We start from the raw sequence: 57,671 nt of genomic DNA on the forward strand, positions 1-57,671 counted from the left end.
CCACAGCGTATCCTTTACCCATCCCGTAACCGGCGAGCACATCTACATCGAAGCCCCCTGCCCCTGGGAGCCCTAAAACCTGCCAAAAAGGGACAGGTTTATTTTGGCAGGTTTTATCTGGGCAAACGTCAAGCCGCCACGATGGCTCAGCCGCGGCGCCAAAACGTCTCGATCTGTAACAGTTAGAACCCATTTTCCGGTCTATCTGTTACAGATCGAGACATTCAAATCCCCCTCAAGGGAAAATCTCGATCTGTAACAATAACTCGGCAAAATCGGTCCCAGATGTTACAGATTGAGACAAAGGGATGGCGCGGTTCGGAAGTATCTCAATCTGTAACATCTAGCCCACTTTTAACGGTCCAGTTGTTACAGACTTAGACAAACCGGCGGACAACGAAAGCGGCAACGCCTGTGATGGACGTTGCCGCTTTTCTATTGAGAAAACTACTCGGTTTTCGTTACTAACCACCACAATGGGGACAGGCGCCTTTGTGATGGTTTTGGCCTTGTCCCGTCGCTAGACCGTGATGACGTTGTCCATTGCCCGATACTTGGCGGGCACCTCGCCCGCGGTAATAATCGTTGCGTCGCGAAAATCCGCGAACTTGACGGGCGCCACCATGCCAAATTTACTGGCGTCCGAGATTACAAAGCGCTTGGCCGTATGGCGCATCGAGATGCGCTTTACTTGTGCCTCCTCGATATCGGGCGCCGTGAAGCCCTGCTCGGCGGCAATGCCGTTAGAACCCCAAAAGCCGCAGTTAAAGTTGTAGCGGTCTAGGGTTGCCAGAGCATCGGGACCGACGAGCGCTTCGGTCTCGGGCTTGAGCTCGCCGCCCAGCACCACGGTGCGCATGCCGCGCAAAGCGAGGTGCTGAGCATGGAGCACGGAATCGGTCACATAGGTGACATCTTCAAGGTGTGGAAGATGCTCGATGAGCTTGAGCGTCGTCGAGCCCGAGTCGATGTATACAAAGCTCTCGGGCTCCACCAGCGCCGCGGCGCGGGCGCAGATACGCTCCTTATCGTCGTTATGGAGGTCGCTGCGCTCATTGAGCGTTAGGTCGCGCGTCACGTGCGCGCGCTCAAGACTTGTCGCTCCGCCGTGGACCTTGGCGATACGGTGTGCTCGATCGAGCGTCTGCAGGTCGCGCCGAATGGTAGACGCCGTTACGCCCAGGGTATCGGCAAGCTCTTGCACAGTAACCGAGCCAGCCTGCTGGACCATCGACACGATCGCGTTGAGCCTATCCTCCGCAAGCATCGCTTACTCCTCCTCGGGGTACACGACTCCCCAGTCGGCGCGGAGCTTGGTCATAAGCTCCATGACATCAGAAGCGTAATCCAGAAGCTCGCGCTTCGAATCATCGCCGGCAACGGCCTTCTCCAGGTCGGCCATCTCGTAGCACAGAGCGTATGCCTCGGTGCCGGTGTGGACCTCCTCACGGTGCCCGTCCGCAGTCCACACGATGGTCGCGTGATCGGCACGCGGATACTCGTTGACCTCGATATAGCACTTGTCAAAGCTGATGACCGAGCGCTTGGGCTGCTTGGAGTGAAGTGTAAGGCTCACCACGCCCAGCTGCTGCTCGGCATTACGGCAGACGATGCCGCCCGCAACGTCAACGCCGGTCTCACAGGTGTTGCCGAGCGAAACGACCTCAACAGGCTGGCTTGCCATAAAGAGGCGCATGACGGACAGGGCATACACGCCAATATCGAGCATGGCACCGCCGGCGAGACTACGGTTGTAGAACCGGTTGGTCAGGTCGCCGTAGTCCTTGTAGCTGCCAAAGTTGAGCTGAGCGAGGTTCATGCGGCCAAACTCGCCGGCATCCATGCGGCGACGCAGCTCCCGATACAAGGGCATGTGGAGCACCGTGGTGGCGTCCATAAGGACCACGTTATGCTCGTCGGCAATGGCACGCGCTTCGTCGAGCTCGGCGGAGTTGAGGGTGATGGCCTTTTCGCAAAGCACGTGCTTGCCTGCTGCCAGAGCGGCGCGCAGGTAGGTGATATGCGTGTTATGCGGCGTGGTGATATAAACGGCGTCGATGTCGGGATCGGCGTAGAGGTCCTCAACCGTCTCGTACACCTTCTCGACGCCATACTGCTCGGCAAAAGCCTGAGCCTTGGAGAGCGTACGGTTGGCGACGCCCGCAAGCTTGCGGCCGGCAAGGGCGAGAGACTGGGCCATCTGGTTGGCGATAACGCCGCAGCCGATCACAGCCCAGCGAAGCTCGGGAGCCGTAAAGATGTCGTTAGGGAACGGCTGATCCTGGACCGAGGCAAACGCCGCCTTAGCGGCTGCTTCGGCGTCGAGCGGAGCCTGTTTGGAATCTGTCATCATGTGCCTCCTGAGTCACCGGAAGTTCTTCATTTCCAACAGCCTTATATTCGCACAAACTTGCGCGTATTTGCTTGTATTTGCGTGTTTATTTGTTTATCGGTTATTATTAAACCATAATTAGCAGATATTTGCGCGGCTATGCGCATTATCGCGCAAGACTCTGTGCGTAAATACGCATGCATCGATCGTTATGATGCATAAAAAGTTGGAACACCAAAACCCCTAAAGGCAAAGCAGGCTGTCTTACTCTGCCCCCTAGGGGCATCAGACATCAAAAGACCATCCCTAACTGCCGGCACATAGGGACTGTCCCAGGCTGCCGAAACCTGGGGGCGTTTCCCGTACGACGCTTTCGTGGCAAGACTGTCCCCATCAACTAGCCGTTTAAGAACGTCCCCAACGACTAGTCATTTATGTCTGTCCCCAATGAGTAGCCACTCATTTATGTCTGTCCCCAATGAGTAGGGATAGAAAAAGGCCCGGGTGCCGTGGCATCCGGGCCTTTGCTAGCAACTTAGATGTTGCGGGCAGCTTAGAACTTGTGGCCGCACTTCTTGCAGACACGCAGCTTGTTCTTGCCGTCCTTCTCGTGACCGACGCGGGTAACCTTACCGCACTCGGGGCAAACGAGATTGACGTTGGAGGCATCGATGGGAGCCTCCTGCGAAACGATGCCGCCCTGCTGGTTGGCAGCGTTGGGCTTGACGGCCTTCTTGACGACCGAAACGCCCTCGACAACGACCTTGTTCTCGGCGGGGAGAGCACGCAGGACAACGCCCTGCTTGCCGCGATCCTTACCAGAGAGAACCTGGACCTTATCGCCCTTCTTGATATACATATATCTCCCCTAACTACAGGGTCTCGGGAGCGAGCGAGACGATCTTCATGTACTTCTTGTCACGAAGCTCGCGAGCGACGGGCCCGAAGATACGGGTGCCGACGGGCGAACCATCGTTGTTGATGACAACGCAGGCGTTATCATCAAAGCGAATGTAGGAGCCATCCTTGCGGCGGATCTCCTTAACGGTGCGAACGACGACGCAACGGACAACGTCCTTCTTCTTGACGTTGGCGCCAGGGGTAGCCTCCTGGACAGCACCGATGAACACATCGCCGATGCCTGCATAACGACGCTTGGAACCGCCAAGCACCTTGATGCAGCGAATCTTGCGAGCGCCGGAGTTGTCGGCGACGTTCAGCATGGTTTGCATCTGAATCATGGTAGATGTTCCTCCGAACTAAGAACCGAAGAGAGGTGCGCAGCCTTTATGCGGCCCGTGGTATGCAAGCCAGGCATACGCACATCTTCGGAAACGTACAAGTCGTAAGAGCGACTGCTTATTTAGCGCGCTCGACGACCTCGATGAGGCGCCAACGCTTCATCTTGGACATAGGACGGGTCTCCATAACGCGGACGGTGTCGCCCACGCCAGCCGTGCACTCCTCGTCGTGAGCGTGCAGCTTCTTGGAGCTGGTCATCATCTTGCCGTACTTGGGGTGACGCTTGCGCTCGGTGATGGTGACAACGATGGTCTTGGCACCGGAGACGGAGGTAACGACACCCGTACGGACCTTACGCGAGTTACGCGAATCAGTCATATTCTCTCCTTAGGTCCTACTCGGCGACAGCGGACTTCTCCGCTGCGATCTCGCGGGCGCGCTGCTCCGTGAGGACGCGAGCGATGTCCTTCTTCACGGTGTTGACGCGAGCGGTGTTGTCCAGCTGGCTGGTGGCCATCTGGAAACGAAGGTTAAAGAGCTCGGCGCGCATTTCCTTCAGCTTCTCAACGAGCTGAGCGTCCGAGAGCTCACGAATCTCTGCGGGCTTCATTAGTTCTCCTCCTCGGCCGTCTCTGTAGCGGCAGGCTTAGCGACGATCTTGGTCTTGATGGGGAGCTTGTGCTGCGCCAGACGCAGAGCCTCGCGAGCGACCTCCTCGGGCACGCCCTTGACCTCGAACATGATGCGGCCGGGCTTGACGACGGCCACCCACTCCTCGGGGTTACCCTTACCAGAACCCATGCGAGTCTCGGCAGGCTTCTTAGTGATGGGCTTATCGGGGAAGATCGTGATGTAGACACGACCGCCACGCTTCATGTAGCGGGTCATGGCAATACGAGCGGCCTCGATCTGACGGTTGGTGATCCAATGGGCCTCGAGAGCCTGGATACCAAACTCGCCGAAATGCAGCTCGGTATTACCCTTGGCCTGGCCCTTCATGGAGCCACGCTGCACCTTGCGGTGAAGAATACGCTTAGGGGCAAGCACTACTGACCCCTCCTCTCGGAGTTACGACGACGAGGACGGGAAGAGCCCTCGAGTGCAGGGTTGGGAACAGGCTGGCCCGGGAGCTTCTCGCCCAGGTAGATCCAGACCTTCACGCCGCAGGCACCCATGGTGGTGCTGGCGACAGCCGTGCCGTAGTCGATCTTGGCACGGAGGGTGTGCAGAGGCACGCGACCCTCACGGTACCACTCACGACGGCCCATCTCGGCACCGCCGAGACGACCGGAGCACTGGATACGGATGCCCTTGGCGCCGGCCTTGCGGGCGGACTGGACAGCCTTGCGCATGGCGCGACGGAAGGCAACGCGGCCCTCGAGCTGCTCAGCGATAGACTGAGCAACGAGGTTGGCGTCGAGCTCGGGGCGCTTGATCTCGACAACGTCGACGGAGAGCTGGCCCTTGGAGACGCCAGCGACCTTCTCGAGCTCGGTGCGGAGGGTATCGATCTCGGCACCCTTCTTACCGATGACAACGCCGGGGCGAGCGGTGAAGATGATGACCTTCACCTTGTCGCCAGCGCGCTCGATCTCGACGCGGGAGACAGCTGCGCGGGAGAGACGCTTCTCGAGGTACTTGCGGATCTCGAGATCGTTACCGAGGGTCTTAGCGTAATCCTTCTCTGCGAACCAGCGGGAGCGCCAGTTCTCGGTGATGCCAAGACGGAAGCCGGTGGGGTAGACTTTCTGACCCATACAGCTTTACGCCTCCTTTCGAGGAGCAACGACGACGGTGATGTGGGAAGTACGCTTCAGAATGCGAGAAGCGGAACCCTTGGCGCGGGGACGGATGCGCTTAAGCGTCGGACCCTCGTCAACATAGGCAGCAGCGACAACCAGGTTGTCGGCACGCAGACCGTTGTTGTTCTCGGCGTTCGCAACGGCGGAACGGAGAACCTTCTCGACATCCACGGCGACGGCGCGGTCGCAGAAGTGGAGGATGTCGAAGGCCTGAGCGACAGGCTTGCGGCGGATCAGATCGACCACCAGGCGGGCCTTGCTGGGGGAAACACGCACGTACTTAGCGACGGCGCGAACCTCGGTGGCCTCAGTTTCAATAGACTTAGTTGCCATTTACGGTTAACCCCCTATTTGGCCTTGTGGCCACGGAACGTACGAGTCGGCGCGAACTCGCCGAGCTTGTGACCAACCATGGACTCGGTAACATACACGGGCACATGCTTGCGGCCGTCGTGGACGGCGATGGTGTGACCAACCATCTCGGGGAAGATGGTGGACGCGCGGGACCAAGTCTTCACGACGTCCTTCTTGCCAGCCTCGTTCATCGCGGTGATACGCGAGAGAAGGCGAGTCTCCACGAACGGGCCCTTTTTGAGACTTCTGCTCATAAGTGCTTTCTCCTAAAACTCGGTATCCGAAATTACTTCTTACGGCGACGAATGATGTGCTGGTTCGAGACCTTCTTCTTCTTGCGCGTACGAAGGCCCTTCGTCGGCTTACCCCAGGGGGTAACAGAGGGACGACCAGAGGTGTGGTTCTTGCCCTCGCCACCGCCGTGCGGGTGGTCGACAGGGTTCATAACGGTACCGCGGACGGTCGGGCGCACGTTCATGTGACGCTTACGGCCGGCCTTGCCGATGACGATGTTGGCGTGATCAGCGTTGCCGACCTCACCGACGGTGGCGCGGCAGGTAACGAGGATGCGGCGCATCTCGGAGGAAGGCATACGGACGATGGCGTACTTGCCCTCCTTACCCATCAGCTGGCAGGAGTTACCGGCGGAACGGGCGATAGCGGCGCCCTTGCCCGGCTGGAACTCGACGGCGTGGATGAGCGTACCGACGGGGATGTCGGCGAGGGGCAGAGCGTTGCCCGGCTTGATGTCGGCGTCAGAACCGGACATGACGGTCTGACCGACCTCGAGGCCCTTGGGGGCCAGGATGTAGCGCTTCTCACCGTCAGCATAGTGCAGCAGAGCGATGCGAGCGGAACGGTTCGGATCGTACTCGATCGTGGCAACCTTGGCGGGCACGCCGTCCTTGTTGCGCTTGAAGTCGATCACGCGGTAACGACGCTTCACGCCGCCGCCCTGGTGGCGGGTGGTGATGCGGCCGTTGTTGTTACGACCGGCCTTCTTGGGCAGGGGCTCGAGAAGAGACTTCTCGGGCTTGGTGCAGGTGATCTCGGAGAAGTCGGAGATCGTCTGCCAACGCCTACCAGCGGAGGTCGGCTTAAGGTGCTTTACAGCCATTACAATCCCTTTCAATAGGTATCCGTTAGCCATCGCAGACAGGGATTCGAGGTTCTGCCTCGGGTGCGATGACACCGGACGTATACACGGTTCCGGGCGTGTCCATTTTATACGCCCAAAACCTTGAGCTCTCGCCTCCCCTATTTGGGAGGCATGAGCTCACTCAACAGCAGCGAGTCTTAGGCCTGGTTGCCAAAGACCTCGATGGTGTCGCCCTCGGCCAGCGTAACGATGGCCTTCTTCCAAGAACGGGTCTTGCCGGCGACATAGCGCACGCGCTTGGTCTTGGGCTTGACCGTCAGGGTGTTCACGCGAACGACCTTGACGCCGAAGATCTCCTCGACAGCGTCCTTGATCTGATACTTGTTAGCATCCTTGGCGACCTCGAACGTGTACTTGTTCTGCTCCATGCCGGAGAAGGAACGCTCGGACACGATCGGACGGATGATGATCTCGTGGGCGGTCATTTATGCAAGCACCTCCCCGAAGTGAGCGGCGATGTCGGCGGGCATCAGCACAGCGTTGTTGTTGACGAGATCATAGGTGTTGGCCTCGTCGGCAGTGATGATGAACGTCTTGGGAATGTTGCGGAACGACAGGTAGGCGTTGACGTCCTCATCGCGAACGATGATGGTCAGACGCTTGCCCTCAAGGCCAAGAGCCTTGAGCATGGCAACGGCAGCCTTGGTGGAAGGCTTCTCGAAGCCGTAGTCGTCGACGAGCACGAGCTCGCCATCGGCCAGCTTGGCGGACAGCGCAGAGCGCATAGCCAGCTTGACCTCCTTGTTGTTCATACGCTTAGCGTAGGAACGGGGCTTGGGGGCGAAGACAACGCCACCGTGACGCCACTGGGCAGCACGGATGGAACCCTGGCGGGCACGACCGGTGCCCTTCTGACGCCAAGGCTTCTTGCCGCCACCGGAAACCTCAGAGCGGCCCTTAGCGGACTGGGTGCCCTGACGCCAAGAGGCCATCTGGCACTTGACGATGTGGTGCATAACGTGGATGTTCGGCTCGATGCCGTACACCTCAGCGGCGAGCTCGGCCTCGGCGACCTTCTTGCCCTCGCTGTTCTTTACTTCAAACTTTGCCATTTAAGTGTTCTCCTTGGTATGACGCTGGGCTAAATGGGCTGGGCCCTTAGGCCATACGGATGGCGACGAGACCATTCTTGGCACCCGGGACAGCGCCCTTGACCAAGATGAGGTTCTGCTCGGCATCGATGCGGACAACGGAAAGGTTCTTGACGGTAACGCGCTCGTTACCCATGTGGCCGGCCATCTTGACGCCCTTGAGGACGCGCGCAGGATAGGCGCACTGACCGATAGAACCGGGGTGACGCTGGAAGTGAGAACCATGCGTCATAGGACCGCGGCGCTGACCCCAGCGCTTGATGCGACCCTGGAAGCCCTTACCCTTGGAGGTACCGATGACGTCGACCTTCTCGACATCAGCGAAATCAGCGACGGTGACGACCTCGCCGACCTTGTGCTCCTCGCCGTTCTCGACGCGGACCTCACGAAGGAAGCGGACAGGCTCGACGCCGGCCTTGGCGAAGTGACCAGCCATGGGCTTGTTCACGTTCTTGGCCTTGATGTCGCCGAAACCGATCTGGACGGCGTCATAGCCGTCGGTTGCCTGAGTTTTAACCTGCGAGACAGCGCAGGGGCCAGCCTGGATGACCGTGACGGGAACGACGTTGTCGTTCTCGTCCCAAACCTGGGTCATGCCAATCTTGCGGCCGAGAATCATGCTGATCAAGATATGATCCCAACTCTCGCGTGGTCTTGGGACAATGCGTACACCACCGAGCGTACGCCCCTAGAGGACCACTACTTACACGACGTGCTCCCCAGCCTTGTATTGCGTCCGAACTACCTGACAACCCTATTAAGCAGGCATTTTGTCCAGCCAGAATACTCCCCTGGTTTCACACAGCTGTTTAGTATACACGGCTGCGGGCGTATCCATCGAGATTCATATTTCACTCACATTGTTTACGCAGGTAAAGTGCGTGGCATGTTCCCAGTGTGCGGCGGAGGGGGCGTGCCTGAGACATATTAAGGTTGAGTCCTGCTCACGACGGAGAGCACATTAAGTGCTCTCCTGTTCGTGCGGAACTCGCGACAACCTTAATATGTCTCAGGCCCGCCCCCTCCGCCGCACACTGGGAACGACACGTTGATGTCTGCTTAACTCTGCTCGCTCAGCTAATGACTTTGTTGGGGATCCACAATTTGCTGCAAGGTGAACTTGCATTGGGGCGTATCGTCCTCTTCTCGCGCATCGTCGAAATCGAAGATCATGATGGCGCAGTTGGGGAGTTTTGTTGGGAGCTCGAAACCCTCTGGGGCTGCAGCCTTGATGAATTGGCGGCTGGCGCTGCCGTGGCTTACTGCTAGGAGGGTTTCGATGCCCTCGGCGCCCATGAGATTGGTGAGGGTGTCTACCATGCGTTCTTGCAGCGCGCGGCTTCCTTCTCCTCCGAAGGGGACCAAATCCTCGCCCGGATCCCAAACGTCGGTAGGCAATGCGTCGTGCGGGCCTTCCTCGAAGGTCCCATAGCCGCGCTCGATGATGCCTTCGCAGGGCTCGACAGTAGCATCCGGACCGAGGATCTCGCATGCGACGATACTTGCCGTGTCCATGGCTCGGCCTAAAGGCGATGAGACAACTTTGTCGGGGACGACGCCGTGGGCTTTGAGCCATTCGGCTGCCGCTTGGGCCTGTTGACGGCCCAAATCGGTAAGCGGTGAATCACAGCGACCCTGGACGAGCTTTTTTACGTTGAATTCCGTCTGGCCGTGGCGGAGCAGATACAGCCTCTTCATATTCTCCCCTTCTGCATAACGTGCTTTGCCGGCGCAGACCTACTCGTGGGTATGCCCTACGTAGTCATCGTCGATCGTAATCTTGGCAATCGACTTGGGAAATTCCGATTCGACCCTCTGGACCAACGCGTGCTTGAGCTCATCGGCCCCCATGCCCAAATCCGAGGGACGCACGCAGTCAAAGATCACGTTGGTGTGCGTAGGACCCGGCACACAGCGCAGGTCATGAATCGAAAGGCGGCTATCGATCTGTTGGGCCATGGCGTGAATGCGCAAGCGCATGCTCGCCACCTTGGGGTCATCGGTCACGATGGGATCGTAGTGAAGCGTGACAATCATGTCGTCTTCGTCCCTAAATGCCTGTTCAATGTTATCGAGCGTGTCATGACTTTCCAGCGGGCTGGCCTCGGCCGCCATCTCGGCGTGAGCGCTTGCGAACTTCCTGCCCGGACCGTAGTCGTGAACCATTAGGTCATGAACGCCCAAAACGCCAGGGTAGCTCAAGATCTTGCCGCGAATATGTTCGACCAGCTTGGGATCGGGCGCCTGACCCAAAAGCGGGCTCACCGTATCCTGGATGAGCTCAAAACCGCTCCAGCCAATATAGGCGCCAACGGCAAGGCCGACCCAAGCATCAAGATTGATATGCGTCACCTGCGAAACAATTGCGCACGCTAACACGGCGCCTGTGGCAAGGACATCGTTCTTGGAATCCTGCGCGGTCGCATGCAGCGTCTCAGACTCAATACGGTCACCGAGCTTTTGGTTGAGGGCCGCCATCCACAGTTTAACAACCATCGAAAGCGCCAAGACTGCCACCAGGGCAAGCGAGAACTCGACGGGTTCGGGGTGGACGATACGCTCAAACGAGGACTTCACCAGTTCGAGGCCGATAAGCAGCACGAGCGCCGCCACGACCAGACCCGAGAGATACTCGTAGCGGCCATGGCCGTAAGGGTGCTCGGGGTCTGCCGGCTTGCCCGCCAGCTTAAAGCCAAGCACGCTCACGATGTTTGAGCTGGCGTCAGACAGGTTGTTCATGGCGTCCGCCACAATCGAAACCGATCCCGACAGCACGCCAATTGCACCCTTCGCAGCGCATAGCGCCACATTGGCGAGAATACACACCACGCCCGCCAACGTGCCCACGCGCGCACGGTCGCCCTGCGCACGACGAACGATCCACTCGACCATCTATATCTGCCCCCAACAGTTTTACTCATACACTCGTTTGTCGAATAGCTCAGTAGTGTAGACCCTTTACCCCATCGATACAAAAAAGGCCGCAACCCTTAGGGCTGCGGCCTTACAAATCGCACTATCGAGCAAAAAGCTTAGAGCTTGATGTCGATGTCGACGCCAGCGGGGAGGTCGAGACGCATGAGCGAATCAACGGTGCCCGAGGTGGGGTCGAGGATGTCGATGAGGCGCTTGTGGGTGCGCATCTCGAACTGCTCACGGGAGTCCTTGTCCTTGTGCGGCGAGCGGAGAACCGTGTACAGGTTGCGCTCGGTGGGCAGGGGGACAGGACCGGAAACGCGAGCGCCGGTCTTCTGAGCGGTCTCGACGATGAGCTTCGCGGACTGATCGACGACCTCGTGATCATAGCCCTTGAGGCGAATGCGGATCTTCTGGGTAGCCAACTTAAACCTCCAAAGAGTGCGAGAGATGTTCTCGCGGATTACGTAACAGGGAGCTCGAACTTAGGCGTTCTTGCTCATGACCTCGTCCACGATGGACTTGGGCGCAGGCTCATAAGAGTCGAACTGCATCGTGTAGGATGCACGGCCCTGGGTCTGGGAGCGAAGGTCGGTAGCGTAACCGAACATCTCGCCCAGCGGCACCTTGGCACGGATGAGCTTGGTGTTCTTGCGATCCTCCATGCCCTCGATCTTGCCGCGGCGACCGGAGAGGTTGCCCATAACGTCGCCCATGTACTGCTCGGGGGTCTCGACCTCGACAGCCATGATCGGCTCGAGCAGCTGCGGATCGGACTTCTTGAGGGCGTCCTTGATAGCCATGGAACCGGCGATCTTGAAGGCGGCCTCGGAGGAGTCGACCTCGTGGTAAGAACCGTCGAACAGGGTGACCTTAACGTCGAGGACCGGGAAGCCGGCGATAACACCGGTGTTCAGGGCCTCCTGGATGCCCTTGTCGATGGACGGGATGTACTCCTTGGGCACGACGCCGCCGACGATAGCGTTGACGAACTCGTAGCCGAAGCCCTCCTCCATCTTCTCGAGCTTGATGACGGCGTGGCCGTACTGACCGCGACCGCCGGACTGACGGACGAACTTGCCCTCAGCCCTCTCGACATCGTGACCAGCGGTCTCGCGGTAGGCAACCTGGGGCTTACCGACGTTAGCGTCAACCTTGAACTCACGGAGCAGACGGTCAACGATGATCTCGAGGTGCAGCTCGCCCATGCCGGCGATGATGGTCTGGCCGGTCTCGTGGTTGGTGGACACCGTGAAGGTCGGGTCCTCCTCGGCGAGCTTGGTCAGAGCCAGGGACATCTTGTCCTGCTCGGCCTTGGTCTTGGGCTCGATGGCAACGTCGATAACGGGCTTAGCGAACTCGATCTTCTCGAGGACGATCTCCTTGCCCTCGGCGCACAGGGTGTCACCGGTGGTGGAGTTCTTGAAGCCAACGCAGGCGACGATGTCACCGGCGCAAGCGTCGTCACGGTCGATACGCTCGGCGGCGTTCATCTCGAGGATGCGGCCGAGGCGCTCGCGCTGACCGTTGGAGGCGTTGACCACGTAGGAGCCGGACTCGGCGCGACCGGAATAAACGCGGACGTAGGTGAGCTTACCGACGAACGGGTCGGTCATGATCTTGAAGACCAGGCCGGAGAAGGGCTCGTCGAAGGAGGGATGACGCACGATCTCCTCGCCGGTTTCCGGATCGGTACCGGTGACGGCCTCAACGTCGAGGGGGCTGGGCAGGTAGTCGACGACAGCGTCGAGCAGCTCCTGAACGCCCTTGTTCTTGTAGGCGGAGCCCACAAAGACGAGGTTGAGCTCGTTGGCCAGAACGCCCTTGCGCAGAGCAGCCTTGAGCTCCTCGACGGTGAAGTCCTCCTCCATGAGGATCTTCTCCATAAGCTCGTCGTCAAAGCTGGCAGCGGCGTCGAGGAGCTCCTCGCGCTTGGTGGCAGCGATGTCGGCGAACTCAGCCGGGATCTCGTCCATCGGCTCGGGGTAGGTCATGCCCTTCTCGTCGGCCTTGAAGTCCCATGCAGTCATGGTGACCAGGTCGATGACGCCCCAGAAGTTGTCCTCGGCGCCCATCGGGACCTGAGCGGCCACGGCGTTGGCGTCGAGACGATCCTTCATGGTCTCGATAGCGTTGAAGAAGTCAGCGCCCACGCGGTCATACTTGTTGATGAAGGCGATGCGGGGAACGTTGAAGGTAGAAGCCTGACGCCAAACGGTCTCAGACTGGGGCTGGACGCCGGCAACGGCGTCGAAGACGGCGACAGCGCCATCGAGGACGCGCAGGCAGCGCTCGACCTCGGCGGTGAAGTCAACGTGGCCCGGGGTGTCGATGATCTGGATGCGGTAGTCCTTACCGTCCTTGTTCCAGAAGCACGTGGTAGCAGCGGAGGTAATGGTTACGCCGCGCTCCTGCTCCTGAACCATCCAGTCCATGGTGGCAGCGCCCTCATGGACCTCACCGATCTTGTGGGTCTTACCGGTGTAGTAAAGAATACGCTCGGTCGTGGTGGTCTTACCGGCATCGATGTGGGCCATGATGCCGATGTTACGGGTATCGGAAAGCTTGTGCTTAGCCTTAGCCATGTTAGTTCCTTACCTTAACTTACCAACGATAGTGAGAGAACGCGCGGTTGGCCTCGGCCATCTTGAAGACGTCCTCACGCTTCTTGACGGAAGCGCCCAGGCCGTTGGAAGCGTCCAGAATCTCGTTTGCGAGACGCTCAGCCATGGTCTTCTCCTTGCGAGCGCGGGAGAAGTTGACGATCCAGCGGATGCCCAGAGCGGTGGAACGACGGGAGTTGACCTCCATCGGGACCTGATAGGTAGCGCCACCGACACGCTTGGGCTTAACCTCGAGCGTGGGCTTGACGTTGTCCATAGCCTTCTTGAAGGTAGCGAGAGCGTCGCCACCCTCGGACTTCTCGGCAACGATCTCGAAAGCGGTGTAAACGATGCGCTCAGCGGTGGCCTTCTTGCCGTCAAGAAGGACCTTGTTGATGAGCTGAGTCACCAGGCGGTTGTTGTAAACGGCGTCAGGCTGAACCTCACGACGATTAGCTGCTGCACGACGCGGCATGTGAAATCTCCTTAAGTGTCTACCGTGCGGCGCTTAGGCGGCACACGGCGAAAGTATCAAAACGTTATCTGGCTTATTTGGCCTTGGGGCGCTTAGCACCGTACTTGGAACGGGCCTGCATACGGTTCTGGACCGGAGCAGCATCGTAGGCGCCACGGATGACGTGATAACGGACACCAGGGAGGTCACGAACACGACCGCCGCGGACGAGCACGATGGAGTGCTCCTGCAGGTTGTGGCCCTCACCCGGAATGTAAGCAGTAACTTCGATGCCGTTGACGAGGCGAACACGGGCAACCTTACGAAGAGCCGAGTTCGGCTTCTTGGGGCTCGTGGTGAAGACGCGGGTGCACACGCCGCGCTTCTGGGAGTTGTGCTGCAGAGCAGCGTTCTTGGACTTCTTGGGCGCGGAACGACGGCCCTGGCGAACCAGCTGGTTAATAGTAGGCAAAGCGTACTCCTTCTCGAATGATTCCAGCTTTCTGTAAAGTGCAACGGCTTGAATCGAGGGGTCAGCATCCCCCTACGAAACACGCAGTTCGATAGGATACGTGCCGTTAGCTGTGTCGTCAACAGACCACGCCGCCGGGCGTATCCTAAAATAGCCACATTTCCGCAAAGCCTACACAAAAGGAATCCCCTCCTGTGCGCGAGGGCGGATTTCCGGTCCGGGCGGCCCTGGGGTTAAGTTTGCTGCTCTACAGTCCTGGCTCGCACGGAGGCCACATTAAGTAGCCTCCGGCTCGTGCGGAACTCGCGACAAACTTAACCCCGGGGGCCGCCCGGACCGGAAATCCTACGTGCTCGTCAGGGCAACGTTCCTCAACAAAAAAGACCCGCTTCCCTGTTGGGGAGCGGGTCTTTGGAAGGGCGGTTAACGTACTGGGAAATTACTCCCCGTCGTTGTCCTTGGCCTCTTCGGCGTCGTCGGTGTCCACGAGCTGGTTGAGCAGCTCGTCGAGGGAAGCCATGTCCTCGTTGATGGCACCGTTGGCGGAAGCCTTCTTGTCGTCGATCGGGGCGCCCAGGAGCTCCTCGTCGGCATCGGCGTGATGCGTCGGAGCGGAGGTGCCCAGCAGGATGTCGTCCGGACCGTCGGGGCTAAAGACCATCTGCAGCAGCTGCGAGAGGTCTTCCTCGTCGGCAACGTCGTCGTTGTTCTCGAGGATGTAGAGCAGGTCGTGGGCCTCGAGGCCGTCGCGGAGCTCCTCGATCGCCTTGGCACCGATGCCATCGATGCGCAGCAGATCCTCCTCGGACTTGCCAACCAGGTCGCCGACCGTCTCGATGCCGACCTCGCTGAACTTGTTGGTCCAGCGCTGCGACACGCCCAGGTCGTCGAACAGGTACAGGCGAGCCTTCTCGGCGGAGATGGTGTGGCCGTTGCGGGTGAACGAACCGTCGGCACCGCCAAACTCGTCGTAGCCGGCCCAGTCGAGCTGCTGTGGGAGCCGCTCGTCCAGGTCCTTGAGCTCCACGGGAGCCCACTCGGGCAGTGACTTGGCGTTGGGCGAAGCCGGACCATCGATGTCCACGTAGCCGTCGGCCGTGCGATACGTCAGCTTGGCGTTAGCGTACGGCTTGAGGCCGGTACCAGCCGGGATCTTCTTACCGACGATGACGTTGGACTTAAGGTCGAGCAGGTGGTCGACCTTGCCCTCAATAGCAGCCTCGGTAAGGACGCCGGCGGTACGGATGAACGAAGCGCTCGACAGCCAGGAGTCGATGTTGGACGCAACCTTGAGCGTACCCAAGATGACGGGCTCAGCCACGGGAGCCTGACCGCCCAGACGGGCAACGCGCTCGACCTCGTCGGCGAACTCGTAGCGGTCGACGTACTGACCAAGCAGGTACTTGGAGTCGCCGGGGTTGGTGATCTGAACGCGACGCAGCATCTGACGTGCGAGCACCTCGATGTGCTTGTCGTTCAGGTCGACGCCCTGGCTGGTGTAGACGTCCTTGACGCTCTCGACGAAGGTGTGCATCGTCGACTCGATGTCGGTCAGCTTGCGCAGGTTGCGGAAGTTGACGAAGCCCTTGGTGATCTGGTCGCCGGCGCGAACCTCGCAGCCGTCCTCGATCTCGGGCATAAAGCGCACCGAAGCGGGGACGCGACGCTCGTCGAGGACACGGGTGTGATCCTCGGAGTCGGTGAGCGTCAGCACGTACTCGGACTTCTCGGGCTTAATCGAGAGGTGGCCGGAGTACGGAGCCAGCTCGGCCTCGCGACCCAGGATCTTCTCGTTGACGTTGCCGACGATATCGAACATACGGCTGACCGTAGGCAGACCCTGCGTAATATCGTCGACGCCAGCGACGCCGCCGGAGTGAATGGTACGCATCGTAAGCTGCGTACCGGGCTCGCCGATGGACTGGGCGGCAATAATGCCGACTGCGGTACCGATGGCGACCGGACGACGGGTGGAAAGATCCCAGCCGTAGCACTTCTGGCACACGCCGTACTTGGAGCGGCAGGTGAGCAGCGCGCGAAGCTTGACCTTCTTAAGGCCCGCATCGACCATCTTCTGGATGTCGGCGACCTTCTCGATATAGCCGTCCTGCTCAAAGAGCACGGTGCCATCGGGAGCCACGACGTCCTCAATGAAGCAACGGCCGACAAGATCGGTGTTGAGGTCGGTGGTGCCGGGGATGATGAGGTTGTAGGTGACGCCCTCGTGCGTACCGCAGTCCTCCTCGCGGACGATGACGTCCTGGGCCACGTCGACCAGACGACGGGTCAGGTAGCCAGAGTCCGAGGTGTGGGATGCGGTATCGACCAGGCCCTTACGGGCGCCGTAGGTCGAAATGAAGTACTCGAGCGGCAGCAGGCCTTCGCGGAAGTTCGCCTTAATGGGAAGGTCGATCGTCTCGCCGGACATATCTGCCATCAGGCCACGCATGCCGCCGAGCTGACGCAGCTGGGTCTTAGAACCACGGGCGCCGGAGTCGGCCATCATGTACAGCGGGTTCTCCTCGTCGAACATGTCGAGCATGAGCGCTGCGACCTTGTCGGTACAAGCGGTCCACTCGTTAACGACTTCGATGTGGCGCTCCGTCTCGTTGATGAAGCCCTCCTCGAAGTACTCGTTGATCTGGTCGACGTTGGCCTGGGCGCGGTCGAGCAGCTCCTGCTTCTCGGCAGGGATGAGAGCGTCCCACACCGAGATGGTGAGGCCGGCGCGGGTAGCGTAGTGGAAGCCGGAGTACTTGATAGAGTCGAGGATCGGGCCGACCTTGGCCTCGGGGTAACGATCGCAGCAGTCGGCAACCAGCTTGGCCACATCGCCCTTGACCATCTTGTAGTTCATGAACTCGTAGTCTTCGGGCAGGCACTGGCGGTTGAAGATGATGCGGCCGATAGAAGTCTCGAAGCGTGCGGTCTTGTTACCGGTGACATCGTAGTCGACGAACTCGTTCTTGCCGTTCTTGACGCGGAAGATACGGGTGCCGTCCTCGTTGATGACGTTGGCGTTCTCGGCGGACACGCGGACCTGAATCTTGGCCTGCATGTCGACCTCGGAGCGGCAGTCATAGGCGTGCAGCGCGTCGTCGAAGCTCGAGAACACGTGGTTCTCGCCCGGCAGACCGTCGCGGACCTGGGTCAGGTAGTACACACCAATGATCATGTCCTGCGAGGGGATGTTGACCGGCTTGCCAGACGCCGGCGAGCGCAGGTTGTTCGCAGAGAGCATGAGCACGCGGGCCTCGGCCTGAGCCTGGCTGGACAGCGGCACGTGGACAGACATCTGGTCGCCGTCGAAGTCGGCGTTGAAGGGCGCGCAGACCAGCGGGTGCAGGTGGATAGCCTTGCCCTCGACCAGCACCGGCTCAAAGGCCTGGATGGACAGACGGTGCAGGGTCGGTGCACGGTTGAGCAGCACGACACGGCCGTCGATGACCTCTTCGAGGATGTCCCACACAAAGGTGGCACCGCGGTCGATAGCGCGCTTGGCGCCCTTGATGTTCTCGACCTTGCCAAGCTCGACCAGGCGCTTCATGACGAAGGGCTTGAAGAGCTCCAGCGCCATGGTCTTGGGCAGACCGCACTGGTGCAGCAGCAGCTTGGGGTCGGTAACGATAACCGAACGGCCAGAGTAGTCGACACGCTTGCCCAGCAGGTTCTGGCGGAAACGACCCTGCTTGCCCTTGAGGGCCTCGGCGAGCGACTTGAGCGGGCGACCACCACGGCCAGAGACCGGGCGCCCACGGCGGCCGTTGTCGAACAGGGCGTCCACGGACTCCTGGAGCATGCGCTTCTCGTTGTTCACGATGATCGCAGGGGCGTCCAGGTCGAGCAGGCGCTTGAGTCGGTTGTTACGGTTGATCACGCGACGATACAGGTCGTTGAGGTCGGACGCGGCAAAGCGGCCGCCGTCGAGCTGGACCATCGGGCGCAGATCGGGCGGAATGACCGGGATGACATCCAGAATCATGTTCGCGGGGCTGTTGCCGCCCTTCAGGAAGGCGTCAACGACCTCGAGGCGCTTAACGGCCTTCTCGCGCTTCTGCTTCTGAGAGTCCTCGTCGGCGATGATGGCCTTGAGCTTCTCGGCCTCGGAGGGGAGGTCGATGGCAGCGAGCAGGTCGCGGACGGCCTCGGCACCCATGCCACCCTTGAAGTACATGGAGTAGTAACGGGTCATCTCGCGGAACAGCGGCTCATCGGAGATGAGGTCGCGCTCGGTGAGCTTCATGAAGGCGTTGAAGGCGTCCGTGCGGAGCTGCTTCTCGTCCTTGCACTCTTCCTCGATGTCGACGATGCCGGAGGCGATCTCCTCGGGGGTCAGCGGCTCCTCGTCGGAGAACTCGTCAAAGTTCTCGGGGTTGCCCTGCTCCTTGAGGGACTCGATCTGGCGGGCGCACTCGGCATCGATCTCTTCCAGATCGGCGGCGAGCTCCTCGCTCAGGTCGTCAGCGTCGGCCTCGCGAGCCTCGTAGTCGACCTCGGTGATGATGTAGCTGGCAAAGTACAGAACCTTCTCGAGGTCCTTGGACTTGATGTCGAGCATACGGCTCATCGGGAAGCTCGTGGGGCTCTTGAAGTACCAGATGTGGGACACGGGAGCGGCGAGCTCGATATGGCCCATGCGGTCGCGACGCACCTTGGCCGAGGTGACCTCGACGCCGCAGCGCTCGCAGACGATGCCCTTAAAGCGGATGCCCTTGTACTTGCCGCAGGAGCACTCCCAGTCCTTGGCGGGACCGAAGATCTTCTCGCAGAACAGGCCGTCCTTCTCGGGCTTGAGGGTACGGTAATTGATGGTCTCCGGCTTCTTGACCTCACCGTGCGACCAGGAACGGATCTGGTCGGCGGAGGCAAGGGAGATCTTTACCGAGTCAAATTCAGTAGCTTCGAAATCTGCCACAGTCAACTACTCCTTATCAGTGGTCGTGGCGGCGACAGCCTCGGGTGCCTCGGCGGTCTCGGCATCCTGGGCCTCGACGTCGGGGTCAACGCCGGCGAGCGCAGCCAGGTCATCGAGGGCAGAGGTCTCCTCGGCGGTCACGGGGGCGGAGGCGTCCTCGTCGGCATCGTGCATGGGCTCGATATCCAGTGCGAGGGAACGGATCTCCTTGACGAGAACCTTGAAGGACTCGGGGATACCCGGAACCGGGACGTTCTCGCCCTTGACGATGGACTCGTAGGTCTTGACGCGGCCCACGGTATCGTCGGACTTGACGGTCAGGATCTCCTGCAGGACGTTGGAAGCACCGTATGCGTACAGTGCCCAAACTTCCATCTCGCCGAAGCGCTGGCCGCCGAACTGGGCCTTGCCACCCAGCGGCTGCTGAGTAACCAGGCTGTAAGGGCCAGTCGAACGGGCGTGGATCTTGTCGTCGACCATGTGACCAAGCTTGAGGATGTAGGACGTGCCCACGGTAATGGGCTCGCGGAACTCCTCGCCGGTGCGGCCGTCAAACAGGCGGGTCTTTCCGCGCTCGTCAAGCTGGGTGACAAACTCGGGGCGCATGTGATCGCCAAAGGCAGCGGTGGCCTTGTTGAGCATATTCTTGTTGGCACGACGGATGACCTCGGCGATCTCGTCCTCCTTGGCGCCGTCGAAGACGGGCGTCGCGGTAAAGAACGGACCGGGGACGTACTTGTCGGAATCGGCATCCTCGGTATCCCAACCGCAGGCAGCAGCCCAGCCAAGGTGGCACTCGAGCAGCTGGCCGACGTTCATACGCGAAGGAACGCCCAGCGGGTTGAGGATAACGTCGATCGGGGTACCGTCAGCCATGTAGGGCATGTCCTCGACCGGCAGAACGTTACAGATAACACCCTTGTTGCCGTGGCGGCCGGCAATCTTATCGCCCTGCTGGATCTTACGACGCTGGGCGACGTAGACGCGCACCTGCTCGTTGACGCCGGGGGCCAGGTCGTCGCCGTTCTCGCGGCTAAAGCGGACGACGTCGATGACGCGGCCGTAAGCGCCGTGAGGCATCTTAAGGGAAGTGTCGCGAACGTCGTGAGCCTTGGCACCGAAGATGGCGCGCAGCAGGCGCTCCTCGGCAGTCAGAGCGCTCTCGCCCTTAGGGGTAACCTTGCCGACCAGGATGTCGCCAGGGCCGACCTCAGCGCCGATGCGGATGATGCCGTCCTCGTCGAGGTTGGCAAGCATGTCCTCGGAGAGGTTCGGGATCTCGCGAGTGATCTCCTCGGGGCCGAGCTTGGTATCGCGGGCGTCGATCTCGTGACGGGTGATGTTGATGGTCGTCAGCAGGTCCTCGGCCACCAGGCGCTCGGACACGACGATACCGTCCTCGTAGTTGAAGCCTTCCCACGGCATGTAGGCCACGGTGAGGTTCTGGCCCAGTGCGAGCTCGCCGTGATCGGTCGAAGGACCGTCGGCCAGAGGCTCACCCTGCTCAACGGTGTCGCCGACGCGCACGAGCGGGCGGTGGTTGATGCAGGTGGACTGGTTGGAGCGCTGGTACTTGGCCAGGTGATACTCGTCCATGCCGCCGGCATGCTTGACGATAATCTTGGAGGCGTCGGCAAAGATGACCTCGCCGGCGTTCTTGGCCAGGGTGACCTCGCCAGAGTCCAGGGCGGCGCGACGCTCCATGCCGGTACCGACATAGGGAGCGGCGGGGTGAACCAGCGGCACGGCCTGACGCTGCATGTTGGCGCCCATGAGCGTACGCTTAGCGTCGTCGTGCTCGAGGAACGGGATCAGCGTGGCTGCGACGGAGAGCATCTGGCGCGGCGAGACGTCCATGTAGTCGACGTCCTCGACAGGCACGTCGGCGGGAGCGCCGAAGGAGCCGTCGAAGTCGCGGGTACGGGCGATCACGGAATGCGGACGGACGATCTTGCCCTCGGCATCGGTCGTGATGAACTCGTTGGTCTTGGGATCGAGCGGCGTGTTGGCCGGCGCGATAACGTGCTTCTCTTCCTCGTCAGCGGTCATCCAGTCGATCTGGTCGGTGGCAACGCCGTTCTCGACGCGGCGGAACGGGGCCTCGATGAAGCCATACTCGTTGACGCGGGCGTAGAGGGCAAGCGAGCCGATCAGGCCGATGTTGGGGCCTTCGGGGGTCTCGATCGGGCACATACGGCTGTAGTGCGAGTTGTGAACGTCGCGGACGGCCGTCGGCACGTTGGTGCGGCGGCTGGAGCCCGACTTGTGGCCGGCAAGACCGCCAGGGCCGAGTGCGGACAGACGGCGCTTGTGGGTCAGACCGGTCAGAGGGTTCGCCTGGTCCATGAACTGCGAGAGCTGCGAGGAACCGAAGAACTCCTTGATGGAGGCCACGATCGGGCGGATGTTGATGAGCGACTGCGGGGTAATCTCGTCGATGTCCTGGGAGCTCATGCGCTCACGGACGACGCGCTCCATACGGCTCATGCCGATACGGAACTGGTTGGCGACGAGCTCGCCGACGGTGCGGATACGGCGGTTGCCAAAGTGGTCGATGTCGTCAACCTTGAAGCCCTGCTCGCCGGCAGCGAGGGACAGAAGGTAGCGCAGCGTAGCGACGATATCCTCGTCGGTGAGCACCGTGACCTCTTCCTCGGTGGTGAGGTTGAGCTTCTTGTTGACCTTGTAGCGACCGACGCGGGCCAGGTCGTAGCGCTGCGGGTTGAAGAGCAGGCCCTCGAGCAGGCTGCGGGAAGCATCCACGGTGGGAGGCTCGCCCGGGCGCAGGCGACGGTAGATCTCGATAAGAGCATCCTCGCGGGTAAGGGCGGTATCGCGCTCGAGGGTGCGCTTGATCACATCGGAGTTGCCGAGCAGCTCGATGATGTCGTCGTTGGTGACGGCGATGCCAAGGGCGCGCAGGAACATCGTGGCGCTCTGCTTGCGCTTACGGTCGATGGAGACCATGAGCTGGTCGCGCTTATCGACCTCAAACTCAAGCCAGGCACCGCGGGACGGGATGATCTGAGCCTTGTAGATCTGCTTGCCCGAATCCATCTCGGAGCTGAAGTACACGCCCGGGGAACGGACGAGCTGCGAGACGACGATACGCTCGGTACCGTTGATGATGAAGGTGCCCTGATCGGTCATCATGGGGAAGTCGCCCATAAAGACGAGCTGCTCCTTGATCTCGCCGGTCTCCTTGTTGGTGAGACGGACGTCGGTCAGAAGCGGAGCCTGATAGGTCATATCCTTCTCGCGGCACTCCTCGACGGTATGCGCGGGGTCGCCAAACTGATGCTCGCCGAAAGTAACCTCGAGAACATGGTTCTGGCTCTGGATGGGGCTGGATTCCTTAAACGCCTCACGAAGGCCCTCGTCCTTAAAACGCTCAAAGGATTCCCTTTGAACAGAGATAAGGTTGGGGAGCTCCATGGCCTCCGGGATTTTCCCGAAGCTGACGCGCTTGCGCTCAGTGGCAGTGTATGCGTAGGTCACCAGGTTTTTCCTCCTTCACGGAAATGCTCGGTGGGTTGGCGAGGCATAGCTTCGCCAGTTATCGCAACCTAATAGTTTATCAGGTACCGACCGTTGGGCAAGAAAAGCCTTGACGCGATTGTGTTTTTGGAGTAGCAAAGTTTTTCGACAGAAAATACGCAGGTAGATGTGCGTATATCGAACATATGTTCATATATTTTCTGTGAACAGAGTTGCTGATGCGCGTCGCTGAATGGCGGAATGGCGGCGAAGGCTGATCGGGCGGAAACTGCGTCCCGTTTTGAGGCCTCAAACTGGGTCGTAGTTTCCGATTGAGCCCTGTTTGGGAAACTGTATCCCGTCCTGAGCCGATATTCTAGGATGCGCTTTCCGCTAGGGTCCTCAGCCGGAAAGCGCATCCCAGAATTCAACCAAATTGTGGGTCGCACTTTCCGGAGCTAAGCGGCAGTTCGCAAAAAAACGGGTGCAGACCGAAGTCCGCACCCGTAAGCGCTGTTTACTTGCGCATCAAGCCGCCGCGCTCGTCGATGGCGTCCCAGAAGGCGCCGGCAAAGCGAGGATCGCTTGCAGCCATGAGGGCGTTGGTGGCCATCCAGCCAGACGGGGTACCGGTGTCGTAGCCCGACAGAGGATCGATGACGACGGCGTACATAGCCTCGCGGTCGAGCGAGCGGGCCATGGCGTCAGTGAGCTGAATCTCGCCGCCCTTGCCGGCCTGCTGGTCGGCAAGCAGCTCCATGACCAGCGGGCTCAGCAGATAGCGTCCGACGATGTAAAGGTTAGAAGGCGCAGCCTCGGGAGCAGGCTTCTCCACCAAGCCGCCGATGCGCCACACGGCGCCAGGCTCGGCATCGCCAACGCCCTCAGCGCCCTCGAGGGAGCCCACGCGCTCGCCGGCGATAACGCCATAGCGGCTGACCTCCTCGGGAGCACACGCGGCAACAGCGATAACCGAAGCGCCGCCATGCTCCTTGGAGACGGCAAGCATCTTGTCGCAAATGTCATGGTTGGGCACAACATAGTCGCCCAGAAGAACCAGGAAGTTCTCCCCCGCCACAGCATCGGCCGCCGAGCGAATGGCATGGCCGAGACCCTTGGGCTCGTACTGATAGCGGAAGTCGACCGGCATACCGCCAGCGTGGGCGACGGCATCGGCATAGGCGTTCTTGCCGCGCTCGCGCAGCAGGTTCTCGAGCGAACGGTCGGGCTGGAAGTAGCTCAGCAGCTCGGGCTTACCGGGAGAGGTAACGATGATGGCGTCGTCGACCTCCTCGGGGTCGAGTGCCTCCTCAACGACATACTGAATGACCGGCTTGTCGAGCACCGGCAGCATCTCTTTGGGCGTGCACTTAGTGCCAGGCAGAAAACGCGTGCCTAGACCGGCGGCGGGGATGATTGCCTTCATATTATTCAAGGATCCTTTCGCAGGCGCAAAGCGCCCCAAGCGTGCGGCACGGCGGCCGCAGACCAAATTGCGATACCGAAGTATCTTACCGCCGGAGACATACGTCGCCGTAAGGCAAACGCAATTCTTCAGCAGGTCAACGCAAATTATTGCTCGAATGGTGCAATTTTATGCCCCAGCGGTAACGGGATTGGCACGGCGAAGACAGCAGTGTTCTGCGTGCCGAGCAATGGGAATGAGGGGCCAAAACAAAAAAGACGGGGCTCGCAATGCGAACCCCGTCTGCAAAGAAATCTGGCGAGAAAGCCTGATTACTTGAGGGTGACAGCAGCGCCAGCGGCCTCGAGCTTCTCCTTGGCAGCCTCGGCGTCCTCCTTCTTGGCGCCCTCGAGAACAGCCTTGGGAGCGCTCTCGACGACCTCCTTGGCCTCCTTCAGGCCAAGGTTGGTGAGCTCACGGACGGCCTTGATGACCTGGATCTTGTTGTCGCCGAAGCCCTCGAGCACGACGTCAAACTCGGTCTTCTCCTCGGCCTCAGCAGCGCCAGCAGCGGGAGCGGCGACAACAGCGGCAGGAGCAGCGGCGGAAACGCCGAAGGTGTCCTCGATAGCCTTAACGAGCTCGGAAGCCTCGAGAAGGGTCATTTCCTTAAGAGCATCGATGATCTCATCGGTGGTAAGCTTAGCCATTTCTAAGTCCTTTCGGTTTCCGTGTCTGTGCACGGAGATCAGTTAAAACACGGCGCGAATGCGCCAGGGGTGCGGCGTTGCCGCCGCGGGTGAAAACAGCGACTAGGCTGCCTTCTGCTCGGAGACCTGCTGGATCGAACGAGCGAGACCAGAGGAAACGCCGTTGACGCAGACAGCGATGTCGCGAGCGAAACCGGAGATGAGACCGGCGATCTGGCCGAGAAGCTGGTCCTTGGTGGGCAGCTCGGCGATAGCCTTAACATCATCAGCGGAAACGGCCTTGCCGTCGGAGATACCGCCCTTGATCTCAAGGACGCCCTTGGACTTAGCGGAGAAGTCCTTAAGGGTCTTAGCGGCCTCGACCGGCTCGGTCTCGTAGAACACATAAGCGACGGGGCCGGCGAGGATCTCGTCGAGCTCGGGCTGCTCCTGGTTCTTGAGAGCGATCTTGACCAGGTTGTTCTTGTAGACCTTCATCTCGGCGCCGCACTCGCGAAGCTGATGACGCAGCTCCTGAGCCTGCTTAACCGTCAGACCGTTGTAGTTGACGACGAACAGACCGGCATTCTCGGCGATACGGGACTCGATCTCTGCAACCTTGTCGATTTTGTACTGCTGGGGCATGAATTACACCTCCTCGAATTCTTTCCGGGCACGGTCCGCCACAAGGACGTGACGGGGGCATGTCCAAAAAGAAAGCCCCCGCGCTGCATGAGCGACGGGGGCGAGAAGACATATCTACTCGACCACCTCGGCTGGCGGGATATCCCATTGAGCTCGCGGGCAATGCCCGTTTGCACCGGCTGTCTCTGGCAGCGGATTCGTGCGTGAACCGAAAGTATTATGGCGGGGACCCCGGCTTCGGTCAACGGCAACCCTGGCTGCACACAATTCCACCATCTCGGTCGTGCCGCCAAAGGCCAGGCGCAAGCTTTTCGCTCGGTCAGGTCCTGGGCTCGCACGAAGAGCACATTTAGTGCTCTTCGGCTCGTGCGGAATCTACGAAAAGCTTGCGCCTGGCCTTTGGCGGCGCGACCTGTGTTGACTTTGGGGCGGCCAGGGTTGCCGTTGGCCGACGCGCCCCACTCACAATCCTTATGTCGGTGGGCTGATGTGTTGCATCCCTGAGGACTACAAAGTCGAAATGAAGGTGGACAGGCGGCGGAGGCCTTCGTCCAGATCTTGGTCGGAGACGCAGTAGCTTAAGCGGACGTGGCCTTCGGTGCCGAAGCAGTCTCCGGGGACTAGGGCTACGTTGGCTTCTTTGATGGCTTTGATGCAGAAGTCTTCGCTTGTTAGGCCGAATTGTTTGATGCTGGGGAAAGCGTAGAAGGCGCCGGCTGGTTCCACTACGTCGAGGCCCATGGTGTCTAAGGCTGCGAGCACGCGTTCGCGGCGAGCTCGGTAGACTTTGAGCATAGGGGTTGGGTCGACGGTCAGGGCTCGGGCTGCGGCGTCCATCTCAAAGGAGACGGCGCTCGATACTAAGTATTGGTGGGCCTTTGCGATCTCGGCGATGACGGGGGCTGCAGCTGCGAGCCAGCCCAAGCGCCAGCCGGTCATAGCCCATGGCTTGGAGAAGCTCTCGATGACCACCGTTTGCTCGCGTAGCTCCGGGTGGCGCTGGGCAAAGCGCTCATAGCCATCCACATAGACCAGGCGGTTATATACGTCGTCGCAGATTACGTAGATGCCCGCTTGCTCTGCCACGTGTGCCACGGCGTCGAGCGATGCCGCGTCGAGGATACAGCCCGTAGGATTGTTGGGCGTGCAGATGACGATGGCCTTAGTCGCCGGCGTCACGCAGGCGCGAAGCGCTTCCTCGTCAATCTGAAATTGCGCGGGCTCCGTATCCAAAAAGACCGCTTTGGCGTGGTTGGCCACGACGATGCTCTCGTACAGGCCAAAGGCCGGCGTGGGGATAATAACCTCGTCGCCGGGGTTGAGCATGGCCATAAATGTTGCCGACAGGGCCTCGGTCGCGCCGTCGGTCAGGATGACCTCGTCGGCCGAAAACGTAAGGCCCGCGTCTCCCATGTAGGTAGACAGCGCCTCGCGCAGGGCGGGACGGCCGTTGTTGGGCGGATAGTGCGTGTCACCGCGGCCCAGCGCGGCGGTCACCTCGGCGCCAATCACATCGGGCGTGGGAAAATCGGGCTCGCCAAGCGCAAGCGCGATGCACCCCGGGTGCTGGGCGGCGAGCGCGTTGATCCGGCGAATGCCGGAGGGCTTGAGCGTGGCAAGCGAGGTGTTCATGGGCAGTCGCATGGCATTCCTTTCGTAAGGGTTGCACTAGGATAGCGCGCCCGCGCGCCACCAGACGGTGTAACCTAAACGGAAACCAACCGGAAAGGAGATGGCATGGAGACGACCGCGCGCGGCGATGTACCAAAAACGCTGCAAACCATTGCATATATCAGTATTCCCGAGAGCGCCGATCTTGAGTTTTTGCTTTGGGACCTGCAGGATGCCATCGCCGCCTATGCTCAGCTTTCCGGCACCGCGCTCCCCCGTCCGGTCGATTTGGAGGCGGATGATGCCGGTGTAGTCGATGGCATGGTGTTCGCTGTTGATGATGCATTTGATGATGAGGCGATGATCGCTGTCGAGCAGATACTCGATCGCTTCGGGGATACAGAGACACGCGTCTATGTCGTCGTCCAGGCCCTGTCAAAAAACAACAAGCAGGCGGACGAAGTCCTCGACCACCTGTACCGGGCATGTATTCTACGCGACCTGCCATGGTGCGGTGGCGTTGTCATCTGCGCCGGCAGCGGTATTGCGGCGCTTCGCCACTCCCCGCGTATGGGCCTCTTACGCCGGCCATTTTCCGAAGCGATGGATAAGCTTGTAGGCGCCGTGCGCATGGGCTGCTCCATAGAGCATGCGCAGCTGCTTGGCGGCGGCGAGGCCGATAGCGTCGATGTCGACGGCATGGTGCGCGTCAAGCCCGCCGTGCCCGCACCAATCTGGCATGCCATCATCAAACGCCTCGGCGCCCATGCTCAATAAAGGATCTAGATTACCGTGTGGTCCAGTCAACTGCCTCGCGCCAGCGCTCGATAAGCCGCTCCAGGCGCCAGGCCGCGTTAGCGGGACTAGTTGACGGCAATACGACAGCGGACAGACCCGTCCGCTCCTGTAGATAGCGCTTATAGAGGCGCCCCGCCGTACCTCCGTTGCATACCACCCGCTCGATGGGCGCAGCTCCAGTGATGCGTTCGATATATGCCGGCACAGCGTTTTTGATGCTCGCGTCGCTCGACCCCTTAATGTCGCAGCTCTCGATCACATCCCACAGGGCCACGCCACCGTTCAGCAGCATGGATCGCTTGGCGGCAATAGAGGCGTCGAGCGTCGCGGGCTCGCCGCCCACCAAAGGGTCGCCCTCGTTGGGTGGTACAGGCACACCAAGGCATGCGGCCATCACGCGCCAAAAGCGATTCTGAGGGTTGCCGTAATAAAAGGCATTGGTGCGCGAAAGCACCGAGGGAAACGATCCCAGCACCAAAACGCGCGAGTGCTGGTCAAACACGGGCTCAAACCCATGCTCAATATGTTGATAGCCCTCGTCTGACGCCGCCATGACCTAGGCCCTCAACAGATAGCGCACCTCGTAGGGCGCAAGTTCAAGGGAGCCCGTCAGCTCGACCGTGGGTGCATCGTCGGCAAGTAGGTCGACGAAGGAGCCGTTGAGTTCGCCGGCTCCAAAGGTATAAGGCTCGTTCACGGCATTGACCGCCACGAGCACCGTCGCGTCGTCGCAGGCGCGCTCGAACAGCAGCTGCTTGTTCTGAATCATCACGTTGCGATACGCACCGTAGCTGAGAGCGCGTGCCGCCGCGTCATCGGCCGAGCGCAGGTGCGCAAGCTGTGTGATGAAGGCCGTCAGCTCGTTGGGCGCAGGCTCATCGAGCGCAGGGCGCAGCGCCCAGTCGCCATCGGGGCCGCCCTTTTCGCCAGCAATTCCCCACTCGCTGCCATAGTAGATGCACGGGATGCCCGGCATACCAAAGAGCATGCCATAGGCGGGACGCAGACAGGACTTGTCGGTGAGGATGCTCGCCAGGCGCGGTACGTCGTGGTTGTCGACAAACGACAGCAGGTGCTTGCCGCGGTAGATGCACCACGGGTCGCCGCCAAACTGACGGTGCAGCGAGTGGGCGATCTCGAACATGTTGATCGAGTTAAAGCTGGAGTACAGTCCCTTGTAACACTCGTAGTTGGTGCAGGAGTCGAGCATCTCGTCGTTGACGATCTGGTTGTAGTCGCCGTGGAGCGTCTCGCCGATCAGCACAAAGTCGGGCTTGAGCTCACGGGCAAAGGCGTGCAGGCGGCGCATAAAGTCGCGGTCGAGCATATAGGCGACGTCCAGGCGCAGACCGTCGACGCCAAAGACCTCGGCCCAACGGCGCACGGACTCGAGCAGGTAATCGACCACGGCGGGGTTTTGCAGGTTAAGCTTCACGAGCTCAAAATGGCCTTCCCAGCCCTCGTACCAAAAGCCGTCGCCGTAGCACGAGTCGCCGTCAAAGCTGATGTGGAACCAGTCCTTGTAGGGCGAGTCCCACTTGCGCTCCTGCACATCGCGGAAGGCCCAAAAGCCGCGACCGACGTGGTTGAAGACGGCGTCGAGCACCACACGGATGCCGTGGGCATGCAGCGTCTCGCACACGGCGGCAAAGTCGGCATCCCCACCCAGGCGACGGTCGATGTGGCGCAGGCTGCGCGTGTCGTAGCCATGGCTATCGGACTCGAGCGGTGGGTTGATGAGCACAGCGCCAATACCGAGTTTTTGCAGGTAGTCGGCCCATTGGGCGATTTTCATGATGGGGGCATCGGGGTTGGGCGCATCGTTGGCAGCCTGGGCAAGCTCATCCTCGGCAACGGGCGCGGCGTTTTCGCGCGGAGCTCCACAAAAGCCCAGCGGATAGATTTGATAGAACGTCGTCTCGTATGCCCACATAACAGCCTCCCGGTAAGCTCAACACAACGACATCCATTGTATGCCCGGCTTGCATCCTCTTCCCCAAAATAAGTTGCGGTGGAATAGTTCCTGCTTGGGCCTTTAGAGGCCTTAAACAGGAACTATTCCACCGCAACTGATGAGGAAACGTGATTAGGCGACGGGCTTGGCGCGGCGGATAGCCGGGAACATCACCGTGATGGCGAGGATGACGCCCACGACGGCAATCGCCCCGCCCACGGAGCCGATCCAGGCGATACCGGGGCCCGAAACCACGGCGCCGCCGATCGCGGTGCCCGTGCCAATACCCAGATTAAACAGGCCCGAGAAGATCGACATGGCGACAGCCGACGAATCCGCGGGCGTGTACTTGATAAGCTCGGCCTGAAATGCCACGTTAAAGGCCGTGGCGCAGCAGCCCCACAGCACGCAGACGGCAAGCACTGCTGCGAGCGACGATGCGGCCGAACCTATGAGTAGCAGGGCCGCTGGCACGCCGGAGAGCGTAATAGCCAAAAACGGGAAGCGGTGCCCGTCGAACAGGCGACCAAACAGCCAGCTGCCCACCAGACCGGAGCAGCCAAACGCCGTCAGCGTCATGGTAATGGCGCCCGCGTCGACGTGCGCGACCTGCGCCAGGAAGGGCTCGATATAGCTGTAGCCTGTGTAATAGCCGGTCGCCATAAAAACCGTGACCGCGTAGAGCGCGATGAGGAACGGGTTCTTGAGCAGCTCGGGCAGCTGTTTAACCGCAAACCGCTCACCCGCCGGCATGGCCGGGAACACCGCGGCCTGGTACACCACCGCGGCGGCAGAAAAGGCCCCGACCACGGCAAACGTCATGCGCCAGCCCACGGCCAGGCCGATGGCGCGGCCGATCGGCAGGCCAAAGATCTGTGCGATGGACGAGCCCGTGGCGATCATGCTGATGGCGAGCGCCCCGTGACGGGCGTCGACCAGGCGCGAGGCCATAATCGAGGCGACCGACCAGAACACGGCATGTGCGCAAGCGACCACCAGGCGTGCGCAGACTAAAATAGGATAGGTGGGCGCCACGGCGGACAGGAACTGACCCAGAGAGAACACGGCGAGCACGCCGAGCAGCATACGCTTGAACTCAAAGCGCGAGGCAAACACCATAAGCGGCAGCGACAGCAGCATGACGCCCCAGGCGTAGACCGAAATCATGATGCCTGCCTGGGCCTCGGTGAGCGAGAACGATACGGCAATATCAGTCAGAAGGCCGATGGGCATGAACTCCGATGTGTTGAACACGAACGCGCAGCAGGCGAGCCCGATAAGCGGGAGCCACTGCTTGAGCGAGATGCCATCTTGTCTTGCCTGAGTCATGTAGGAAACCTCTCCGATTGTCTTGGGCGGTGGGCGATTATAGCAATGAGAAGTCTATAAATGCGCAATAAAAGAATTCTTGGAAAACGATCGTTAACAGACGGCGCGCCAATTCCGCCTAGAAAGTAAGGTGTGCAGGAACTCAATGTCGAAAACGCGGCTTCATCTTCGGGCTATCGCGCCTGCTCGGATACGCACAAGGACACCCCCATGAGCACGTCAATTTCGAGCCAACTCGCAACCGCACAATGAACTAGCAAAAGCAGCATATAAGCAAACGCCCCATAATAAAGTCCCTCATGTACAAGCGACGTCACTGAAAGTGCCGACGGCAGCGCCGCACTCGAAACTACCCATCCGACAAGAACAGGGATAGCGCAACTTGCAACCAGATTCCATGTCACCAGCAGCATTGCGGGACGCGCGATTTCTCTGCAGGAGGAACGAAGTGCCGTGATCGAACGCATGACGTAGCGTGGTGCAAACCGAATGCCTCGTAGCCCCCTCTGCCCCACGTCCGCATCTTCAATTAACACGAATACGAACGACGCGGAAAGAAGCGTCACGATTACTGCCACCACCAGCGAGCACAACACCCCGAGCTGACTGCTCGCAAGCGAGGCAAAGACTACAATTGCCGATAAAATCAAGTGAACCAAATAAATTAGCAGCGCCCCAGAAATCTGGAGGGGAACCGTCGAGGCTAAGAGGTAAACCGAAGGGGTTCGAGCCGGTTGCAGCGTCTCTTTGGACCGGTCGACGGCAAAAAACGAAAAAGCCACATTCGATAGAAGCAGGTTTAAAAAGGCTGCGACCACAGTGCAAATAAGCGTAATGGACGGATTGATATAGGCGAGCTCAGTTGCAACGTTTGATACACCAAGTTGAAGCGCGCTCATAACAAACAAGGGGATATATAACGCCATCGTGCAGCCACTCCGGCATCCCTTCGCCCGATCGCCCGATTCCAGAAAGACATTGAAGTTCTCTCGCAAGTTCACTCTATACCCGTTTTCTTACTAGGCAGGGCGAACGGGCGCCAATATAAACGCCGGTCCGCCCATCCAAAATTTCTAGTTTTAACGTCCAGACTAGTCTGTCCAGCCGTCGATGTAGTCGCGGTTAAGCTCAAAGTACTGCGCGGCGATATCTTTCGCCAAGGAGTACGAATTAACGAGCGGGTGCATCGCGAGGCCCTCGACAATGTCGCGCTTCGATCGGTTAACGATGCCACGCGCCACGGTGCGCTCGTAGTACTTGACGCGACGAATCAATTCGAGGTTTCCCGCGGGCACAGAATCGGCTTCGACGCGATGCGGTACGCAGCCATCGGTGGAGATATCGCACGTTGACTCAATGACATCTGTATCGAGAAGACCGGGGATGGCGCCATTGTTGGGGGTGCACAGGATCATCTGCTGCGTCTTGCCAGAGCGGGCAATATCCATGAAACGGAGCGCGACACCTGCGTATCCGCCAGCATCTTTGCCGTACACGTCAAACGTCCACGGCTTGTCGCGATGAATACCTGTCTCGGCCGCCATGTAGTTGTTTTCTCGCATTCCATACCACTTCTCAAAGCACGCGAGGCCTTTTTCGAAGTCGTTCTCAATATCGATAGATGCAAGCTCGCTCGTCATTTCTCGATTAATTTCTTCGATTAGTTCGCCGCGCGTCTGGGGCGAAGAGAGAACGTTGGCAACGGCGCGCTCGCGATAGTAGAAATAGTATAAGTACTCATTTGGCACGCTTTCGCGATTTAGGACGAGGTCCTTCTCGAAGAACCTAAGATCTGTATGAGCATATGCCCCGTCGTCGTGGATCAAGTCGGGCATGATGTCCTCGCCGTCAACCGTCACATTGCGGAAGAACGAGAGGTGATTGAGTCCATAGCACTCGCCCTGAACCGATGCAGGATCAACGCCTTTATACTCGGCAAACTGATGCAACATGCCCGAGGGGGCATCGCAAATGCCATATGTAAAATCATAGCCCATATCACGTAGGGCCTGAGATACGACGCCAGCGGGATTAGTAAAGTTAAACACCTTGACGTCCGGCTTTGCGTACTTCTTGATCAACTCGCAATACGAAGCAAGCGCAGGGATGGAACGCATGGCAAAAGACACGCCGGCTGCGCCAGTCGTCTCTTGGCCAAGAACCCCATGTGAAAGGGCAATGCGCTCATCGCGAACGCGCATATGGTCCCCTCCGACGCGAATCGTCGTGATCACGTAATCGGCGTCCTTAACGGCCTCGACTGCATCGCCCGTCAGTGAAAAATTAAGCGCGGGGCAAAGCATGCCCGAGACATGGGCGGCAAGGCCACCGTAGATGCGCAGCTTCTCGGGATCATTGTCCATAAACACAAGTTCGTCGATTCCAAGCGATGACGCCTGCTGGGCTATGCTCTTTGCCAAAAACATGGAGCGGACGCCACCGCCGCCTATGACCGTAAGTTTCATATCGAAACCCCCAATTAGCACATTCAATATTGCATGGTTCGCCTGTGTTTGGATATTGTATCCAGCATGGAGGGCCGCTTCCCGCCCCGGCTGCAAGGCGGGAAAGGAATTCCCCAAGGAGTTATTATTTACGCAACGGAAGCGGCCACACACGTCCGGCGGGAAGGGGCACCGATGGTTGATAAAAAGCAGATTTCCAAGCTCTACTCAGCCGCAAAGCTATCCGAAACCGAGCAAAGCGTACTCGAATACCTGCTCAACAATATCGACACCCTCGATGATATTGGTATAAAACCCGTCGCTATGGCATGCTTTACCAGCATGACGACAGTCATCAGGCTTTCGAAAAAGCTCGGCTACCGTGGCTACCGCGAAATGATGTACGATCTCAAGCACCTTCATCATGTCTCCCGCGAAATGAATCAATCACTCAAAGACAGTAGCGTCCACTTCGTATGCCACACCGGAGATGTAGACGTATTCATCGCCGCCCTGCATCGCAACAGAATGATCGGAGTAAACGGAGAGGGCTTCTCACGCATCGTTGCGCAGTACATGGCGACCAAGCTCGTTGGACTTGGCTTTTTGGCCGTCATACAGGACTTCCTAGAAACCGATCAGTTTGTCGAATCCAACCGAAATACGCTCAGCTGCATGATGCTCATATCCAAATCGGGCCAGACAGAAGCCATCCTGGAAACCGCAAGGGCATGCCACGACGCGGGCATTACGACCCTCGCGTTTACCGGCAACGAAGACAGCGAGCTCGCCAAGACGGCAGACGCGATCTTTACGATACACGACGATCACCCAATGGACCTTAAGAACGTTAAGCCTAACTGCTTTACCGGAAGTTGTATTCTCGCATTCGAAGAACTATTGAGTATCTGCCTTGACAATCTAAAACAAGAAGGCTTGGCCCCCTAAATCATGCGATAGGAAGCCAAGCCCTGGAATTGCGCTATGCAATTGCAAACCACTTGCGCGTTTTACTCGTCACCGAGAACGTCGTGCACCTCAGAAGCGACTTCGCCGACACGAGGACCGTAAATGACCTGGATTGCCTTGTCGCTCAGGCGGATAACGCCCATAGCTTCAAGATTCTTGGTGAACACCTCGTCGTCTGCAACCTTAGAACCATCCTTGACAATCACGCGAAGACGTGAGATGCAGTTGTCAAGATCATCAATGTTGTCGGCTCCACCAAGCGCTTCGACAATGCCAACAGCAAGCGCGCTGTCCTTGGTCGCATGGCCCTGGACTGCCTTCTTGGGAGTGCTACCAGACTCGCCCTTTGCCTCAGCGGCCTTTGCCTCGAACTCGGCTCTGCTGTTGATCAACTCAATATCGTCACCATCATCTCGACCGGGCGTCTTGATATCGAACTTAGTAATAAAGAACCGGAAGAGGAAGAAAGCTGCCAGGAAAAAGGCGGGAAGCAGAATAAGGTACGGAAGCAGATTAAGCTTCTCGGGGCGGAATAAGAATGGGATCAGGTCCTTGATATTTCCCTGGTACACCGAAACGCCCATTGCCTCCGAGAGAACTTCACCCAGTCCAGAAAGCGGAGCATAAACGCCAAAGTAGAGCCAGGGGGCGGCAAACAGGAACGTAAAGAGAATCGGCTCCGTAACGCCAAAGAAAACAGTCGAAATCACTGTGGGGATTAAAAGACCGGCAACCTTCTTACGGTTCTGGGGCTTGGCACAAGACCACATAGCAAGAGCGATACCCGGGAACAATGCGTAATCGTTAATGCCATAGCCAGCCATGAAAGCCCTAACCAAGAGCTTGTCGCTGCTGGGAGAAGCGAGCTGTGCAAGCTGAATGGCGCTATTGCCCACCACGCGCGTTCCATCGACGACCATGGAGCCGCCAAGCTCAGTCCAATACATGGGCGTCTCGAGCAGCGGATGCAAGCCAAACGGCACAAGGCTCTCGAGCACCCAGCGATAGACAAACGTACCGAACAGACCGGAGCCTTTCACGAACGTCGCAATACCCGAAAAGCATCCACCGATGACGGGCCAGACGAAGTACATGATGCCGCCCAGGATGCCACCGGCGATCAGCGATACAATGGGGACCGTTCGACTACCCGCAAAAAACGCTAGCGCCGTTGGAAGCTTGGTCTTGTAAAAACGGCCGGTGATCCAGGCGACCAGGCAGCCCACGATAATGCCGCCAAAGACACCAGAGCTGTAGCCAAAAAAGCCGAGCGAGGTAGTGTAGAGTGCGGACTGCTCACTCGCCTGAATGGACGTAAGGCCGACGGCCTGAAGAGCTTCCACCGTTGTATTGTCGGCAGCCAAGCCAGCTGCTCCAAGCAGAATCTCAACCGTCTTGAGCATGGTGAGATAACAAACAAGGGCAGAAAAGGCAGCCCAGCCCTTCTCTTTGCGAGACAAGGAGAAGGCGCAGCCGACGGCAAACAAAACACCGAGGTTTCCAATGATTACCTCGCCGAGACCCTTAAATACCGAGAAGAACGTAAAGAGCGGCGAAGCGGCATACCAATCCCAATTAACGCCAAGGGACACAAGGGTCAGTTCGGTCGTAAAAACGCTACCGATACCCAAAAAGAGACCGGAAATGGCAATGAGCGTAATCGGAACGAGCATTGCCTTTCCGAACGATTGGAATTTTTCTTTCATCAATTCCCTCCTCAATGATCCTCTATAAACGACTATCGCGCCCCACGTCCCCACACAGGCGAAACGGAAGACATGTTCGGCAATAGAAGCAAGGTGATTGTAGAAAGGGGTACACAAAATGCGCATCGACATCGCGCAATACGGTTAAATCGACCGACGATTGCAAGTATTTACGAATCCGTAAACGGCAGCAAATCGGCAGCGAACGGCAATCTGCAGCGTAGGACAGTCCCCGCGGGCCGACAATTGCCGGAATTTTGGCTCATATTTATTGAATTGTTGCTCGCCCAAAAGCGCGGAGCATCAACGCACCCCTAAGCCAACCCCAGCAATATGCCCGCCGAATGCACGACAAACGCCACGATCCAGGCGACCGTCACCTGAAACGCGAACACGGCAACGGCATAGCGCGCGCCCAACTCGCTCTTGACGGCACCGATTGCCGCCACGCAGGGCGGGTACAGCAGCGTAAAGACCAAGAACACGTAGGCGGTAAACGGCGAAAACATGGTCGACAGCGCCGCGGGTGACGTTGCATCCAAAAGCACGGTGAGGGTCGAGATGACGCTCTCCTTGGCGATAAGTCCGGTGACGAGCGCCGTGGATGCACGCCAGTCGCCAAAGCCAAGCGGTGCCAACGCCGGCGCGATGATGCTACCCAGACCGGCAAGTAGACTCTGCGACTGATCGGCGACCACATTAAAGCGGATGTCAAACGTCTGGAGGAACCAGATGACCACGGTGGCGGCAAAGATGATGGTAAAGGCCTTGGTAATAAAGTCCTTGGCCTTATCCCACGCCAGCATCACCGTCGTCTTGATGCTCGGCAGGCGGTAATTGGGAAGCTCCATGATAAACGGCACCGGGTCGCCCTTAAATGCCGTGCGGTTGAGCACCAAAGCCGCGATGCAACCGACCGCAATGCCAATCAGATAGAGCGAGACCATGGCTGGGACCGTCGCCTGCGGGAAGAATGCTCCGCACAGCAAGCCGTAAACCGGCAACTTGGCCGAGCAGCTCATGAACGGCGTGAGCATGACCGTCATCTTGCGATCATGCTCGGATGGGAGTGTACGGGTCGACATGATAGCCGGCACGGTGCAGCCAAAACCGACGAGCATGGGCACAAAGCTGCGGCCCGACAGTCCAAAGCGACGCAGCACCTTATCCATGACAAAGGCCACGCGCGCCATGTAGCCGGAGTCTTCCAGAATGGAGAGGAACAAGAAGAGCACGACGATAATCGGCAGGAAGGTCAGCACGCTGCCCACGCCCGTAAGCACGCCGTCGACAGCCAGCGAGCGCACCACGTCGTTGGTTCCAAACGCCTTGAGACCCGCATCGGCCGAGGCGATGATGGCAGCGATGCCGTCCTCCATAAGTCCCTGCAACGCCGCGCCGATCACGCCAAACGTCAGCCAAAAGACGAGGCCCATGATCACCAGAAACGCCGGGATGGCCGTGTAGCGACCCGTCAGGATGCGGTCGATCTTAACGGAGCGCACGTGCTCGCGGCTCTCGTGCGGCTTCACCACGCAGCGCCCGCACACGTCGCCGATAAAGCTAAAGCGCATATCGGCCAGCGCGGACAGGCGGTCGGTGCCAGCCTCGCCCTCCATCTGGGTAATGATGTGCTCGATAGCGTCAAGTTCGTTGCGATCCAGGTGAAGTGCCTCGGTCACCAGCTCGTCGCCCTCAACCAGCTTGGTCGCCGCAAAACGCACCGGAATGCGGGCCGTCACGGCATGGTCCTCGATCAGGTTGGCAATGCCGTGGATGCAGCGATGCAGCGCACCGCCGTCCGGGCCATCGGGCGCGCAGAAGTCCAGGCGACCCGGGCGCTCGCGGAACCGCGCCACATGCAGAGCGTGATCCACCAGCTCGCCGATACCCTCGTTGCGGGCAGCGCTAATGGGGACAACAGGCACGCCCAACAGGCTCTCGAGCAGGTTGACGTCCACGGCGCCGCCGTTGGCCGTCACCTCGTCCATCATGTTGAGCGCGATGACCATGGGGCAGTCGAGCTCCATAAGCTGCAGCGTCAGGTAGAGGTTGCGCTCGATATTGGTGGCATCGATGATGTCGATGATGGCGTCGGGATGCTCGTCAAGGATAAATTGACGGCTGACAATCTCCTCGCCCGTGTACGGCGACAACGAATAAATACCGGGCAGGTCGGTAACGCTCGCCTCGGGGTGGTTACGGACAGTACCGTCCTTGCGGTCGACCGTCACGCCGGGAAAGTTACCAACATGTTGGTTGGAACCCGTCAGCTGGTTGAACAGCGTGGTCTTGCCGCAATTTTGGTTGCCGGCGAGGGCAAAGTGCAGCGGCGCGCCCTCGGGCACGGCCGTTTTTGCCGCGCGGGGCGAATACGTCCCCTCACCGAGCGCCGGGTGCTCCGTCGTGCCGATTGCGGCGTTAACGCGCGGGCTCGTATCGGTGTCGTGAATACCCACGAGCTCAATGCGAGCAGCATCGTCTTTGCGCAGCGTCAACTCGTAGCCACGCAGGCGAATCTCGAGCGGGTCGCCCATGGGGGCGTACTTCATCATGGTGACTTCGGTGCCCGGCGTTAAGCCCATGTCCAAAATATGCTGTCGGAGTGCCTGATCGTCCGATGCCACCGATGCGACAACGGCGTCCTTTCCAATCTCGAGTGTATCGAGCTTCACGTCCGTGTTCCTCCCCCGACGCCCACAGGGCGTTGCATTTATGTTCACCATTGCTAACCGTTTGCCATGGCTAACCAATTTTAACCATGCATGATAGCGCGAACATGCAGCGACGTTCAATCAACAGATTGTTGCAATGGGGACAGATCGCTTTGCCCAATAGATGCGATGCGGAACAACCAGGCGCGGGAGGGGATTCCGGGACACGGTTTCCCAGACGGCACCCTTTCGGAAACCGCACCCCACTATTCAGGCGAATTCCGGGATGCAGTTTCCCGATGGGGGCTCCTGGGGAAACTGCATCCCACTCCGAAACGCTAAAACGGGATGGGCTTTCCGACTGAGGTCTCTAGCGGAAACTGCGTCCCGGAATAGGCGCTCAGACTGGGACGTATTTTCCCGATCGAGCCCCTCGGGGAAACTGCGACCCGGAATCTGTGCCCGAAACGGGACGTGGTTTCCCCGAGGACCGAAACAGCCGCCCGCCCCTCGTCAAAATCATCCGCTTTCCTCCGTTGTATGCGGATCATCCAAGGAGTGTCCCAGAGTGCCGGCAATAGGAACGTCCCCAGCTGCCGGCAGCATTTCACCGTAACTGCAAAAACCCGCGCAGGCAACCGTAGTCACCTGCGCGGGTTTAGTGGGCGCTCACAAAGGTACGTTACAGAGGCCCACGTCAGTTATGGATTACCGAACGGCACCGGCACGCGATGCCTCAGTCGGCTTACCAAGCGATGAAGCTTACCGCAGTCCTAGACAATCGGCGCAATGCCGGCAAAGTGCAGATACAGCGAAATGATTGCTACGACAATGACCACCGCTGCAATCAGCTTGTCGTGCAGATGCGGAAGCACCGGCTTACCGCGACCTCGCTCGCCCAGCATATAGACGGGAATGGCCGGAGCAAAAAGAATCGTCGTGATCATAACGCCCTGAAGACCCGTCGACCACACCAGGAACAATGTGTAGATGAAGCCGAGCGTACCGAAGAAGCGGGCTTTGCCGACGCTGGGCGCATGCGGCCCGTCCAGACGCTCGTTCTTCCAGCCAATCACCATGTAATAGGCAGCCGAGCAGACATACGGAACCAGAATCGTGTTGACTGCGCAGCTATAGAAGAACTGGTAGGTGCTCGCCGCCACATACGACACGATCAAGAAGAGCTGCGTGATGCCGGAGCTCACAAGAACCGTTACCACCGGGGCGTCGTGCTTGTTCGTCTTGGCAAACGCCAGAGGGAAGGATCCCTGGCGCGCCGCCTCGAACGGCGTCTCGGACGCAATGATGACATAGCCCAGCAGCGCGCCGACCAGCGAAAGGATAACGCCAAGGTTTACGATGGCAGCGCCAACCGGACCGATTGCGCACTCGAGAATTCCCGCCATGGAGGGCGTTGCGAGCTGCGCCATCTCCTCGCGCGGCATAATGCCGAGTGACAGCATCGAGATGATCAGATACAGCGTAAATACAGCCGCAAATCCGAGCGCCGTCGAGCGGCCGACGTCACGCACGTACTTTGCACGGCCCGAGATAACGACAGCGCCCTCGATGCCCGTGAAGACCCAGACAAGGGCGATCATGGTCGAGACAACCTGCTCGCCAAAGCCAGGACCAGCCGGCTCTCCCCAGAAGTTGTCCATAAAGATATCGACGTTGAACTTACCCAGGAGCACGATGCTCAGCACAAAGAGCCCCAGCGGCACCAGCTTCGCCAACGTGACGATAGTGTTAATGCCCGCAGCCTCCTTAACGCCACGAAGCACAAGGACGGTAAGGAACCACAAAAACACGCTGGCGCAGACGATGGAAAGCAGGTTGTTACCCGCGCCAAACGCAGGGAAGAAATAGCCCAGCGCGCTAAACAGCAAGAGCGCAAAGCTCACGTTGGAAAGACATGCGCTGATCCAGTAACCCCAGGCGGAGTTGAATCCAATGTAATCGCCAAAACCGGCCGCAGCGTATGCATAGATGCCGCCGGTCAGGTCGGGACGAGCCTGAGACAAACCGTTGAACACCATCATCAGCGCAAAGACGCCGATAAAGCAAATTCCCCACGAGACGATAACCGCACCGGTATTTGCCCCGCCTGCTGCCATATCGCCGGCAAGCGAAAAGATACCGCCACAAATACTGGCGGTAATGACCATCATGGTCAGACGAAAGAGATCGAGGCCATTAGGGTCGATAATCTCGTCGTTTTGAACTTTAGAGGCCATTGTATGTGCACCCCCTTCATCATGTGATCGAACGAAAGATGACCCGGACGTCCCGAATCGGGTGCCGGGCCATCGGTCAAGCGATCATCAGACTGTTACAGCTATCGCGTTAGAAGCGCAGCGACAGGCAAGAAAGGCCGCCGTCGACCTTGCGATACTCGGAGGTATCGACGACGAGCGTCTTGTAGCCCAGATCCTGCACGGCCTTGAGCACGGTCGGATAGCCCTCGGCGACGATGACCGTACCGTTGACCCAGATGCAGTTGGCGCCGTAAGCCTCGTCCTCGGGCACGACGATCTTGTTGTACTGGGCAAAGTCGGGTTTATCGATAAACTCACCGGAAACGAGCATGTTGTTGTCCTCGATGTAGTTGACGCCCGTCTTGAGGTGTAGGACCTCCTCCAGCGGAACCTCGGAACCCTCGAGACCCCAGCCCTCGAGAATCTCACAGAACTGGCGGATGCCCTCTTCGTTGGTGCGAGCGGAGCGACCGACGTAGAAATGGTCGCCGACCATCATGACGTCGCCGCCGTCGAGCGTACCCGGAGAAACGATGTGCTTGACATGCTCGTCGTCAAAGAAGCGACGGACGGCTGGTTCGATCTCGTCCTTCTCGCCGTTGCGGCTGTCGGCACCGGGGTTGGTAATGATGGCGCCGCAGCGAGTGATGACGGCCGGATCCTCGACAAAGCAGCTGTCGGGATACTGCTCGAGCGCCGGCAGCACCGACACGTCAACGCCGCACTGCTCGAGCGCATGCTCGTAATCGTAGTGCTCCTCGATGGCACGCTCGTAGATGGGCTGGCCAAGCTCGGGGGCACTCGTGATGCCATTGCTCAGGGACTTGCCGGGACGACGGATGATGACGTGGCTGAACTTGGTCATGATGATCCTCCTTGGATCTCTTAGCAGAGAGCGGGACTTCTTTGCGCCCGCCTTCCTTTCGATGGCTTTATCTTAAGGCGGTTTTCCTATTTTGTATATTGTATACAATCCTGAACGGTAGGTATTCATCGGTAAGCGTATTCTCACCTATCGGCGCAAAGTAGCGCGATTTAACTGGTCGTTCTATAATTCAACTGAGCTATTCAAGCGAAACGTATTTAATTTTGAAAATATACAGTTGAGGAACACAAGCTCATGGAAACGCTCAGAAGACCCTTGAAGGATCATGTATACGACTATATTTCGAGCCGCATAGATGCCGGCGAGCTTTCGGCTGGCGACCGCGTGAGCGAGCAAGCGATCTGCGATGCCATGGGCGTGTCGCGCACGCCGGTTCGCGAGGCGCTCATTCAGCTGGCAAGCGATGGCTACCTGGACAATCTCCCCCGTCGCGGATTCCGTGTCCGTGGGTTCGATCAACAAAACGCCGTTGAAGTCTTTGAGATTATGGGGCCGCTCGATGGGCAGGCGGCATACCTCGCCTGTCCCCTCCTGACCAAAGAGGACATCATGCAGCTGAAGTTTTTGGTTGGGTCCATGGACCTTGCGATCCAAGGCGGTCTTATCCGAAAGTACGACGACATTCAGCGAGACTTTCATCTGACGTACTTCAACCGCTGCGGCAACGATCGTCTACGCGATATGATTGCGCAGCTCGAGCGCTGCTTTATCAAACGCGATTACGAGACTGTCGATCAAGAGACGGCGTGCAAGCTGCTCGATAAAGCCAATGCCGAACATGCCCATATTCTTGAACTGTTCGAAGCGCGGGACGCGGCGGGCGTGCGCGATTACGTACGCGATGTCCATTGGAACACGGAGAACGCCCAGTTCACCGTTTGGTAGGAAAGCAGCGGGCGGTAGCGGACCAATTCTTGGCACCGCCGCTCAAAATGATTCATTTCCCTCCGTCACCAAGGGATCATTGGTGCAATGGGAGCAGGTTACTTTGCGCCAATAAGTAGGATGCGGAGCAACCAAACGGCGGGACTCCGGGCCGCAGCTTCTCAAACGACACCCTTCCGGAAACCGTGTCCCACTATCCGGGCGAATTCTGGGATGCAGCTTCCCAATGGGGCCCCTTGGGGAAATCGCATCCCGGAATTCACGCCCGAAACGGGATGCGTTTTCCGGTTGAGGCATCTTGCGGAAAATGCATCCCAGAATCGTCGCTCAGACCGGGACGCATTTTCCCGATCGACCCTCTGCGGGAAACTGTATCCCACCTTGAGGGGCAAAACTGGGACGCGGTTTCCGGCCCAGGCATCAAAACGAAGTTGCGATGGAATAGTTCCTGTTTGGGGCTTTAACCAGCAAAAACAGGAACTATTTCACCGCAAGTTATGAGGAACGGGATGGGGCTGGCCCTCTTACTCTTACAGATGGCGCTCCAGGAAGCGGAAGGCTAGGCGAATCCAAGGGCGGACTGCCACCTGCTTGTCCTCGTTGTCGACCGCGGTATTGGCATTGCCGAGCGAAAGGCCGTGACCGCCTTGGTCAAAGACGTGCATCTCGCAAGCGACGCCCTCCTCGGCCATGCGCTGAGCAAACGGATAGACCTGCGCGATCGGCGCCGTTTTGTCATCGGACACGCCCCACACAAAGGTCGGCGGCATCTGGCGCGAAACATGCGTGGTAGGGCAGATATCGGCCAGGTGCTCTTCGGTGGCCTCGCCACCCGTCACCATCGACAGGTAGTCGTTGAGCAAATCGCGCCCCGTCTTGCCACCTGTCTTGGGCACGCGCAAGTCGATGCGCGGGTCGCGCGTCTGCATGTCGCGGACATAGGCAAAGTCGAGCAATGGATATCCCAGCACCACGGCATCGGGACGAATGTCGTCCGGACGCGCCCCGGCAAGTGCCGCGAAGGGACCGGTCTTCCACTGCGTTGCCAGCGAGGCGCAAATCATGCCGCCCGCCGAAAAGCCCACAACGCACACGCGCTTGGGATCGACATGCCACTCGTCGGCATTCGCACGAACCGTGGCGACCATCTTGGCAAGATCTGCCTGGGGGTGCGGAAAGCTCACGTCACCCGTGCCACTCGTGACATAGTTGAGAACAAAGGCCTGGTACCCGTGATCCAAAAAGGCAAACGCCACCGGATCCTGCTCATGCGGGGCGATGTGCGTAAACGCGCCTCCGCCGCAGATGATCACTGCCGGGCGACGACCATTGGGCTTGCCGGGCAGCGGTTCGGCCCCCATATAGGTAAACGTCGCCGGATATTCCTCGGTCGGCTCCTCGCCCCACAGCGCATGGCTCTCGACGATCATATATGCTCCCTTCGCGCGATTCGTGCGCACGTTATGTATCGCCTTCAAGCGTACCCCACTTGGACGCACGGCATCGAAACGTATCCGCAATAAGTTTCCCTTCAACTGATATATCACATAATCCCAGCTCAGGGCCGTCGTTGAGCAGCGTAAAATAGAGACGCTGACCGAGCCGGTAAACACACACGAAACGTTTCCGGCAAAACTACGCGTGCGCCACATGCGCACTTGATACGTTGGAGGCATCTATGGGTCTGCTCGATTCGCTCAAGTCCACGTTCAACTCGTCGGGCGAGGCGTCCGTACCGCCCGCAGCAAGCTTCGCCACCCGCGAAGGCGTCATCTACGCTCCCGTTAACGGTGTGCTCGTCAATCTAAACGAGATTCCCGACGAGACCATCGCCTCGGGTATGCTCGGCCAGGGCTACGGCATCGAGCCCATCACCGGCACCATCTATGCTCCCGCTAACGGCCGCATCGGCGCCACCACCGTCACCAACCACTCTATTGGCATGATCACCGAGGACGGCCTTCGCGTGTTCATCCATGTCGGCCTGGGCACCGTACAAATGAACGGCAAGGGTTTTGCCCGCTTTGTCGAGATGGGCGATGTGGTCAAGGCAGGCCAGCCGCTCATCAGTTTCGACCGCGATGCCATTAAGGCCGCTGGCCACGAGGACATCGTGACCGTCATCATCTCCGAGCTCGATCGTCTTAAGAGCATCGACCATGTCGGCGAGTCTGGAACGCTTATCGGCGGCAACCCGCTCGTCAAGCTGGGCGACCCGCTGCTGGTGGCTAAGACCAAGTAACGAGTCCTGCGCCGTACAGCCAATAGGCAACACGCCAAGCGCCCACGACCATCTGGCCGCGGGCGCTTTTCGTTTGAAAACCGTCCCGTCAATACCTTATCTGTATAGCCCAAATGAGCCGAGCTGCTAGAATATCGAACTATATGGATAACTATCATTCAACCGCTATGGGAGGATATGTGAACCGCACCAAAATCGCGCAGCTCTATGCCGATGCCGAGTCGCTCGGCGGCAAGACCGTCACTGTCGCCGGCTGGGTCAAGTCCGTCCGCGACATGAAGAACTTTGGCTTCGTCACGCTCAACGACGGCAGCTGCTTCCGCGACCTGCAGGTCGTCATGAACCGCGAGACGCTCGGCAACTACGACGAGATCGCCCACCAAAACGTCTCGGCTGCACTCATTTGTACCGGCACCGTCAAGCTGACCCCCGATGCGCCCCAGCCTTTCGAGCTTTCTGCCACCTCCATCGAGGTCGAGGGCACGAGCGCCCCGGACTACCCGCTGCAGAAGAAGCGCGCAACCGTCGAGTTCCTGCGTACCCAGCAGCACCTGCGCCCGCGCACCAACCTGTTCCGCGCCGTGTTCCGCATCCGCTCTGTCGCGGCTGCCGCCATCCACCGCTTCTTCCAGGAGCAGGGCTTTGTCTACGTCAACACCCCCATCATCACCACGAGTGACTGCGAGGGCGCCGGCGAGATGTTCCGCGTGACCACGCTCGACCCCAAAAATCCGCCTCTCACCGCGTCCGGAGAGGTCGACTGGAGCCAGGACTTCTTTGGCAAGCATGCAAGCCTTACCGTGTCCGGCCAGCTCAATGCCGAGAACTTTGCCATGGCCTTTGGCGACGTGTACACCTTTGGCCCCACCTTCCGCGCCGAAAACTCCAACACCACGCGCCACGCCGCCGAGTTTTGGATGATTGAGCCCGAGATGGCCTTTGCCGACCTGAACGACTACATGGATAACGCCGAGGCCATGCTCAAGTACGTTCTTAAGGACGTTATGGCCACTTGCCCCGACGAGCTCAACATGCTCAACAAGTTTGTGGACAAGGGCCTGATCGAGCGCCTGAACCACGTGGCCAACTCCGACTTTGCCCGCGTCACCTACACCGAGGCCGTCGAGATCCTGGAGCAGGCCGTCGCCGCCGGTCACAAGTTTGACTATCCTGTCAGCTGGGGCATTGACCTGCAGACCGAGCACGAGCGCTTCCTGACCGAGGAGCACTTTAAGCGCCCGACCTTCGTGACCGACTACCCGGCCGAGATCAAGGCCTTCTACATGCGCATGAACGACGACGGCAAGACCGTCGCCGCCGCCGACTGCCTGGTTCCCGGTATCGGCGAGATTATCGGCGGCTCCCAGCGCGAGGAGCGCCTGGATCTGCTCGAGGCCCGCATCAAGGACCTTGGCATGGCCCCCGAGCAGTACAAGTACTACCTTGACCTGCGCCGCTATGGCTCCTGCAAGCACGCCGGCTATGGTCTGGGCTTCGAGCGTTTGGTCATGTACCTGACGGGCGTGGGCAACATCCGCGACGTCCTTCCGCACCCCCGCACCGTGGGCAACGCCGATTTCTAATCGCCACAGCTCCGTCCCGCGCGTTACAGCGTGTCGCACCAGCGCCTCTCGGCAAGCCGAGGGGCGCTTTTTCAACAGTATCCGTCAAGCTTTTGTCAAGCTTTTGGTCAGCTGATCAGGGCTGTTGAAAACTCGACCCGCCGCTTGCCGACGACTACCGACCACCCAGAGTGCCCTGTGCCCCTAAGCAAACCCCGTGTCCTAGGCTCCGTAGCGTCATCACCCAAAAACGGAAAGGACGTGAACGCAATGGCCAAACCCGCTGTTGAGAACTACGAGGCCACGACCAGGGGTGCTGCTTCCATGGCAGCCTATCGCGCTGTGCGCATCCTGCAACTCTTAAGCGAGCATACCGGTGAGGACAAAGCGCTTCCTCCCGATGAGCTGATCGAGCGCCTCGCCCATCCCGACGACCCCGCTCGCATGCCCATCTCGGCAGCGCGGCGCAGTATCCATACCGCGATTTCCGCCCTGCGACATGCCGGATACGAGATTGAGTACAAGCGCGGCGCGGGTTACCGACTTCTCACCCGACCGCTCTCCGACGAGGAAATCATTCGACTCCATGGCATGGTCATGCGCAACCGCTCCACACCCATCGCGACCAGGAAAAGCATAGCGCGCCATCTGGTCGCCATGGCAAGCGCCGACGTTCGCGGCTATCTCGATACGTCCGAGCCGGCACCAAGCGCAGAAGGCAAACCCGCCAAGACCACGCGACCGCCCGCCAAACGCATCGATACCTGCGAGCTCATCGAGCGGGCCATCGACCACGGAACCACGGTGAGCTTTGACATTTCAAGCGTCACGACACATGACAAGATCGAAGTGACGCGGATGACCGTTCGGCCTTTTGCCATCAAACAGCGAGACGGCGTCTCGTATCTGCTGGGAACGGTCGTCGACGGGCACGGCTCCGACGACACCCTACGCACCGTCGAGGTCGGCCGCATGAGAAACGTTAGCACACGCCTGCTCGACGGCAAGAAGCTCTTTGCCGCGCTGGACGAGGGGGAGCGGCCCGCGCCCGCCGCCTAAGTCTTGCCGTTGCCCGCCAAATCCCCCGCCGTCCATCCGGTTCAGTATTAAAAAACCCGACAGGTTGTTGAAAAAATGGGCATCGGCGCTACTATAGACCCACTTGCACTTTGTTTGAGTGCAGTGTTTCCAGCAATTTCTATACTGGGGGTAATGACATGAACGACATCACCATCAGCCGCAGGAGCCTTCTGGTCTCCGCCGGCCTGCTCGCACTGGCCCCGCTCGCCGGATGCGGCGGCAACTCTGGTTCCGGCTCTGCAGCCGCCGGTTCCGACTACACCATCGGCGTTCTGCAGCTCACTGAGCACTCCGCGCTCGACGCCGCCAACGACGGCTTTGTCAAGGCCATCAAGAAGAGCGGACTCAAGGTCAAGATCGACCAGAAGAACGCCCAGAACGACCAGTCCACGTGTAAGTCCATCGCCGACAAGTTTGTGGGCGACAACGTCAACTTGATCTACGCCATCGCCACGCCTGCCGCACAGGCTGCCGCCGGCGCCACGGCCGATATCCCCATCGTAGGCTGCGCCATCACCGACTACGCCGCCTCCGGCCTGGTCCAGGACAACGACAAGCCCGGCACCAACGTCACCGGCGCCTCCGACCTCACCCCGGTCGCCGAGCAGCTCGAGATGATGCAGAAGGTCCTGCCCGACGTTAAAAAGGTCGGTCTGCTCTACTGCACCGCCGAGTCCAACTCCGACGTCCAGATCAAGGCCGCCAAGAAGGAACTCGACAAGCTGGGCCTGGAGTACACCGATTTCACCGTCTCGAGCTCCAACGAGATCCAGTCTGTCGTCGAGTCTGCCGTAGGCAAGGTCGACGCGCTCTACTCCCCCACTGACAACACTATCGCCGCGGGCGCTTCGCAGGTCGGTCAGATCTGCAAGGAGAACAAGCTTCCCTTTGTGACCGGCGAGGAGGGCATGTGCATGGCCGGCGGCCTGTTCACCCTTTCCATCAACTATGAGGACCTGGGCTACGCCGCGGGCGAGATGGCCGTTAAGATTCTGAAGGGCGAGGCCAAGCCCGAGGATATGCCGATCAAGCACCTCTCGAGCAAGGATCTGGTCGTCGTCAAGAACGACGAGATGGCCGAGGCCCTGGGCATCGACCTTTCCGCTCTAGACGAGTAGCGCCATGCGCGGTAACGCAGCTAGGCACGCGCTTGCGCCATAGCTGTGTTATTCAATATCTGAGTCATTGGGGCGAACGCTAAAGACCGGCGTTCGCCCTGCTTGTTTTTGGTAAAACAAAATGTCCGTCCGCTGCTCTTTTATGCATTGGTACCGCTATTATGGAAAATCACGTGTCCACCCTATCCTAGGAGGTATGAAGCATGCTCATTGCATTGCAGGGCGCCGTTTCGCAGGGTGTCCTCTGGGGCATTATGGTGCTTGGCGTGTTTATCACGTTCCGCCTGCTCGACATCCCCGATATGACCTGCGACGGCAGCTTTGCCCTCGGCGGCTGCGTCTGCGCCGTGCTCATCGTCAACAACAATGCCGACCCGTTGCTCGCCGTTTTGGCCGGCATGTGCGCCGGCGCCATTGCGGGCGCGGTCACGGGCATTCTGACCACCGTCTTTGAGATTCCCGCGATCCTCGCCGGAATCCTCACCCAGATCAGCCTGTGGTCCATCAACCTGCGCATCATGGGCAAATCCAACACGCCCATCCTTGCCAAGGGCACCGTGTTCTCGGCCGTCAGCAATATGACGGGCCTGCCGCAGTCCACCGTTGCCATCATCCTGGGCATCTTGCTCGCCGTGGCTATCGTTGCCATCCTGTATTGGTTCTTTGGCACCGAGATCGGCTCGGCGCTGCGCGCCACCGGCAACAACGAGTACATGATCCGTGCCCTGGGCGTCAACACCAACTCCACTAAGATGATCGCCCTCGTGCTCTCCAACGCCCTCATTGGCCTTTCGGGCGCGCTCATCTGCCAGAGCCAGAAGTACGCCGACATTGGCATGGGCACCGGCGCCATCGTTATCGGTCTCGCCGCCATTGTTATCGGCGAGGTGCTCGGCCGCCTGCTGCCCGGCGGTCTCACGCAGTTTAGCGTCCGTCTTGCCTCCGCCGTCTTTGGCTCCGTGGTGTACTTCCTCATCCGCGCCATCGTGCTGCAGCTGGGCATGGACGCCAACGACATGAAGCTGCTCTCCGCCGTGATTGTCGCCGTGGCCCTATGCGTGCCCGTGGTTTGGGAGCGCTATAAGCTCCGCAGCTCCTACACGAAGGGGGATGAGGCAGATGCTTAAGCTCTCGCACGTCAAGAAGACCTTTAACAAGGGCACCGTCACCGAAAAGCGCGCTCTTACCGGCGTCGACCTTACCCTCAACGATGGCGACTTTGTAACCGTGATTGGCGGCAACGGCGCCGGCAAGTCCACGCTGCTCAACATGATCGCCGGCGTGTATCCGCTCGATTCGGGCGTTATCGAGCTCGACGGCACCGATATCTCGCGTCTGAGCGAGTCGCAGCGTGCCAAGTACCTGGGCCGCGTGTTCCAGGACCCCATGCGCGGCACCGCAGCCGACATGCAAATTGCCGAGAACCTGGCACTCGCCAAGCGTCGCGGCCAGCGTCGCGGCCTTTCGTGGGGCGTCACCAAGGCCGAGAAGGACGAGTACGTCAAGCTGCTCAAGCGTCTGGACCTTGGTCTGGACACGCGCCTCAACGCCAAGGTCGGCCTGCTCTCGGGCGGCCAGCGCCAGGCACTCACCCTGCTCATGGCCACGCTCACCAAGCCGCGCCTGCTGCTGCTCGACGAGCATACCGCGGCACTCGACCCCAAGACGGCCTCTAAGGTGCTCAATCTGACCGAGGAGATCGTCGACGAGAACCACCTGACCACGCTCATGGTCACGCATAACATGAACGACGCTATCCGTCTGGGCAATCGCCTGATCATGATGCACGAGGGCCACGTAATCTACGACGTGGCGGGCGATGAGAAGAAATCGCTCACCGTGACCGACTTGCTTCAGAAGTTCGAGGAGGTCTCGGGCGGCGAGCTCGCCAACGACCGCATGCTGCTGAGCTAAACCTACCAAAAAGGGACAGGTTGATTTTGGCAGGTTTTATCTGCGCAGACGTCAAAACCGCCGCAAAGGGACAGACACCTTTGCGGCGGTTTTTGTTAAAGAGTAAGGAGGCCGCCATGAAAAGACTCCCCCGCCTTGCGTTAGCTGCCGCGTTGTTTGCTGGCGCGCTCACAGGCATCCCAAGCCTCGCTTTCGCGGGGAACCTGCCCGCCGCTATTGACGGCTCCGTGGCCGTCATGCACACCAATGATATCCACGGCAGCTACAAGTACAGCTACAACCCAAGCAAGGGTACCGGCACTGTCGGCTTTGACGGACTGGCGGTTCTCTATAGCGCTCAAGGCAGTGCCCCCGATCTTTTGCTCGATGCGGGCGATACCTTCCACGGGCAGTCCTTCGCCACTATGAGCGAGGGCAAAAGCATCGCCGAGCTCATGGACACCTTTTATGCGAACGGCTACGACGCGACCACGCCGGGCAACCACGACTGGAGCTACGGCGCGGACAAGCTCCGCACCATGACCGGCTACAGCACCACCGGCACGCCCTTCGCCATGCTCTGCGCAAACGCGAAGTCTACGATCGGCGTATGGAGCTCGAGCATCACCAAGACGCTCGACCGTACCTGGGAGGACAGCGAAGATCACTCCACATTCGACTACAAAATCAAGGTCGGCGTCGTGGGTGCCATGGATGAGTCGCTGGGATTCTCACTGCGCGAGGGCCTTGTCCAGGACACGTCGTTCTCGGATGCGGCAGCCGCCATCAATGCCGAGGCCAAGCGACTGCGCGAGGATGAGGGCTGCAACGTTATCGTCTGCATCGCGCACACGCTCAACGCCAAGGCCTTTGCTGCAAGGCTCGTTGGGGTCGATGCACTGGTCGCGGGCCACGAGCACATCAACTTAGACGAAAACGTGACGGGGGCCGACGGCAAGCCGGTCCGCGTCGTCGAGGCGGGCAGCGCCTTTGCCGAGGTCGGCCTGCTTTCCATTCCGTACAAGTACGACACGAATGGCACCGTGACGACCGACGATGACACGGTCACGATCCCCGCAGACGACAGCGACGAGAAGCTCTACACCGCCAAGAACGTCAACGACCTTTTGGCAGACCCCGACAAGGGCGCCTTCTACCAGAGTCAACTCGATGAGGTTCGCAATAACAAAATCAAGCCACTCGACGACGCCTTTAAAATCGAGTCGAACAAAGTGATCGGCACATCCGCCACTGACTATTTCTACGGCGAAGACGCCGCGGGTACGCATGGCTGGGAGATGGTGCGCACCACCGATTTGCGTCCCAGCAAAGCGAGCGACACCACCAAGGCCCAGACCATCGGGCATGTGATCTGCGGCTCTTATCTTGCCCTGACGGGGGCAGACCTCGCCATCGAAAACGCGGGCGGCATCCGCGGCGGCATCGCGGCGGGCGATGTGACCGCCGGCAACGTCATCGCCATCTCGCCTTATGGCAACACCGTGGAGACCTGGACCATGACCGGTGCAAACTTCCTCGCAGCGCTTGAGCACTCACTGCAGATCAGCGACGATTGCAATCACAGCTACGAGCTTCAGCAAGCCTACGTGGCAGCCGGCCATACCGAGCAGGAGGCGCAAGACAAGTACAAGTGGCGCGATGACTCTGGCAGCGTTCTCTCCTTTGGCGGCATTAACGTGACGATTGATTGGACGCAGCCCGAAGGCAAGCGCATTGTGAGCGCCACACTCACCAAGGATGGCAGCGCGCTCGACCCCGCCAAGAACTACGCCGTCGCCACCAACAACTACATCATTACCAACACGACCGACTTTCCCACCTTTGCAAAAGCTAAGAAGTGCGCCGAGTGGAGTACGTGCGAGGCAGCGCTGAGGGCACTGATCGGGCAGGACGACTGGGAGAACAAGATGGCCTCGCTCGCGGGCACCATCAGCTTTGGCTCCGCCGAGAGCCCCGCACCCCATCCGACCCCAACGCCTGAGCCCTCATCCAACCCCGGCACGACGACCACGCAGATCACCACCAAGAAGACGGCCGGTAAGCTTGCCGCAACGGGAGACCGTACGCTGACCGTGGTCGGTGCATGCCTCATCGGCGGCGTCATCGTCATCATGCTCGGCATTATCTGGAAGCGCCGCCGCTAAGCTACACCGCCGGGCCTTGCAGCCCCGCCGTACAAACCTTATATCGAGCGCAAAAGCCCGTCCGTTTTGATCGGACGGGCTTTTTGGTGGGTATCATGGTTGAACGATCTTGAGGAGGTTTTCCCTACATGGAATTGTTTGAGCCGATTCTTCATTTCTTTGAGCAGCGGTGGGTCCACAACATCATCTGGGCTGGTATCTTGGCGATAGGCACCGCCGTCGCCGCCAAAGTCGTTTCCAAGACGCTGCGTCACCTGCTCAACCGCGACGATAACCCGCTTCCGGCATCGAGTATCTTCATCAACATTGCGCGCGCCGTCATCTGGATGATCGGCGGCAGTTTTATCCTCGACAACTGCTTTGGCATTAACGCAAACGCGCTCGTCGCCGCTCTTGGCGTCGGCGGCATTGCCATCTCGCTCGGCTTTCAGGACACGCTGTCGAACCTTATCGGCGGCATGCAGGTGACCTTTATGGGCATCATCAAGCCCGGCGACAATATCGAGGTCGGCGGCGTGTCGGGCGTGGTACAGGACATCACCTGGCGCCACACGACCATCGAGGATGCCTACGGGCAGACCATCATTGTGCCCAACTCCAACATCTCCAAGGACACGCTCGTGCATCTGATGCCCTTTGGACGTGTGGCCGTGCCCGTTGCCGTAAAGGACACGTCTAAATGGGCTTCCCTTGACGCGCTGGCAGACGAGCTGACCAGCGCCACCAAGGCCGCCGTGCTTCCCATCTCGGGCTTTGACCAGGAGCCCTACGTGCTCTTTAGCGAAATCGGCGACTTTGGCATCAAGGGCAAGATCATCTTTATCGTCAGTGACGACAGCACCACACTCACCGCTGCCGACGCCTGCATCCGCGCTATCGCTCCCATCATCGCCTAAAGCACCACAAAGGGGACAGTGAACTGCCTCCCATTTCCTTGACATCGGAAAATGGGAGGTTTTCATTCGTGGTACCATAGTTCATACAGTTGTTTAAACGACTAAGGGAGCAAACTATGGAAGAGGCCTACCGTCAAGCACGCAAGCGCGGCGAGCAAGGACGTCGACGCGCCATTAGCCAAAGCGATCATCCATACCTTACGGACCTCGACAGTTTGGTTGCCCAGCTCCCCCTAGGTCAGCGAGAGAATGTCGGCCTGCGGGATATTCCGCTCGAAATGGTTGTCGGCACGGTTACCAAGGGCCGTCAGTCCGCCTTTTCATGCAACTTTATGCCCCTGCTGCCGTTTAGCACCGAGTTCGCCCGCAAGTGGTCCAACCTCTACGACATTCAGGTAACCGAGGGCTATCGCGACCCCATCATCGTCACCGAGTTCATGCATCGGTTCTATGTCCAGGAGGGCAACAAACGCGTCAGTGTCCTCAAATTCCTGGACGCCCCGACGGTTTCGGCTAGGGTGACCCGTCTCTATCCCGGCAAATGGGATTCCGTCGAAAGCCGCCTGTACGGAGAGTTCTGCGCGTTTTGGCGCGTCTGCCCCCTATACGAGATCGAGTTCTCGCGCGAAGGAAGCTACGAAACGCTCGCCAAGATGCTCGGTCAGAACCTTATCGAAAAATGGCCCCAGAAAAAGGTCGATTACCTGCGCCACACCTTCCTACTCTTTAAGCGCGCCTACCTTCGCGCGGGCGGCGACCACCTGGACATTACGCCCGCCGACGCCATGCTCGTCTACCTCAATGTGTACAACCAGGACCGCCTGCTGGATACGCCGACAGATATCGTCGTAAACCGCCTGTGCAAGATCTGGCGCGAGCTGGTCATCGCCGGGAAAAGTGATGAGGACAAGGTCGATCTTGTCGAAGCGCCGAACGTCGATGAGGAGGAGTCGCCCGCCAAGTCCACCTCCGGTATGCTCAACTTCTTTATGGGCAAGACCGTCTATTCGGCGGCCAACCCCCTGCGCATCGCCTTTATCCATGAATTCACCTGTGCGACGTCGAGCTGGGACAGCCTGCACGACCAAGGGCGTCAGTATCTCGATGAGCACTTTGGAGGTATCGTGCGCACCGAGGCGTTTGAGGACTGTCACGATCCGGACGTGTTCTACGCCGCCGTGGAAACGGCTGTCAAACATGGAGCAAACGTCATCTTCTCGACCTCGCACCGCCTGATGGAATACACGCTCAGGGCTGCCGTTGAATATCCCCGGGTTCGGTTCCTTAACTGCTCCATCGGCCTTCCCCACCAAAGCGTCCGTTCGTACTTTGGCAAGATGTACGAAGCCAAGTTTCTCCTGGGCGCCCTTGCCGCCAGCATGGCGGACAACCACCGCATCGGTTACCACGCGTCGGTCTTCGCCTCGGGTGCACTCAGCGAGATCAACGCCTTTGCGATTGGTGCCTCGCTGCTCGACCCCCGTGCGCAAATTATCCTGACCTGGGGCGATGTGCCCGCCGGAGGCCTTGCCGAAGCCATGTGCCGCGAAGGCGTGAGCGTCATGACCGGCGCCGACATGTCAAAGTCGCTCGAAGACCCCACGGCCTACGGACTCCACCGCCTGGTCGATGGCAAGGTTGCCGGCATTGCCATGCCGGTATGGAACTGGGGCCGATACTACGAGCTTATCGTGCGAAGTCTACTGCATGGCACCTGGGACGAGACCAGTGACGACAGCCAGGTTCGCGCCGTCAACTACTGGTATGGCATGAGCTCGGGCGTTATCGATATTCGCTACGCTCCGGGTCTGCCCTATCAGACGCGCAAGCTTGTTCAGCTCCTCCGCAATGGCATCGTCGAGGGCTCCATCAATCCATTTGGCGGCGAGCTCCATAGCCAAGACGGCGTGGTGCAGATTGAGGGCTTTCCCCCACTGCCGAGCACGCAAATCGTCGAGATGGACTGGCTGGCAGACAACGTGGTGGGCACCATTCCGCAGCCTGACGATGAGCCGAAGGTCCGTGCTCTATGAAAATCCTTGCCATAGCCGATACCGAAGAGCGATGCCTGTGGGAGTGCTTTCGCAAGGAACGCTTTGAGGGTGTCGACCTAATTTTGTCCGCTGGCGATCTGGACCCGGACTATCTTGAGTTTTTGGTCACGGTCATCAACAGACCGCTCATCTACGTGCGTGGCAATCACGATGACCGCTACGCGCGTCATGCACCGGGCGGCTGCATCTGTGTCGAAGACACCGTGTACGTGTATCGCGGCGTCCGCATTGCGGGGCTTGGCGGCTCCATGCGCTATCGAGATGGCGCTAACATGTACACCGAGCGCGAGATGGCCAAGCGCATGCGTAAGCTGTCCCGCAAAGTGAGGATGGTCGGCGGCTGCGACATCTTGCTCACCCATGCGCCCGCCGCCGGCATGGGCGATCTGGACGATCTGCCACATCGGGGATTCGAATGCTTTAACACAGCGCTCGAGACATGGAATCCCGACTACATGGTGCACGGGCATGTGCACCAATGCTATGTTCGCGACTTTCAACGCGAACGCCAGCACGCATGCGGGACGACGATTATCAACGCCTGCGGCTATACGCAGCTTGAGCTGGACGAGGCGCGCTACCCCATCCGTGGCTGGCAGGCAGCCTGGCTCAATTCGCAAACCATGCGCCGCGAGCTCAAGCGCCACGAGGCAATCGAGTCCTCAACCGCCAGAACCCCCTGGTAACCACCACAAAGGGGACAAGCACCTTTGTGGTGGTTCCGGACATCTCGACGCTACAGCGCGGCGATGACCTTATCGCCCATCTGGGTCGTGCCGAGGATCTTATCGGCAGGGGTACTGGCATCGGCAATGTCGCGGGTACGCCAGCCTTCGTCAAGCACACGTGCCACGGCATTTTCGATCCAAGCAGCCTGCCCACCCATGTCGAGCGCGTACGTGAGCAGCATTGCCGCCGACAGGATCTGCGCGAGCGGGTTAGCGATACCGAGCCCCGCGATGTCGGGCGCGCTGCCGGCGCTCGGCTCAAACAGCGACACGCCATCGCCCAGCGAAGCCGAGGCAAGCATGCCGAGCGATCCGGTAATCTGCGCCGCCTCGTCGGAGAGAATGTCGCCGAACATGTTCTCCGTAACTACGACGTCAAAGTCGGCCGGTCGGTTAATGAGCTGCATGGCGGCGTTGTCGACGAGCAGGTCCTCAAGCTCTACATCTGGATACTCCTCGTCATGCACGCGATGCACGACCTCACGCCACATGCGGCTCGTCTCCAATACATTGCGCTTGTCCACGCTTGTCACCTTGCCGCGGCGCTTGCGAGCTGCCTCGAACGCCTGGCGGGCGATGCGCTCAACTTCGTACTCGCGGTACTCCATTACGTCAACCGCGCGCTGGCCAGCCACACCGTCGGTGCCCGCACCGCCCTCGTCATAAAAGCGCTCGTGCTTGCCAAAGTAAATGCCACCGGTAAGTTCGCGGACAAGTACCATGTCAACGCCCTTGATGACTTCGGGACGAAGCGTCGATGCGCTGGCAAGTGCGTCGTAGATTTTTACGGGGCGAAGGTTGGTATAGAGGCCGAGTTCTTTGCGGATACGCAGCAAGCCTTGCTCGGGGCGCGGGGCCGCCGGATCGGTCGAATCCCACTTTG

At 59.5% G+C, this 57,671-nt stretch carries 51 protein-coding genes (2 of these 51 cut by a window edge); 14 read left to right on the plus strand and 37 right to left on the minus strand.

Going from position 1 to position 57,671, the window contains the following annotated elements; all coding sequences use genetic code 11:
- Nucleotides 1-76, plus strand: the 3' end of a protein-coding gene (locus ACTNDJ_RS00945; RefSeq protein WP_441038833.1) for an RluA family pseudouridine synthase. The gene continues 584 nt to the left of window position 1, outside the view; the window shows 76 of its 660 coding nt (coding positions 585-660); its start codon lies beyond the left edge, outside the window; its stop codon occupies nucleotides 74-76.
- A gap of 444 nt (nucleotides 77-520) precedes the next feature.
- Here ACTNDJ_RS00945 and ACTNDJ_RS00950 read toward each other — a convergent pair whose 3' ends face one another.
- The 26 genes from ACTNDJ_RS00950 to ACTNDJ_RS01075 form a co-directional block, all read right to left on the minus strand.
- Nucleotides 521-1,267 carry a DeoR/GlpR family DNA-binding transcription regulator gene (locus ACTNDJ_RS00950; protein WP_427717633.1) on the minus strand — a complete coding sequence of 249 codons (747 nt, stop codon included), beginning with the start codon at nucleotides 1,265-1,267 and terminating at the stop codon, nucleotides 521-523.
- A 3-nt stretch (nucleotides 1,268-1,270) separates the two neighbouring features.
- Complete coding sequence (locus ACTNDJ_RS00955; RefSeq protein ID WP_441063342.1) at nucleotides 1,271-2,350, minus strand: Gfo/Idh/MocA family protein; 1,080 nt, start codon at nucleotides 2,348-2,350, stop codon at nucleotides 1,271-1,273.
- A 535-nt stretch (nucleotides 2,351-2,885) separates the two neighbouring features.
- Nucleotides 2,886-3,191 carry a 50S ribosomal protein L24 gene (gene rplX / locus ACTNDJ_RS00960; RefSeq protein WP_006235043.1) on the minus strand — a complete coding sequence of 102 codons (306 nt, stop codon included), beginning with the start codon at nucleotides 3,189-3,191 and terminating at the stop codon, nucleotides 2,886-2,888.
- A gap of 13 nt (nucleotides 3,192-3,204) precedes the next feature.
- Nucleotides 3,205-3,573, minus strand: coding sequence for a 50S ribosomal protein L14 (rplN, locus tag ACTNDJ_RS00965; RefSeq protein WP_117734331.1), 369 nt, complete (start codon nucleotides 3,571-3,573; stop codon nucleotides 3,205-3,207).
- A gap of 118 nt (nucleotides 3,574-3,691) precedes the next feature.
- The gene (gene rpsQ, locus ACTNDJ_RS00970) at nucleotides 3,692-3,952 is read right to left on the minus strand and encodes a 30S ribosomal protein S17 (RefSeq protein WP_006235040.1); all 261 of its coding nucleotides are present in this window, start codon (nucleotides 3,950-3,952) and stop codon (nucleotides 3,692-3,694) included.
- Between the two features lie 16 nt (nucleotides 3,953-3,968).
- On the minus strand, nucleotides 3,969-4,184 hold the full coding sequence (gene rpmC / locus ACTNDJ_RS00975) for a 50S ribosomal protein L29 (protein WP_006235039.1): 216 nt from the start codon (nucleotides 4,182-4,184) through the stop codon (nucleotides 3,969-3,971).
- Complete coding sequence (gene rplP, locus ACTNDJ_RS00980) at nucleotides 4,184-4,621, minus strand: 50S ribosomal protein L16 (RefSeq protein ID WP_370450531.1); 438 nt, start codon at nucleotides 4,619-4,621, stop codon at nucleotides 4,184-4,186. The genes rpmC and rplP overlap by 1 nt, the downstream gene beginning before the upstream one ends.
- Complete coding sequence (gene rpsC, locus ACTNDJ_RS00985) at nucleotides 4,621-5,331, minus strand: 30S ribosomal protein S3 (RefSeq protein ID WP_154514689.1); 711 nt, start codon at nucleotides 5,329-5,331, stop codon at nucleotides 4,621-4,623. The genes rplP and rpsC overlap by 1 nt, the downstream gene beginning before the upstream one ends.
- A gap of 6 nt (nucleotides 5,332-5,337) precedes the next feature.
- Nucleotides 5,338-5,709, minus strand: a complete 372-nt coding sequence (rplV, locus tag ACTNDJ_RS00990) for a 50S ribosomal protein L22 (RefSeq protein ID WP_006235036.1) — start codon at nucleotides 5,707-5,709, stop codon at nucleotides 5,338-5,340.
- A gap of 14 nt (nucleotides 5,710-5,723) precedes the next feature.
- The gene (gene rpsS, locus ACTNDJ_RS00995) at nucleotides 5,724-5,984 is read right to left on the minus strand and encodes a 30S ribosomal protein S19 (RefSeq protein ID WP_006235035.1); all 261 of its coding nucleotides are present in this window, start codon (nucleotides 5,982-5,984) and stop codon (nucleotides 5,724-5,726) included.
- A gap of 32 nt (nucleotides 5,985-6,016) precedes the next feature.
- Nucleotides 6,017-6,847, minus strand: a complete 831-nt coding sequence (rplB, locus tag ACTNDJ_RS01000) for a 50S ribosomal protein L2 (RefSeq protein ID WP_117583062.1) — start codon at nucleotides 6,845-6,847, stop codon at nucleotides 6,017-6,019.
- Nucleotides 6,848-7,026: 179 nt separating this feature from the next.
- Nucleotides 7,027-7,314: a 50S ribosomal protein L23 gene (rplW, locus tag ACTNDJ_RS01005; RefSeq protein WP_006235033.1), complete on the minus strand. Its 288-nt coding sequence runs from the start codon at nucleotides 7,312-7,314 to the stop codon at nucleotides 7,027-7,029.
- The gene (gene rplD, locus ACTNDJ_RS01010; RefSeq protein ID WP_006235032.1) at nucleotides 7,315-7,941 is read right to left on the minus strand and encodes a 50S ribosomal protein L4; all 627 of its coding nucleotides are present in this window, start codon (nucleotides 7,939-7,941) and stop codon (nucleotides 7,315-7,317) included.
- Nucleotides 7,942-7,987: 46 nt separating this feature from the next.
- A complete protein-coding gene (rplC, locus tag ACTNDJ_RS01015) occupies nucleotides 7,988-8,608 on the minus strand; it encodes a 50S ribosomal protein L3 (protein WP_089572481.1) in 621 nt (206 codons plus the stop codon).
- Between the two features lie 449 nt (nucleotides 8,609-9,057).
- A complete protein-coding gene (locus tag ACTNDJ_RS01020) occupies nucleotides 9,058-9,678 on the minus strand; it encodes a histidine phosphatase family protein (RefSeq protein WP_441063339.1) in 621 nt (206 codons plus the stop codon).
- A gap of 39 nt (nucleotides 9,679-9,717) precedes the next feature.
- A complete protein-coding gene (locus ACTNDJ_RS01025) occupies nucleotides 9,718-10,872 on the minus strand; it encodes a cation diffusion facilitator family transporter (RefSeq protein WP_441063337.1) in 1,155 nt (384 codons plus the stop codon).
- A gap of 140 nt (nucleotides 10,873-11,012) precedes the next feature.
- Nucleotides 11,013-11,321, minus strand: coding sequence for a 30S ribosomal protein S10 (gene rpsJ / locus ACTNDJ_RS01030; RefSeq protein WP_441063335.1), 309 nt, complete (start codon nucleotides 11,319-11,321; stop codon nucleotides 11,013-11,015).
- A gap of 60 nt (nucleotides 11,322-11,381) precedes the next feature.
- On the minus strand, nucleotides 11,382-13,481 hold the full coding sequence (gene fusA / locus ACTNDJ_RS01035; RefSeq protein WP_154514697.1) for an elongation factor G: 2,100 nt from the start codon (nucleotides 13,479-13,481) through the stop codon (nucleotides 11,382-11,384).
- Between the two features lie 19 nt (nucleotides 13,482-13,500).
- The gene (gene rpsG / locus ACTNDJ_RS01040; RefSeq protein ID WP_006235013.1) at nucleotides 13,501-13,974 is read right to left on the minus strand and encodes a 30S ribosomal protein S7; all 474 of its coding nucleotides are present in this window, start codon (nucleotides 13,972-13,974) and stop codon (nucleotides 13,501-13,503) included.
- Between the two features lie 73 nt (nucleotides 13,975-14,047).
- Nucleotides 14,048-14,425, minus strand: coding sequence for a 30S ribosomal protein S12 (gene rpsL / locus ACTNDJ_RS01045; RefSeq protein ID WP_154514699.1), 378 nt, complete (start codon nucleotides 14,423-14,425; stop codon nucleotides 14,048-14,050).
- Between the two features lie 439 nt (nucleotides 14,426-14,864).
- Complete coding sequence (locus ACTNDJ_RS01050; protein WP_441063333.1) at nucleotides 14,865-19,340, minus strand: DNA-directed RNA polymerase subunit beta'; 4,476 nt, start codon at nucleotides 19,338-19,340, stop codon at nucleotides 14,865-14,867.
- 6 nt (nucleotides 19,341-19,346) lie between these two features.
- On the minus strand, nucleotides 19,347-22,775 hold the full coding sequence (gene rpoB, locus ACTNDJ_RS01055; RefSeq protein WP_441063382.1) for a DNA-directed RNA polymerase subunit beta: 3,429 nt from the start codon (nucleotides 22,773-22,775) through the stop codon (nucleotides 19,347-19,349).
- A gap of 559 nt (nucleotides 22,776-23,334) precedes the next feature.
- Complete coding sequence (locus tag ACTNDJ_RS01060) at nucleotides 23,335-24,243, minus strand: UTP--glucose-1-phosphate uridylyltransferase (protein ID WP_441063331.1); 909 nt, start codon at nucleotides 24,241-24,243, stop codon at nucleotides 23,335-23,337.
- Between the two features lie 311 nt (nucleotides 24,244-24,554).
- A complete protein-coding gene (gene rplL, locus ACTNDJ_RS01065) occupies nucleotides 24,555-24,932 on the minus strand; it encodes a 50S ribosomal protein L7/L12 (protein ID WP_154514707.1) in 378 nt (125 codons plus the stop codon).
- A gap of 102 nt (nucleotides 24,933-25,034) precedes the next feature.
- Entirely contained in the window at nucleotides 25,035-25,556 is a 522-nt protein-coding gene (gene rplJ / locus ACTNDJ_RS01070; protein ID WP_117646079.1) for a 50S ribosomal protein L10, read from the minus strand.
- 507 nt (nucleotides 25,557-26,063) lie between these two features.
- Nucleotides 26,064-27,200, minus strand: a complete 1,137-nt coding sequence (locus tag ACTNDJ_RS01075; RefSeq protein ID WP_441063329.1) for a pyridoxal phosphate-dependent aminotransferase — start codon at nucleotides 27,198-27,200, stop codon at nucleotides 26,064-26,066.
- A gap of 93 nt (nucleotides 27,201-27,293) precedes the next feature.
- Between ACTNDJ_RS01075 and ACTNDJ_RS01080 the strand changes: the two genes are divergently transcribed.
- Complete coding sequence (locus ACTNDJ_RS01080; RefSeq protein ID WP_441063328.1) at nucleotides 27,294-27,944, plus strand: hypothetical protein; 651 nt, start codon at nucleotides 27,294-27,296, stop codon at nucleotides 27,942-27,944.
- Between the two features lie 10 nt (nucleotides 27,945-27,954).
- On the opposite strand, the gene ACTNDJ_RS01085 is transcribed toward ACTNDJ_RS01080, so the two are convergent.
- The 5 genes from ACTNDJ_RS01085 to ACTNDJ_RS01105 all read right to left on the minus strand — a co-directional run bounded on the left by ACTNDJ_RS01085 (nucleotide 27,955) and on the right by ACTNDJ_RS01105 (nucleotide 33,713).
- Complete coding sequence (locus ACTNDJ_RS01085) at nucleotides 27,955-28,518, minus strand: uracil-DNA glycosylase family protein (RefSeq protein ID WP_441063326.1); 564 nt, start codon at nucleotides 28,516-28,518, stop codon at nucleotides 27,955-27,957.
- A gap of 3 nt (nucleotides 28,519-28,521) precedes the next feature.
- On the minus strand, nucleotides 28,522-29,898 hold the full coding sequence (locus ACTNDJ_RS01090) for an alpha-amylase family glycosyl hydrolase (RefSeq protein WP_441063324.1): 1,377 nt from the start codon (nucleotides 29,896-29,898) through the stop codon (nucleotides 28,522-28,524).
- A gap of 153 nt (nucleotides 29,899-30,051) precedes the next feature.
- Nucleotides 30,052-31,248 (minus strand): MFS transporter, encoded by a 1,197-nt coding sequence (locus ACTNDJ_RS01095; protein ID WP_441063322.1) that lies wholly within the window; start codon nucleotides 31,246-31,248, stop codon nucleotides 30,052-30,054.
- A gap of 173 nt (nucleotides 31,249-31,421) precedes the next feature.
- Entirely contained in the window at nucleotides 31,422-32,174 is a 753-nt protein-coding gene (locus tag ACTNDJ_RS01100) for a hypothetical protein (RefSeq protein ID WP_441063321.1), read from the minus strand.
- 165 nt (nucleotides 32,175-32,339) lie between these two features.
- Nucleotides 32,340-33,713 carry a family 4 glycosyl hydrolase gene (locus ACTNDJ_RS01105; protein ID WP_441063319.1) on the minus strand — a complete coding sequence of 458 codons (1,374 nt, stop codon included), beginning with the start codon at nucleotides 33,711-33,713 and terminating at the stop codon, nucleotides 32,340-32,342.
- Between the two features lie 174 nt (nucleotides 33,714-33,887).
- On the opposite strand from ACTNDJ_RS01105, the gene ACTNDJ_RS01110 reads away from it, so the two are divergent.
- Nucleotides 33,888-34,640 carry a MurR/RpiR family transcriptional regulator gene (locus ACTNDJ_RS01110; RefSeq protein WP_441083195.1) on the plus strand — a complete coding sequence of 251 codons (753 nt, stop codon included), beginning with the start codon at nucleotides 33,888-33,890 and terminating at the stop codon, nucleotides 34,638-34,640.
- A gap of 62 nt (nucleotides 34,641-34,702) precedes the next feature.
- On the opposite strand, the gene ACTNDJ_RS01115 is transcribed toward ACTNDJ_RS01110, so the two are convergent.
- The 4 genes from ACTNDJ_RS01115 to ACTNDJ_RS01130 form a co-directional block, all read right to left on the minus strand.
- Nucleotides 34,703-36,367: a PTS transporter subunit EIIC gene (locus ACTNDJ_RS01115; RefSeq protein WP_427727089.1), complete on the minus strand. Its 1,665-nt coding sequence runs from the start codon at nucleotides 36,365-36,367 to the stop codon at nucleotides 34,703-34,705.
- 314 nt (nucleotides 36,368-36,681) lie between these two features.
- Entirely contained in the window at nucleotides 36,682-39,093 is a 2,412-nt protein-coding gene (gene feoB / locus ACTNDJ_RS01120; protein WP_441063315.1) for a ferrous iron transport protein B, read from the minus strand.
- A 701-nt stretch (nucleotides 39,094-39,794) separates the two neighbouring features.
- On the minus strand, nucleotides 39,795-41,258 hold the full coding sequence (locus ACTNDJ_RS01125; protein WP_441063314.1) for a basic amino acid/polyamine antiporter: 1,464 nt from the start codon (nucleotides 41,256-41,258) through the stop codon (nucleotides 39,795-39,797).
- A 109-nt stretch (nucleotides 41,259-41,367) separates the two neighbouring features.
- Entirely contained in the window at nucleotides 41,368-42,144 is a 777-nt protein-coding gene (locus ACTNDJ_RS01130) for a dimethylarginine dimethylaminohydrolase family protein (protein WP_117583089.1), read from the minus strand.
- 276 nt (nucleotides 42,145-42,420) lie between these two features.
- Between ACTNDJ_RS01130 and ACTNDJ_RS01135 the strand changes: the two genes are divergently transcribed.
- Complete coding sequence (locus ACTNDJ_RS01135; protein WP_441048862.1) at nucleotides 42,421-43,050, plus strand: GntR family transcriptional regulator; 630 nt, start codon at nucleotides 42,421-42,423, stop codon at nucleotides 43,048-43,050.
- A gap of 530 nt (nucleotides 43,051-43,580) precedes the next feature.
- Here ACTNDJ_RS01135 and ACTNDJ_RS01140 read toward each other — a convergent pair.
- Nucleotides 43,581-44,480 carry an alpha/beta hydrolase gene (locus ACTNDJ_RS01140; RefSeq protein ID WP_427793558.1) on the minus strand — a complete coding sequence of 300 codons (900 nt, stop codon included), beginning with the start codon at nucleotides 44,478-44,480 and terminating at the stop codon, nucleotides 43,581-43,583.
- A 248-nt stretch (nucleotides 44,481-44,728) separates the two neighbouring features.
- Here ACTNDJ_RS01140 and ACTNDJ_RS01145 point away from each other — a divergent pair, with 248 nt between their 5' ends.
- The 10 genes from ACTNDJ_RS01145 (at nucleotide 44,729) to ACTNDJ_RS01190 (ending at nucleotide 56,746) form a co-directional block, all read left to right on the plus strand.
- A complete protein-coding gene (locus ACTNDJ_RS01145; RefSeq protein ID WP_154514730.1) occupies nucleotides 44,729-45,292 on the plus strand; it encodes a PTS sugar transporter subunit IIA in 564 nt (187 codons plus the stop codon).
- A 179-nt stretch (nucleotides 45,293-45,471) separates the two neighbouring features.
- Nucleotides 45,472-46,875 carry an asparagine--tRNA ligase gene (gene asnS, locus ACTNDJ_RS01150; RefSeq protein WP_427795057.1) on the plus strand — a complete coding sequence of 468 codons (1,404 nt, stop codon included), beginning with the start codon at nucleotides 45,472-45,474 and terminating at the stop codon, nucleotides 46,873-46,875.
- Nucleotides 46,876-47,124: 249 nt separating this feature from the next.
- A complete protein-coding gene (locus ACTNDJ_RS01155; protein WP_427793561.1) occupies nucleotides 47,125-47,913 on the plus strand; it encodes a hypothetical protein in 789 nt (262 codons plus the stop codon).
- Between the two features lie 158 nt (nucleotides 47,914-48,071).
- Complete coding sequence (locus ACTNDJ_RS01160; RefSeq protein WP_427718396.1) at nucleotides 48,072-49,052, plus strand: ABC transporter substrate-binding protein; 981 nt, start codon at nucleotides 48,072-48,074, stop codon at nucleotides 49,050-49,052.
- Between the two features lie 203 nt (nucleotides 49,053-49,255).
- Nucleotides 49,256-50,179 (plus strand): ABC transporter permease, encoded by a 924-nt coding sequence (locus tag ACTNDJ_RS01165; protein WP_427718394.1) that lies wholly within the window; start codon nucleotides 49,256-49,258, stop codon nucleotides 50,177-50,179.
- Nucleotides 50,172-50,966 (plus strand): ABC transporter ATP-binding protein, encoded by a 795-nt coding sequence (locus tag ACTNDJ_RS01170; protein WP_441048858.1) that lies wholly within the window; start codon nucleotides 50,172-50,174, stop codon nucleotides 50,964-50,966. Before ACTNDJ_RS01165 ends, ACTNDJ_RS01170 begins: the two co-directional genes overlap by 8 nt.
- Nucleotides 50,967-51,082: 116 nt before the next feature.
- On the plus strand, nucleotides 51,083-53,110 hold the full coding sequence (locus tag ACTNDJ_RS01175) for a bifunctional metallophosphatase/5'-nucleotidase (protein ID WP_441063311.1): 2,028 nt from the start codon (nucleotides 51,083-51,085) through the stop codon (nucleotides 53,108-53,110).
- A gap of 128 nt (nucleotides 53,111-53,238) precedes the next feature.
- Entirely contained in the window at nucleotides 53,239-54,006 is a 768-nt protein-coding gene (locus tag ACTNDJ_RS01180; RefSeq protein WP_427718391.1) for a mechanosensitive ion channel family protein, read from the plus strand.
- Between the two features lie 116 nt (nucleotides 54,007-54,122).
- The gene (locus ACTNDJ_RS01185) at nucleotides 54,123-56,039 is read left to right on the plus strand and encodes a BMP family ABC transporter substrate-binding protein (protein ID WP_441063310.1); all 1,917 of its coding nucleotides are present in this window, start codon (nucleotides 54,123-54,125) and stop codon (nucleotides 56,037-56,039) included.
- Entirely contained in the window at nucleotides 56,036-56,746 is a 711-nt protein-coding gene (locus ACTNDJ_RS01190; protein ID WP_441063309.1) for a metallophosphoesterase family protein, read from the plus strand. The genes ACTNDJ_RS01185 and ACTNDJ_RS01190 overlap by 4 nt, the downstream gene beginning before the upstream one ends.
- A gap of 50 nt (nucleotides 56,747-56,796) precedes the next feature.
- Here the strand turns inward: ACTNDJ_RS01190 and leuB are convergent, their stop codons facing one another.
- Nucleotides 56,797-57,671, minus strand: the 3' portion of a protein-coding gene (leuB, locus tag ACTNDJ_RS01195; RefSeq protein WP_441083196.1) for a 3-isopropylmalate dehydrogenase. 298 nt of this gene lie beyond the right edge of the window; the window shows 875 of its 1,173 coding nt (coding positions 299-1,173); its start codon lies beyond the right edge, outside the window — the gene reads right to left on this strand; it ends in the stop codon at nucleotides 56,797-56,799.

Source organism: Collinsella sp. HCP3S3_D1 (genome assembly GCF_052064015.1).
Lineage (GTDB): Bacteria > Actinomycetota > Coriobacteriia > Coriobacteriales > Coriobacteriaceae > Collinsella.

Coding starts and splice junctions, on each gene's coding strand:
- ACTNDJ_RS01125 (WP_441063314.1), bottom strand. CDS start 41,258: ATGGCCTCTAAAGTTCAAAACGACGAGATTATCGACCCTAATGGCCTC.
- ACTNDJ_RS01190 (WP_441063309.1), top strand. CDS start 56,036: ATGAAAATCCTTGCCATAGCCGATACCGAAGAGCGATGCCTGTGGGAG.
- ACTNDJ_RS01095 (WP_441063322.1), bottom strand. CDS start 31,248: ATGACTCAGGCAAGACAAGATGGCATCTCGCTCAAGCAGTGGCTCCCG.
- ACTNDJ_RS01115 (WP_427727089.1), bottom strand. CDS start 36,367: ATGAAAGAAAAATTCCAATCGTTCGGAAAGGCAATGCTCGTTCCGATT.
- rplW (WP_006235033.1), bottom strand. CDS start 7,314: ATGACCGCCCACGAGATCATCATCCGTCCGATCGTGTCCGAGCGTTCC.
- rplL (WP_154514707.1), bottom strand. CDS start 24,932: ATGGCTAAGCTTACCACCGATGAGATCATCGATGCTCTTAAGGAAATG.
- feoB (WP_441063315.1), bottom strand. CDS start 39,093: ATGGTGAACATAAATGCAACGCCCTGTGGGCGTCGGGGGAGGAACACG.
- ACTNDJ_RS01145 (WP_154514730.1), top strand. CDS start 44,729: ATGGGTCTGCTCGATTCGCTCAAGTCCACGTTCAACTCGTCGGGCGAG.
- rpoB (WP_441063382.1), bottom strand. CDS start 22,775: ATGGAGCTCCCCAACCTTATCTCTGTTCAAAGGGAATCCTTTGAGCGT.
- ACTNDJ_RS01175 (WP_441063311.1), top strand. CDS start 51,083: ATGAAAAGACTCCCCCGCCTTGCGTTAGCTGCCGCGTTGTTTGCTGGC.
- ACTNDJ_RS01025 (WP_441063337.1), bottom strand. CDS start 10,872: ATGGTCGAGTGGATCGTTCGTCGTGCGCAGGGCGACCGTGCGCGCGTG.
- ACTNDJ_RS01165 (WP_427718394.1), top strand. CDS start 49,256: ATGCTCATTGCATTGCAGGGCGCCGTTTCGCAGGGTGTCCTCTGGGGC.
- ACTNDJ_RS01060 (WP_441063331.1), bottom strand. CDS start 24,243: ATGAAGGCAATCATCCCCGCCGCCGGTCTAGGCACGCGTTTTCTGCCT.
- ACTNDJ_RS01075 (WP_441063329.1), bottom strand. CDS start 27,200: ATGCGACTGCCCATGAACACCTCGCTTGCCACGCTCAAGCCCTCCGGC.
- ACTNDJ_RS01185 (WP_441063310.1), top strand. CDS start 54,123: ATGGAAGAGGCCTACCGTCAAGCACGCAAGCGCGGCGAGCAAGGACGT.
- ACTNDJ_RS01080 (WP_441063328.1), top strand. CDS start 27,294: ATGGAGACGACCGCGCGCGGCGATGTACCAAAAACGCTGCAAACCATT.
- rpsC (WP_154514689.1), bottom strand. CDS start 5,331: ATGGGTCAGAAAGTCTACCCCACCGGCTTCCGTCTTGGCATCACCGAG.
- rplN (WP_117734331.1), bottom strand. CDS start 3,573: ATGATTCAGATGCAAACCATGCTGAACGTCGCCGACAACTCCGGCGCT.
- ACTNDJ_RS01105 (WP_441063319.1), bottom strand. CDS start 33,713: ATGAAACTTACGGTCATAGGCGGCGGTGGCGTCCGCTCCATGTTTTTG.
- rplX (WP_006235043.1), bottom strand. CDS start 3,191: ATGTATATCAAGAAGGGCGATAAGGTCCAGGTTCTCTCTGGTAAGGAT.
- rpsS (WP_006235035.1), bottom strand. CDS start 5,984: ATGAGCAGAAGTCTCAAAAAGGGCCCGTTCGTGGAGACTCGCCTTCTC.
- rplD (WP_006235032.1), bottom strand. CDS start 7,941: ATGGCAAAGTTTGAAGTAAAGAACAGCGAGGGCAAGAAGGTCGCCGAG.
- rplB (WP_117583062.1), bottom strand. CDS start 6,847: ATGGCTGTAAAGCACCTTAAGCCGACCTCCGCTGGTAGGCGTTGGCAG.
- rplV (WP_006235036.1), bottom strand. CDS start 5,709: ATGGCAACTAAGTCTATTGAAACTGAGGCCACCGAGGTTCGCGCCGTC.
- ACTNDJ_RS00950 (WP_427717633.1), bottom strand. CDS start 1,267: ATGCTTGCGGAGGATAGGCTCAACGCGATCGTGTCGATGGTCCAGCAG.
- ACTNDJ_RS01180 (WP_427718391.1), top strand. CDS start 53,239: ATGGAATTGTTTGAGCCGATTCTTCATTTCTTTGAGCAGCGGTGGGTC.
- ACTNDJ_RS01155 (WP_427793561.1), top strand. CDS start 47,125: ATGGCCAAACCCGCTGTTGAGAACTACGAGGCCACGACCAGGGGTGCT.
- rpsQ (WP_006235040.1), bottom strand. CDS start 3,952: ATGACTGATTCGCGTAACTCGCGTAAGGTCCGTACGGGTGTCGTTACC.
- fusA (WP_154514697.1), bottom strand. CDS start 13,481: ATGGCTAAGGCTAAGCACAAGCTTTCCGATACCCGTAACATCGGCATC.
- rplJ (WP_117646079.1), bottom strand. CDS start 25,556: ATGCCCCAGCAGTACAAAATCGACAAGGTTGCAGAGATCGAGTCCCGT.
- rpsG (WP_006235013.1), bottom strand. CDS start 13,974: ATGCCGCGTCGTGCAGCAGCTAATCGTCGTGAGGTTCAGCCTGACGCC.
- ACTNDJ_RS01020 (WP_441063339.1), bottom strand. CDS start 9,678: ATGAAGAGGCTGTATCTGCTCCGCCACGGCCAGACGGAATTCAACGTA.
- ACTNDJ_RS01160 (WP_427718396.1), top strand. CDS start 48,072: ATGAACGACATCACCATCAGCCGCAGGAGCCTTCTGGTCTCCGCCGGC.
- rpmC (WP_006235039.1), bottom strand. CDS start 4,184: ATGAAGCCCGCAGAGATTCGTGAGCTCTCGGACGCTCAGCTCGTTGAG.
- ACTNDJ_RS01110 (WP_441083195.1), top strand. CDS start 33,888: ATGGTTGATAAAAAGCAGATTTCCAAGCTCTACTCAGCCGCAAAGCTA.
- ACTNDJ_RS01100 (WP_441063321.1), bottom strand. CDS start 32,174: ATGGCGTTATATATCCCCTTGTTTGTTATGAGCGCGCTTCAACTTGGT.
- ACTNDJ_RS01090 (WP_441063324.1), bottom strand. CDS start 29,898: ATGTGGGCATACGAGACGACGTTCTATCAAATCTATCCGCTGGGCTTT.
- ACTNDJ_RS01085 (WP_441063326.1), bottom strand. CDS start 28,518: ATGGCGGCGTCAGACGAGGGCTATCAACATATTGAGCATGGGTTTGAG.
- ACTNDJ_RS01130 (WP_117583089.1), bottom strand. CDS start 42,144: ATGACCAAGTTCAGCCACGTCATCATCCGTCGTCCCGGCAAGTCCCTG.
- ACTNDJ_RS01170 (WP_441048858.1), top strand. CDS start 50,172: ATGCTTAAGCTCTCGCACGTCAAGAAGACCTTTAACAAGGGCACCGTC.
- ACTNDJ_RS01140 (WP_427793558.1), bottom strand. CDS start 44,480: ATGATCGTCGAGAGCCATGCGCTGTGGGGCGAGGAGCCGACCGAGGAA.
- ACTNDJ_RS00955 (WP_441063342.1), bottom strand. CDS start 2,350: ATGACAGATTCCAAACAGGCTCCGCTCGACGCCGAAGCAGCCGCTAAG.